This window comes from Halalkalibacillus sediminis (genome assembly GCF_002844535.1).
Taxonomy (GTDB): Bacteria; Bacillota; Bacilli; order Bacillales; family Alkalibacillaceae; genus Halalkalibacillus_A; species Halalkalibacillus_A sediminis.
In genome coordinates, this window is the sequence record NZ_PJNH01000004.1 from 1 (window position 1) to 57,671 (window position 57,671).

General features: G+C 39.4%; 49 protein-coding genes and 6 pseudogenes (1 of these 55 running past the window's edge). 40 read left to right on the forward strand and 15 right to left on the reverse strand.

Annotated elements, in window-relative coordinates:
• The 17 genes and pseudogenes from CEY16_RS15260 to CEY16_RS12545 all read left to right on the forward strand — a co-directional run.
• The coding region (locus CEY16_RS15260) for an RHS repeat domain-containing protein (RefSeq protein ID WP_162297935.1) at positions 1 to 1,638 on the forward strand (1,638 nt) is incomplete at its 5' end.
• A 609-nt stretch (positions 1,639 to 2,247) separates the two neighbouring features.
• Positions 2,248 to 2,652, forward strand: a pseudogene (locus CEY16_RS15630) (hypothetical protein); the annotation flags it as partial.
• 452 nt (positions 2,653 to 3,104) lie between these two features.
• Positions 3,105 to 3,656, forward strand: coding sequence for an RHS repeat-associated core domain-containing protein (locus tag CEY16_RS15635; protein ID WP_476625129.1), 552 nt, complete (start codon positions 3,105 to 3,107; stop codon positions 3,654 to 3,656).
• Positions 3,646 to 4,896, forward strand: coding sequence for a hypothetical protein (locus CEY16_RS12460; protein ID WP_101332383.1), 1,251 nt, complete (start codon positions 3,646 to 3,648; stop codon positions 4,894 to 4,896). The genes CEY16_RS15635 and CEY16_RS12460 overlap by 11 nt, the downstream gene beginning before the upstream one ends.
• A 5-nt stretch (positions 4,897 to 4,901) precedes the next feature.
• On the forward strand, positions 4,902 to 5,234 hold the full coding sequence (locus tag CEY16_RS12465; RefSeq protein ID WP_101332384.1) for a DUF7668 domain-containing protein: 333 nt from the start codon (positions 4,902 to 4,904) through the stop codon (positions 5,232 to 5,234).
• A gap of 197 nt (positions 5,235 to 5,431) precedes the next feature.
• Positions 5,432 to 6,769: a hypothetical protein gene (locus tag CEY16_RS12470; protein WP_238378848.1), complete on the forward strand. Its 1,338-nt coding sequence runs from the start codon at positions 5,432 to 5,434 to the stop codon at positions 6,767 to 6,769.
• A gap of 428 nt (positions 6,770 to 7,197) precedes the next feature.
• Positions 7,198 to 7,599, forward strand: coding sequence for a hypothetical protein (locus CEY16_RS12480; RefSeq protein ID WP_101332387.1), 402 nt, complete (start codon positions 7,198 to 7,200; stop codon positions 7,597 to 7,599).
• Between the two features lie 500 nt (positions 7,600 to 8,099).
• Entirely contained in the window at positions 8,100 to 9,860 is a 1,761-nt protein-coding gene (locus tag CEY16_RS15340; RefSeq protein ID WP_202908635.1) for an RHS repeat-associated core domain-containing protein, read from the forward strand.
• Entirely contained in the window at positions 9,857 to 10,504 is a 648-nt protein-coding gene (locus CEY16_RS12500) for an SMI1/KNR4 family protein (RefSeq protein ID WP_101332389.1), read from the forward strand. Before CEY16_RS15340 ends, CEY16_RS12500 begins: the two co-directional genes overlap by 4 nt.
• Before the next feature lie 559 nt (positions 10,505 to 11,063).
• A complete protein-coding gene (locus CEY16_RS12510) occupies positions 11,064 to 11,537 on the forward strand; it encodes an Imm26 family immunity protein (protein WP_101332391.1) in 474 nt (157 codons plus the stop codon).
• A 605-nt stretch (positions 11,538 to 12,142) separates the two neighbouring features.
• Positions 12,143 to 12,931, forward strand: coding sequence for a recombinase family protein (locus CEY16_RS12515; RefSeq protein ID WP_101332392.1), 789 nt, complete (start codon positions 12,143 to 12,145; stop codon positions 12,929 to 12,931).
• A 136-nt stretch (positions 12,932 to 13,067) separates the two neighbouring features.
• On the forward strand, positions 13,068 to 14,306 hold the full coding sequence (locus CEY16_RS12520; RefSeq protein ID WP_101332393.1) for an IS110 family RNA-guided transposase: 1,239 nt from the start codon (positions 13,068 to 13,070) through the stop codon (positions 14,304 to 14,306).
• A gap of 225 nt (positions 14,307 to 14,531) precedes the next feature.
• Positions 14,532 to 14,810: pseudogene (locus CEY16_RS15445) on the forward strand (HNH endonuclease); the annotation flags it as partial.
• 16 nt (positions 14,811 to 14,826) lie between these two features.
• Positions 14,827 to 15,276 carry an SMI1/KNR4 family protein gene (locus CEY16_RS12530; protein ID WP_101332394.1) on the forward strand — a complete coding sequence of 150 codons (450 nt, stop codon included), beginning with the start codon at positions 14,827 to 14,829 and terminating at the stop codon, positions 15,274 to 15,276.
• A 274-nt stretch (positions 15,277 to 15,550) separates the two neighbouring features.
• Positions 15,551 to 15,782 (forward strand): annotated as a pseudogene (locus CEY16_RS12535) (transposase); the annotation flags it as partial.
• A 259-nt stretch (positions 15,783 to 16,041) separates the two neighbouring features.
• Positions 16,042 to 16,449: a cupredoxin domain-containing protein gene (locus CEY16_RS12540; RefSeq protein ID WP_101332395.1), complete on the forward strand. Its 408-nt coding sequence runs from the start codon at positions 16,042 to 16,044 to the stop codon at positions 16,447 to 16,449.
• Positions 16,450 to 16,677: 228 nt separating this feature from the next.
• Entirely contained in the window at positions 16,678 to 18,747 is a 2,070-nt protein-coding gene (locus CEY16_RS12545; protein ID WP_101332396.1) for a heavy metal translocating P-type ATPase, read from the forward strand.
• Between the two features lie 65 nt (positions 18,748 to 18,812).
• Here CEY16_RS12545 and CEY16_RS12550 read toward each other — a convergent pair whose 3' ends face one another.
• Positions 18,813 to 19,430 carry a class I SAM-dependent methyltransferase gene (locus tag CEY16_RS12550; RefSeq protein WP_101332397.1) on the reverse strand — a complete coding sequence of 206 codons (618 nt, stop codon included), beginning with the start codon at positions 19,428 to 19,430 and terminating at the stop codon, positions 18,813 to 18,815.
• A gap of 350 nt (positions 19,431 to 19,780) precedes the next feature.
• Between CEY16_RS12550 and CEY16_RS12555 the strand changes: the two genes are divergently transcribed.
• The 10 genes from CEY16_RS12555 to CEY16_RS12600 are packed head-to-tail and all read left to right on the forward strand — an operon-like array spanning position 19,781 to position 28,731.
• Positions 19,781 to 20,128 (forward strand): hydrogenase maturation nickel metallochaperone HypA/HybF, encoded by a 348-nt coding sequence (locus CEY16_RS12555; protein WP_238378849.1) that lies wholly within the window; start codon positions 19,781 to 19,783, stop codon positions 20,126 to 20,128.
• Complete coding sequence (gene hypB / locus CEY16_RS12560) at positions 20,118 to 20,768, forward strand: hydrogenase nickel incorporation protein HypB (protein ID WP_101332399.1); 651 nt, start codon at positions 20,118 to 20,120, stop codon at positions 20,766 to 20,768. Before CEY16_RS12555 ends, hypB begins: the two co-directional genes overlap by 11 nt.
• A complete protein-coding gene (hypF, locus tag CEY16_RS12565) occupies positions 20,761 to 23,058 on the forward strand; it encodes a carbamoyltransferase HypF (protein ID WP_101332728.1) in 2,298 nt (765 codons plus the stop codon). The genes hypB and hypF overlap by 8 nt, the downstream gene beginning before the upstream one ends.
• A 5-nt stretch (positions 23,059 to 23,063) precedes the next feature.
• Entirely contained in the window at positions 23,064 to 23,279 is a 216-nt protein-coding gene (locus tag CEY16_RS12570) for a HypC/HybG/HupF family hydrogenase formation chaperone (RefSeq protein ID WP_101332400.1), read from the forward strand.
• A complete protein-coding gene (gene hypD, locus CEY16_RS12575) occupies positions 23,272 to 24,378 on the forward strand; it encodes a hydrogenase formation protein HypD (protein WP_101332401.1) in 1,107 nt (368 codons plus the stop codon). Before CEY16_RS12570 ends, hypD begins: the two co-directional genes overlap by 8 nt.
• 3 nt (positions 24,379 to 24,381) lie before the next feature.
• The gene (hypE, locus tag CEY16_RS12580) at positions 24,382 to 25,389 is read left to right on the forward strand and encodes a hydrogenase expression/formation protein HypE (protein WP_101332402.1); all 1,008 of its coding nucleotides are present in this window, start codon (positions 24,382 to 24,384) and stop codon (positions 25,387 to 25,389) included.
• 55 nt (positions 25,390 to 25,444) lie between these two features.
• Positions 25,445 to 25,966, forward strand: a complete 522-nt coding sequence (locus CEY16_RS12585) for a cytochrome b5 domain-containing protein (protein WP_202908636.1) — start codon at positions 25,445 to 25,447, stop codon at positions 25,964 to 25,966.
• On the forward strand, positions 25,966 to 26,871 hold the full coding sequence (locus CEY16_RS12590; RefSeq protein WP_101332403.1) for a hydrogenase small subunit: 906 nt from the start codon (positions 25,966 to 25,968) through the stop codon (positions 26,869 to 26,871). The genes CEY16_RS12585 and CEY16_RS12590 overlap by 1 nt, the downstream gene beginning before the upstream one ends.
• A complete protein-coding gene (locus CEY16_RS12595; protein WP_101332404.1) occupies positions 26,864 to 28,270 on the forward strand; it encodes a nickel-dependent hydrogenase large subunit in 1,407 nt (468 codons plus the stop codon). Before CEY16_RS12590 ends, CEY16_RS12595 begins: the two co-directional genes overlap by 8 nt.
• Positions 28,270 to 28,731, forward strand: coding sequence for a hydrogenase maturation protease (locus CEY16_RS12600; RefSeq protein WP_101332405.1), 462 nt, complete (start codon positions 28,270 to 28,272; stop codon positions 28,729 to 28,731). Before CEY16_RS12595 ends, CEY16_RS12600 begins: the two co-directional genes overlap by 1 nt.
• 258 nt (positions 28,732 to 28,989) lie before the next feature.
• Here the strand turns inward: CEY16_RS12600 and CEY16_RS12605 are convergent.
• A pseudogene (locus CEY16_RS12605) lies at positions 28,990 to 29,136 on the reverse strand (YdeI/OmpD-associated family protein); the annotation flags it as partial.
• Positions 29,137 to 29,337: 201 nt separating this feature from the next.
• On the opposite strand from CEY16_RS12605, the gene betA reads away from it, so the two are divergent.
• Positions 29,338 to 31,020, forward strand: a complete 1,683-nt coding sequence (gene betA, locus CEY16_RS12610; protein WP_101332406.1) for a choline dehydrogenase — start codon at positions 29,338 to 29,340, stop codon at positions 31,018 to 31,020.
• 456 nt (positions 31,021 to 31,476) lie between these two features.
• On the opposite strand, the gene CEY16_RS12615 is transcribed toward betA, so the two are convergent.
• The gene (locus tag CEY16_RS12615; protein ID WP_101332407.1) at positions 31,477 to 32,352 is read right to left on the reverse strand and encodes a glycine betaine ABC transporter substrate-binding protein; all 876 of its coding nucleotides are present in this window, start codon (positions 32,350 to 32,352) and stop codon (positions 31,477 to 31,479) included.
• 142 nt (positions 32,353 to 32,494) lie between these two features.
• Positions 32,495 to 33,046: a choline uptake/conversion transcriptional regulator CudC gene (gene cudC / locus CEY16_RS12620; protein WP_101332408.1), complete on the reverse strand. Its 552-nt coding sequence runs from the start codon at positions 33,044 to 33,046 to the stop codon at positions 32,495 to 32,497.
• Between the two features lie 242 nt (positions 33,047 to 33,288).
• On the opposite strand from cudC, the gene betB reads away from it, so the two are divergent.
• Positions 33,289 to 34,767 (forward strand): betaine-aldehyde dehydrogenase, encoded by a 1,479-nt coding sequence (gene betB / locus CEY16_RS12625; RefSeq protein WP_101332409.1) that lies wholly within the window; start codon positions 33,289 to 33,291, stop codon positions 34,765 to 34,767.
• Positions 34,768 to 34,870: 103 nt separating this feature from the next.
• On the opposite strand, the gene CEY16_RS12630 is transcribed toward betB, so the two are convergent.
• A complete protein-coding gene (locus tag CEY16_RS12630) occupies positions 34,871 to 35,461 on the reverse strand; it encodes a YdeI/OmpD-associated family protein (protein WP_101332410.1) in 591 nt (196 codons plus the stop codon).
• A gap of 309 nt (positions 35,462 to 35,770) precedes the next feature.
• Here CEY16_RS12630 and CEY16_RS12635 point away from each other — a divergent pair, with 309 nt between their 5' ends.
• On the forward strand, positions 35,771 to 37,021 hold the full coding sequence (locus CEY16_RS12635; RefSeq protein ID WP_101332411.1) for an ATP-grasp domain-containing protein: 1,251 nt from the start codon (positions 35,771 to 35,773) through the stop codon (positions 37,019 to 37,021).
• A gap of 14 nt (positions 37,022 to 37,035) precedes the next feature.
• A complete protein-coding gene (locus CEY16_RS12640; RefSeq protein WP_238378850.1) occupies positions 37,036 to 38,997 on the forward strand; it encodes a hypothetical protein in 1,962 nt (653 codons plus the stop codon).
• 356 nt (positions 38,998 to 39,353) lie between these two features.
• Here the strand turns inward: CEY16_RS12640 and CEY16_RS12645 are convergent, their stop codons facing one another.
• The 7 genes and pseudogenes from CEY16_RS12645 to CEY16_RS12670 form a co-directional block, all read right to left on the reverse strand.
• Positions 39,354 to 40,475 (reverse strand): GerAB/ArcD/ProY family transporter, encoded by a 1,122-nt coding sequence (locus tag CEY16_RS12645; RefSeq protein ID WP_101332413.1) that lies wholly within the window; start codon positions 40,473 to 40,475, stop codon positions 39,354 to 39,356.
• A 20-nt stretch (positions 40,476 to 40,495) separates the two neighbouring features.
• Positions 40,496 to 40,714, reverse strand: a complete 219-nt coding sequence (locus CEY16_RS12650; RefSeq protein WP_143484628.1) for a hypothetical protein — start codon at positions 40,712 to 40,714, stop codon at positions 40,496 to 40,498.
• Positions 40,715 to 40,718: 4 nt separating this feature from the next.
• Positions 40,719 to 41,918 (reverse strand): Ger(x)C family spore germination protein, encoded by a 1,200-nt coding sequence (locus CEY16_RS12655; RefSeq protein ID WP_162297936.1) that lies wholly within the window; start codon positions 41,916 to 41,918, stop codon positions 40,719 to 40,721.
• 2 nt (positions 41,919 to 41,920) lie between these two features.
• On the reverse strand, positions 41,921 to 43,438 hold the full coding sequence (locus CEY16_RS12660; protein ID WP_238378851.1) for a spore germination protein: 1,518 nt from the start codon (positions 43,436 to 43,438) through the stop codon (positions 41,921 to 41,923).
• Positions 43,439 to 43,676: 238 nt separating this feature from the next.
• Positions 43,677 to 43,787: pseudogene (locus CEY16_RS15450) on the reverse strand (thiol reductase thioredoxin); the annotation flags it as partial.
• Positions 43,751 to 43,972 (reverse strand): annotated as a pseudogene (locus CEY16_RS15455) (VTT domain-containing protein); the annotation flags it as partial. The pseudogenes CEY16_RS15455 and CEY16_RS15450, both read right to left, overlap by 37 nt.
• 534 nt (positions 43,973 to 44,506) lie before the next feature.
• On the reverse strand, positions 44,507 to 44,608 hold the full coding sequence (locus CEY16_RS12670) for a YjcZ family sporulation protein (RefSeq protein WP_101332416.1): 102 nt from the start codon (positions 44,606 to 44,608) through the stop codon (positions 44,507 to 44,509).
• A gap of 210 nt (positions 44,609 to 44,818) precedes the next feature.
• Between CEY16_RS12670 and rlmD the strand changes: the two genes are divergently transcribed.
• Both rlmD and CEY16_RS12680 read left to right on the forward strand, forming a co-directional pair.
• Positions 44,819 to 46,309 carry a 23S rRNA (uracil(1939)-C(5))-methyltransferase RlmD gene (gene rlmD / locus CEY16_RS12675; RefSeq protein ID WP_101332417.1) on the forward strand — a complete coding sequence of 497 codons (1,491 nt, stop codon included), beginning with the start codon at positions 44,819 to 44,821 and terminating at the stop codon, positions 46,307 to 46,309.
• Between the two features lie 574 nt (positions 46,310 to 46,883).
• On the forward strand, positions 46,884 to 48,383 hold the full coding sequence (locus CEY16_RS12680) for a reverse transcriptase domain-containing protein (RefSeq protein ID WP_101332418.1): 1,500 nt from the start codon (positions 46,884 to 46,886) through the stop codon (positions 48,381 to 48,383).
• Positions 48,384 to 48,665: 282 nt separating this feature from the next.
• Here CEY16_RS12680 and CEY16_RS12685 read toward each other — a convergent pair whose 3' ends face one another.
• Complete coding sequence (locus CEY16_RS12685) at positions 48,666 to 49,754, reverse strand: FAD-dependent oxidoreductase (RefSeq protein WP_101332419.1); 1,089 nt, start codon at positions 49,752 to 49,754, stop codon at positions 48,666 to 48,668.
• A 134-nt stretch (positions 49,755 to 49,888) separates the two neighbouring features.
• On the opposite strand from CEY16_RS12685, the gene CEY16_RS12690 reads away from it, so the two are divergent.
• Positions 49,889 to 51,145 carry a GNAT family N-acetyltransferase gene (locus CEY16_RS12690; protein ID WP_101332420.1) on the forward strand — a complete coding sequence of 419 codons (1,257 nt, stop codon included), beginning with the start codon at positions 49,889 to 49,891 and terminating at the stop codon, positions 51,143 to 51,145.
• Positions 51,146 to 51,219: 74 nt separating this feature from the next.
• Here the strand turns inward: CEY16_RS12690 and CEY16_RS12695 are convergent, their stop codons facing one another.
• Positions 51,220 to 51,894, reverse strand: a complete 675-nt coding sequence (locus CEY16_RS12695) for a DUF4352 domain-containing protein (protein ID WP_101332421.1) — start codon at positions 51,892 to 51,894, stop codon at positions 51,220 to 51,222.
• Positions 51,895 to 52,191: 297 nt separating this feature from the next.
• On the opposite strand from CEY16_RS12695, the gene CEY16_RS12700 reads away from it, so the two are divergent.
• A complete protein-coding gene (locus CEY16_RS12700) occupies positions 52,192 to 52,380 on the forward strand; it encodes a DUF378 domain-containing protein (RefSeq protein ID WP_101332422.1) in 189 nt (62 codons plus the stop codon).
• Between the two features lie 199 nt (positions 52,381 to 52,579).
• Positions 52,580 to 53,002: a VOC family protein gene (locus tag CEY16_RS12705; RefSeq protein ID WP_101332423.1), complete on the forward strand. Its 423-nt coding sequence runs from the start codon at positions 52,580 to 52,582 to the stop codon at positions 53,000 to 53,002.
• Between the two features lie 119 nt (positions 53,003 to 53,121).
• Here CEY16_RS12705 and CEY16_RS12710 read toward each other — a convergent pair whose 3' ends face one another.
• On the reverse strand, positions 53,122 to 53,997 hold the full coding sequence (locus tag CEY16_RS12710; protein ID WP_101332424.1) for a MerR family transcriptional regulator: 876 nt from the start codon (positions 53,995 to 53,997) through the stop codon (positions 53,122 to 53,124).
• Positions 53,998 to 54,156: 159 nt separating this feature from the next.
• Between CEY16_RS12710 and CEY16_RS15265 the strand changes: the two genes are divergently transcribed.
• The 4 genes from CEY16_RS15265 to CEY16_RS12725 all read left to right on the forward strand — a co-directional run.
• Positions 54,157 to 54,303: a hypothetical protein gene (locus CEY16_RS15265; protein WP_162297937.1), complete on the forward strand. Its 147-nt coding sequence runs from the start codon at positions 54,157 to 54,159 to the stop codon at positions 54,301 to 54,303.
• 110 nt (positions 54,304 to 54,413) lie between these two features.
• Entirely contained in the window at positions 54,414 to 55,370 is a 957-nt protein-coding gene (locus CEY16_RS12715; RefSeq protein WP_101332425.1) for an AAA family ATPase, read from the forward strand.
• Between the two features lies 1 nt (position 55,371).
• Positions 55,372 to 56,637, forward strand: a complete 1,266-nt coding sequence (locus tag CEY16_RS12720) for a DUF58 domain-containing protein (protein WP_101332426.1) — start codon at positions 55,372 to 55,374, stop codon at positions 56,635 to 56,637.
• Positions 56,637 to 57,671: the 5' portion of a transglutaminase domain-containing protein gene (locus CEY16_RS12725; RefSeq protein ID WP_101332427.1), read on the forward strand. 1,173 nt of this gene lie beyond the right edge of the window; only the first 1,035 of its 2,208 coding nucleotides appear in the window; its start codon is at positions 56,637 to 56,639; its stop codon lies off the right edge, out of view. Before CEY16_RS12720 ends, CEY16_RS12725 begins: the two co-directional genes overlap by 1 nt.

Genomic DNA, 57,671 nt, shown 5'->3' on the forward strand with positions numbered 1-57,671 from the left:
ATGTATTACCATTACGATGGGATGTCATCCGTTAGCGAACTCACAGATCGCCATGGCGATATTATCGAACGCTATCGATACGATGCCTTCGGTGGCCTCATGACGGGTATCACGGCACCATACAACACGAATAGTTACACGGGTCACCAATACGATCAAGATACAGGCTTAGTAGACATGCAAGCACGTGTGTATGATGCGAAGATTGGACGCTTCTTGCAAGAAGACACGTACTCAGGCACTTTAGACAACCCGTTGTCCCAAAACCGTTACGCGTATGTGATGAACGATCCGGTGAACTTCTGGGATCCGACCGGGCGAGTGCCGGAGGAATTAATCGGACAAGATTCGTTTAATCATTCGGTTAGAGTTGGAACCTACGATGAGATTTGGAAGTATCAGTTACAAGGGATCGACCAAATTGACGAATGGACAGAAAATTACAGCGAAGTGGACAATGGACAGGCCATCACGGTAACGTGGGATATCGTTACGAAAGAATTATTAAGGTATGAAGCTAAACACATATTGAATCATCACGATCCTGATGGAAATGGTTACTTAGAACCAATCACTTATGATCGAACCAAGAACGAAAGCTTTATCCGATTTATACGAGATAATTATGAACTCGTAACGACAGCCGAAGAGCTGATGGAACAGAACTATGAAAAGGTCATTAAGCATGGGGAAGTTCCAGAGGGTAGTGTCAAAGTATCATCAGCATCGATGAGTTTTCATAATCCTATAGATAAATTTAAGCAAATTTTTAATACTGGTACAGTGGATATTAAAAACTTAATAAGAATGGTGGCACTTAATTCATCAAGTTCAAATATTGGTTATGGAAATATTGATTATTGGAAAGGTAAAGCTGCAAATATGGTGGATCTAAACGCAGAACCAATTAAAAGGAATAAACAAATTAACGCAGCATATGCGGAAATGTATCTAAGTGATCCAGATGTTTATATGTGGGCTGGTTTAGCAACCTTTGCATCGAAAGATGTTGGTAAAGGTATGAGTGACGTTAATGACTTAAATAGTTTGGAAAAATTAGCAGCTTTACAACTAGGACTTAAGGAAGAAGAATTGAACAGACTTTTTGAACTTTTGGCAGCAGGAAATAGAGGAGTCTATGAAGATATTTATTGGCAGCATCTTGCCTATGATGAACTTGGATTGAGAGAAATAAAGGATATATATATAAAAGGTGAAATTAATTCTCAAATTTATGATGCATGGAAACTTATAGATACTGGCAAACAAACCAATAATCAAGATTTGATATGGAAAGGGACTATGAAACTAGCTGAATACGAACAAACTTTCACTTTACAGGAACCAGTATTTAGTGCCGAGACTGATTTATACCAAGAATTATCTATATTAGATAAAATGAATTTCCCATATACAACATTTTTTAAATCTCCTACTGGAAAAGGTGAAAGGTATAGAGATGTTTCTGACGGCAATATAGCAGAATTAGAAAATAGAATGAATTGGATTGAAAATGAAGTAAACTCATATAAAACTTGGTATGAAAGCAGTCCAAATGAAGTAATATACAGAATTAGAATCATAAATGATCCTTCAATTATTCTAGATAATTTAGAAGATGTTTGTAGAGCATGTTAGTATTAAATATCTTTAACTATAAAGGAGAGACTGGTAATTGTTTAGCTCATTCATTAAAGGTAATATCTATCCAATTTTATCTATGTTATTAGGGATATTTCCTTCAGTATTACTTAATGTATTAATTACCTTTCAAATAACCAATTTTTATTGGGGACTCTTAATAACAATCTTATTTTTTACACTTATTCTAGTACAGTTATTTTTACTTGTGTTAGGTTACAGGTGTAGGTCTAATAAAGTAGTGTTATTAATAAGTTTATTGTTATTTCTATATAACATACTTATAATATTATCGCTTATGTCTTTAGGTTTTTATTAATAAATATTTAACGCATTGATTATGCAGTAGTTAGATTTTATTACATTTGTTAATGAATATAAGTTATAAAAAATGCTGTTGTTTACTAACTATCTTTTATTACCTTGATTGGCTAAATGCCTTTCAAGGTTTCTTTTTAAGTTCGTTATCTAGTTCTTGGTTACTAGGATCGAGGTATTCACACCTCTATCAACTCTTGAGCACCTGCACAAGCAACTGAAAGTGAAGAAGATTCAAACTATGGCTTCAACGAACCGAAATACTATGTAGAACCATCTGAACACGTCGAGTATACCTATGACAATGTGGGTAACCGATTAACGGAAAACGCCGATGGCGACGTCACGGAATACGAGTACAATGCCAATAACCAAGTGACGCGTGCTGGCGAACACACCTTTGCATACGACCAAAACGGAAACGTCGTTCAAGAAATCGGTCCAAACCAAGAACGCGACTACACGTATGATGCGGCGAATCGCTTGCGTGCGGTGATGTTTGGAGATGAAAGCTATGTCCAATACGGCTATGATGCTTTAGGTCGACAAGCGACACGAGAAAGTGGCATGTGGCGTCAACTGGGGGACCCGATTCTCGATCAACACCCTGGCCAAGGCCATGGTCCAGGTATGAATCCTGGGCGAGGGAAAGGCAAAGGACCTAAATTTGATGACCATCCNTGCGTGCGGTGATGTTTGGAGATGAAAGCTATGTCCAATACGGCTATGATGCTTTAGGTCGACAAGCGACACGAGAAAGTGGCATGTGGCGTCAACTGGGGGACCCGATTCTGGATCAACACCCTGGCCAAGGCTATGGGCCAGCTATGAATCCCGGTCGAGGGAAAGGCAAAGGACCGAACGTTGATGACCATCCAGGCCAAGGGAACGCGTGGGGCTTAGACAAGCGCGGCCGAGGCAAACAAAAGATGGAAGTGGTGGAGAGCCGAACGTTCTATGAAGGTCAGTCTCACGTGACGCACAAAGAATACAGCCCATCCGGTTCACCATACGCGGAATATCATACCGGTCCAAATAACCGTGTCGTGTCCCAAAAGATGTTCGGCTATCACGGCCGCAGTATTCCAGGTCAAAACCCGAGCATGAAAACAACGGGCGGCTTAATGTATTACCATTATGATGGGATGTCATCCGTCAGCGAACTCACAGATCGCCATGGCGATATTATTGAACGCTATCGATACGATGCCTTCGGTGGTCTCATGACGGGGATTACCGCACCATACAACACGAATAGTTACACGGGTCACCAATACGATCAAGATACAGGCTTAGTAGACATGCAAGCGCGAGTGTATGATGCGAAGATCGGACGCTTCTTACAAGAAGATACGTATCCAGGCACCTTAGACAACCCGTTGTCCCAAAATCGTTACGCGTATGTGATGAACGATCCGGTGAACTACTGGGATCCGACCGGGCGTGTGCCGGCAGACGTTCGCGCACAGGAAAACTTTACAGAATATGTTGAGGTCGGGAACTATCAGGAACAGTGGTACTATGACTTCCAAAGTCACTACACTGTGGGCGAACAGACCCAAAATTATCAAGAGCANAGTCAGCGAGGAAGCCATTACCCTGACGTGGGATGTCGTAACGACCGTCGGCTGGCATTATACAGCCACCCACCGAGCGAACCTCATGGAAGATGGGATGCTCCAACCGGTGAATCGTAGTGCGGAAGATCACTATTGGTATGAGACCACGAGAGCTGGTTATGAAAAAGTCACCACCGCCGAAGAGCTGATGGAACAGAACTATGAAACTCTGATCAAGCATGGGAAAGTGCCTGAGGGTAGCACCCAAGTGTTCTCAGATTCGATGAGTTTTCATAATCCGCAAGACAAGCTTGAGCAAATGTACGAGACCGGGAGGATGTACATCCGAGGGTTTACCCAGATGATGGCCCATGCATCAGTGACTTCGAATCAACCGGTACAAGAAAAGAATCAAAGCTTACGAGGAAAAGCTTGGTCTGGTCTGATGCGTGTCGGCTCAGCTTCATGGGGGAGTGCTAAAAAAGCTGCCTCATCCACATGGGATGCCGGGACAAATGTTGCACACAGCGTTAAAAATGCTTCTGTTACAACTGTTAATAGCTTTAAAGAGTTCGGTGGTGCTTTCGGCGAAGGTCAGAAAGTAAGAAATGACCAAGCTCTCGAATCCGTGAGCGGCTTTGCCAATTGGCTCACCTATGGTGCTTATGATGCCCTCCAAGACCGAAATGATCGGAAATTCGATTCCTTTTCTGACTTTGGAAACTATGTGACCTTAGGTGGAGTCGATACTTTCAACCAGGCAGTTAACCCTGATCAACCTTTCTCAGCGGAACATTGGTTGAGCAGTTTTGCGGTTGTAACAGCTGCTGGTGCAGGTGGAGCTGTTGGTAGTGCCACGTCGTCAACAACTAGTACAATAGCAAGAACCGGGGCAAAAAACGTAGATGAAGCAAGTCAGGTTGCTAGTAGATCTAAATCCAATACATCGACGAATGCTGCCCAGACAAATCGGGCCAATCAGTTGTCGTTGGACCTGCAGTTTTTTGCTAAGGGTACGGATAAAATAAGTGGCACCCATAGAGAACTAACAAGTCAAAAAGTTAAGGACTCACACCACATAATTCAAGATGCAGCTGTTAGAGATTTACCACTTTATAAAAGGAATGAGGCACCTGCTATTCATCTCCAGGGACCAAACATAAAAGGAACAGAGCACAATATTGCGGGGCAAGTTCAAAGACAACCTGGAGGGGGAACATATGCAGCTGAAAGAAGAATAGGTTATAAAGCAATGAGAAGGGCTGGTGTTTCCGAGGGACAAGCAAGACGAGAGATTGGAAGCGTAGATCAATATTTCTCCAATATTGGAGTAACACCGGATACTGTAACTCGAATACCAGGCAATAGAAGGAGGTAATATAGGTGGACGTTCAGCAAATTATTTCTATGCTTAAACCGTTAGTGGAAAATTTGGTGGAAGGTGAATATCAATTAATTCAATTAACAGGCCGAAGTGGGCCGTATACATCTGAGGAGCTAAAAGAACTTGTAGAAGAATATGGTGGCAAGCTAACTATTCCTCCTGATGAAGATTACAAAAATATAAACATTATTGAAGTTGAGGAGGAATCTGAATACTTTATAGAGTATGAATTATGGGTAGATGGAGAGAAGTCGGACTTAACTTTAAGTTGTACAATTCGATTTACTGAGGATGAAGTAAGAATTATGATTGAAAATATTCATGTATTGTAAATCTTTGACCTTGACTGGCTAAAGGCCTTTCAAGGTTTCTTTTTGTAGAGTCAAACTATGACTTCAACGAGCCGAAATACTATGTAGTACCATCTGAACACGTGGCGTACGCATGCTTGCTACAAGAAGACACGTATTCAGGCACCTTAGACAACCCGTTGTCGCAAAACCGTTACGCCTATGTGATGAACGATCCGGTGAACTACTGGGATCCGACGGGGCGTGTGCCCGCAGAGGTTCGCGCACAGGAAAACTTTACGGAGTATGTTGAGGTCGGGAACTATCAGGAACAGTGGTACTATGACTTCCAAAGTCACTACACTGTGGGCGAACAGACCCAAAATTATCAAGAGCAAGTCAGCGAGGAAGCCATTACCCTGACGTGGGATGTCGTAACGACCGTCGGCTGGCATTATACAGCCACCCACCGAGCGAACCTCATGGAAGGTGGGATGCTCCAACCGGTGAATCGCAGTCCGGAAGATCACTATTGGTATGAGACCACGAGAACCGGTTATGAAAAAGTCACCACAGCTGAAGAGCTGATGGAACGGAACTATGAAACCCTCATCAAACATGGGGAAGTGCCTGAGGGCAGCACCCAAGTGTTCTCAGAATCGATGAGTTTTCATAATCCGCAAGAGAAATTAAAAACATTAATGAAACCTGGAAATTTTAATATCCTAAGTTATGTATTAGGCAAAATAAAAGATAATGGTACAACTAACCAATTAAATAAGTACACAATGGGTAACCAAGCGTATATCAATAAAGTAAATGAATTGGTAGATAAGAACGGTGCTTATAATACTTTAGAATTGATAATGGATGATGTAGAATTTAGAGAAGAAGATTTTAATAATATGAAGTATAGTTATGATGAAAGGTATAGAGAATTTTATCAGAAATTCAATGAGTTAGTATTAAGTAGGAATCCAAAGTCTTATAAAGGATATAGACATACAGATGATAATCCAGCTCCCCATTTTTATTATTCAGATACTTTTGAGAGAGCGCATTATTTTAGAAATAAGTTAAATAAGGCACCACAAACTTTAGAAGAGTTAATAGAATTTAATAAAAATAATCCCGATAAACAATGGAAACTATTAAAGCCAATTAAATCTGCTTTTCATATGAATACTAGTGTATATAATGTGAAATTTGTATCTTACGATGGGCATTTTGAAGGAGTCTATAATAAAGAGAGGCAATTATTAACAAAAGAAAATAATCCAATTGATATGGGTACTTATAACTTAGTTGATGCAAGTGATGGAGGAGGACACAATAAATATGATGTTACACCATATTATGAATTTGGTAATGTTAAAGAAATTGAAGGATTAGGAATGGGAGAAGAAGCCAGTAGGGCTTTTAATAATTGGTATGATTATAAATTCGGAAATGAAAATGACTTTAAATATAAGCAAAGCCCTAGAGAAAATTATTCCGAAATTAAGTCTCAAATTGAACAGTATAAACCTGTTCCTACAATGCACAAATTACCTCTACCCGAGTTACCTAGCTTATAACCAGGGGGATACTATATGAATAAAACATTATTAATTTTATTCTTTTTAACTATATTTAATAATTTATTTACCTTCCTCGATATAGAGAATGGGAGGCCTTATTACTATTGTCTTTTACTATCATGGCTCATACCTCTATTTATGTTGTACTTCTTGAAAAAAGTAAATGGTAATAAAATGTTAAAGAGATTAATTTTTATTATAAATATAGTTCATTTAGCTATATTAATATTATTTTTAATAGTTTTAGTTCAGATTATTACATCTGCATAAAACAAGCGAGACTTTTTGCTGAGAGTCTTAATATGCTTATTAAGCTTCTATGTACCTTGATTGGCTAAATGCCTTTCAAGGTTTCTTTTTATCTACTATAAGAATCAAGCTATGGCTTCAACGAACCGAAATACTATGTAGAACCATCTGAACACGTGGCGTACACGTACGACAATGTCGGTAATCGATTAACCGAAAACGCCGATGGTGATGTCACAGAATACGAGTATAATGCCAATAACCAAGTGACTCGAGCTGGCGACCACACCTTTGAATACGATTCAAACGGAAACGTCGTTCAAGAAATCGGTCCAGACCAGGAACGCGACTACACGTATGATGCAGCCAATCGTTTGCGTGCGGTGATGTTTGGCGATGAAAGCTATGTTAAATATGGTTATGATGCTTTAGGTCGACAAGCGACACGAGAAAGTGGCATGTGGCGTCAACTGGGGAATCCGATTCTCGATCAACACCCTGGCCAAGGCCATGGTCCAGGTATGAATCCTGGGCGAGGGAAAGGCAAAGGACCTAAATTTGATGACCATCCAGGCTAAGGAAACGCCTGGGGCTTAGACAAACGTGGTCGAGGCAAGCAGAAGATGGAAGTGGTGGAGAGCCGAACATTCTATGAAGGTCAGTCTCACGTGACGCACAAAGAATACAGCCCATCCGGGTCACCCTATGCGGAATATCATACCGGTCCCAACAACNTAGACAAACGTGGTCGAGGCAAGCAGAAGATGGAAGTGGTGGAGAGCCGAACATTCTATGAAGGTCAGTCTCACGTGACGCACAAAGAATACAGCCCATCCGGGTCACCCTATGCGGAATATCATACCGGTCCCAACAACTGTGTCGTGTCCCAAAAGATGTTTGGCTATCACGGCCGCAGTATTCCAGGTCAAAACCCGAGCATGAAAACAACGGGCGGCCTCATGTATTACCATTACGATGGGATGTCATCCGTTAGCGAACTCACAGATCGCCATGGCGATATTATCGAACGCTATCGATACGATGCCTTCGGNGAACATTCTATGAAGGTCAGTCTCACGTGACGCACAAAGAATACAGCCCATCCGGGTCACCCTATGCGGAATATCATACCGGTCCCAACAACCGTGTCGTGTCCCAAAAGATGTTTGGCTATCACGGCCGCAGTATTCCAGGTCAAAACCCGAGCATGAAAACAACGGGCGGCTTAATGTATTACCATTACGATGGGATGTCATCCGTTAGCGAACTCACAGATCGCCATGGCGATATTATCGAACGCTATCGATACGATGCCTTCGGTGGCCTCATGACGGGTATCACGGCACCATACAACACGAATAGTTACACGGGTCACCAATACGATCAAGATACAGGCTTAGTAGACATGCAAGCACGTGTGTATGATGCGAAGATTGGACGCTTCTTACAAGAAGACACGTACCCAGGCACCTTAGACAACCCGTTGTCGCAAAACCGTTACGCGTATGTGATGAACGATCCGGTGAACTACTGGGACCCGACCGGACGTGTGCCGGCAGACGTTCGAGCACAGGAAAACTTTACGGAATATGTTGAGGTTGGGAATTACCACGAACTGTGGAACTATGAATTCCAAAGTCATTATACCGTGGGCGAACAGACCCAGAATTATCAAGAGCAAGTCAGTGAGGAAGCCATTACCCTGACGTGGGATGTCGTAACGACCGTCGGCTGGCATTATACAGCCACGCACCGAGCGAACTTCACGGAAGATGGGATACTCAAACCGGTGAATCGCAGCCCGGAAGATCACTATTGGTATGAGACCACGAGAGCCGGTTATGAAAAAGTCACCACAGCTGAAGAACTGATGGAACAGAACTATGAAAAGATCATTAAGCATGGTGAAGTTCCAGAAGGTAGCACTAAAGTGTCTTCAGCATCGATGAGTTTTCATAATCCGCAAGAGAAATATCGTAGTGTCTTTTATTCAGGCGATTTCAGCGCCCCAGGTTTCACAGAGTTAAAAACGCACTTAACGACGCTTGCGAAATCGAACTATGCAAGTATTCAGCAAATGGAAGAACAGAACAGACAGGCCCTTCATTATGAAGGAATTAGTCGTCCAACGGCACTAGATGATGTAAGAACGATGAGCCGAAGCGACTTCCAGCAACAAATCAATCAAGCAGCTCGTGACTATGCTAAAGAGGAAAATGCTGTAACACCCGCAGTTGCTGTCATGCCAGTATACAATTTCTTTATTGGTGATGATGTTGCAACCCTAACCGATGGTGAATGGAATGCCTATGACATATTAGCGATTGCCTCCATCACACCGGCAGGTAAAGTGGTGAAGCTTGGGGACAAGGGCCTAGGTGCTGCAAAGTCCGGTTGGAATAAATTTACTAAGGGTACGGGTAATTCTAAAAGACCAGGAGGATATCTAAAAGGTGATATAGATGAACATGGTTATTTAAGTCCTGGAGTTAATCGTGCTCCAGGGAATAAAAATGTTGCTTCTGATAATCGGATACAATCACATCACCCTATACAAAATGAATGGGCAAAAAGATGGGCTAAACAAGGTGGATTTGATTATAACGAGAATAAAGCTCCTGCTATTCTTTTGCCATCAAGCTCTGGGCAATCACATGCAAAAATTTCTTCAATGCAGAGGCAAAGAAGGAAAAATGAGGGCTTTGATACTGATATACGTTATGAATTTAATGAAAGCTATAGGGAAATGATTGAAGCAGGTGTTGACCAAAAATCTTCACGAAAAGCACTTAAAGACGCATATAAATATTTCGATAATTTGGGAGGTTTCGTAAAATGATTGATTTATCCAAGGTTCCAGACTTGATCAGGAACACCTCAGCACGTGATATTGAAATCCAAGAAGTAGAAGATTTAATGAAAACTACATTACCTGATGCGTATAAGGAATTATTAAGATATACGAATGGTTTTTCAATTGGTGGTGGTTTAATAATTTATGGGACCGAAGATATTGTGGAAAGAAACGAAACATGGGAAGTAGATGAATATGCGAGTGGTTATGTTGCAATCGGTGATGACGGTGGTGGAAATGTCTTCTTAATGTTGCAAGGTACAGAGGAAAGAAAAATATTTATAGTTGATTCTGGAGATATGAATCCAAATCATGCTACTTTAATTACCTCAGATTTCATTAAATGGGTTAATAGTGGGTGCCTAAGTGAAACAGACGATAATCTAACTATAGACCTGCCTGATACTTGCAATATAGTGTTAGTAAAAGCGCCTAATGGTGGGCTAAAAGATTTAGTGAAAATAAAAAGTGTATTAGGGATAGATATATCAACGGCAGAATTACTAAAGGGTTCTAAAAATCCACCTTTTATACTAGTAGAGAAATTTCCATATGGTAAAGGAAAGAAACTAATCGAAAAATTGGGACCTATCGGTACCGTTCTAAATGCAGTTCCTATTTACAATTGACTTTGTAATATTTTTTGTACCTTGATTGGCTAATATGCCTCTCAAGGTCTTTTTTTGTCAATGCTTTGCAAGGTAAATAAATAATACAACATTTCGGCTGACGAAAGCCACAAACATTGTTTATGGGATGTTAAAGCACAAAACAGCCTACGAATTGCCGATAATAAAAGAGAGAGGGGTAGTTTAAAATAAGGTGGTTGTTTTTTTATTTATAGCTTTTAAGATTACAACATAGGGTACGGATGAAGGTGTTATATATAAACGTAGCGATAAAAATCGCGGAGAGTATATTGGACAGGCAAAAAGTGACGACCGATTCAAAGCAAGACAGAAAGAACATGATAGAAGTAATCCTGATGCTGAATATAAGTTTAAGGAAGTTGGACGAGCTAAACCTGGAAAAGATTTGGACGTGCTTGAACAGAAAAAAATTAACCAAAATGGTGGGTTGCAAAAAAATGGCGGGAATTTACAAAATAAACGAAATCAAATTAGTGAAAAGAAGTGGAAACAATATGGCATCGACCCACCTAATATGAAGTAAAAAAGGAGACTTACGATGATAAGGACAAAAAAGGTGAATGTGAACATTGGAGATGTGTTCGCAATAAAACTTGAACAGGATAGTTATAGTTATGGTCAAGTTATTGCTAAAGGAAGGATTTCTGATTGTATGGTTGTATTTGATGTAGTGTCGAAAGAACATCCACCGGTTAGTGAAATCACGCCGAAACCAATTATTTTCTTGATACAGACTGTAGATTCTAGGATTGAAGACGGTATTTGGGAGGTGATTGGGAATACATCAATACCGAGTATTAACTTTCCAATTTATAAAGTAGAAACTGAGGACGGGTATGTGTTGGTAGACCATAGTGGAGAAGTTATTAAGGAAAACCCTAGCCCTTCAGAGATAGAAGGAGTTATGGAGTTGGAATCTTGGTCGCCCGTTAGTCTGGAGAAGGCAGTAAAAGCTAGGTTCATTACTGGTGAATGGGACTCGTATTATGATGATTTAATCTATGGGCAATAGTTCATATACTTTTGACCTTGATTGGCTATATGCCTTTCAAGGTTTTTTGACTTTAAGAACTTTATGTTAAAAACAATATAACTTTAGAATCAAAAAGTCATGATGGTTAGCAGAATTACGAGATTTGTAGCAGTGACATTTATATAAAACAACCACACTAACTACTCGATTTATATTTACACACGAGAAGGACAAAGCTCGTAATGCTAAATGTGGTAACATACACTCACATAAGGCAAGTAAACAAAAAGAAGTCAGGATTGTTGAGTGGGACAAAACGAAAATGATTTGTTTGAGAAATGAGACTCCATGAAGGTTGTACCATCATGGAGTTTTGTTTAATTCTTGAATTACGTAATAGTAACGAGAATTGGGCGAGATGACATTTTACATGGCAGTGGTAGTTATGACATGGCATAGCTAACAAACTAACGAGATCGTACAAGCTCGTGGCGATAAACAATGGGTAACGTGAATGAGTGTTTTTATATTCCCTGGCTTTAAAATTTTGGGTTGTATTTTTACTAGAGACGGTCGTATAATACTCGCTATTCGTCAAAAAATCGTTACGAAAATTAAAATTTATGTAACGGGAGGGTGAGAAGTTGAACGTTGTTGGGTATATACGAGTCTCAACTCAAGGGCAAGCAAGAGATGGATACAGTTTGAAATATCAAGAAGAAGAAATTAAAGCGTACTGTAAGGAACAAGGCTGGAACTTGATATATATTTTTAGAGATGAAGGAATTAGCGGTGCCAAATTAAATGAGGAAGCATTGGAAATAGACAGGGTGGGCTTACAGGAGATGTTGGCTCACCTTTCGTCTGTCCAAATAGATTATGTGGTGGTGCTGAATACAAGCAGGTTATGGCGCTCGGATATTGTGAAAGTGCTCATTCAACGAGAGTTGAAGAAATACGGTTGTGATATTAAAAGTATCGAACAGCCCTCGTATAGTATTCACCAAAAAGACCCTAACGACTTTTTGGTGAACGGATTGATGGAGCTATTAGACCAATACCAACGGCTTGAGATAGCCCTTAAGCTAACAAAAGGAAGAAATAAAAAGGCGAAAGAAGGTGGTTATGCAGGAGGACGAACAACATTTGGCTATCAGAAAAAGAAAGGGGAAAAGGAACTCACCATCCATAATGGGCAAGCAGAGGTAGTGAAACGAGTGTTTGCGTTGAAAGAAGTATACAAGCGTATGTCCTTATCTAAGTTGGCAGAGGAATTAAATAACGAAGGGTATACAACCACACTAGGGAAATCTTTTACGAAAGTACAAGTGAAACGTATTTTAGACAGACAAAGCTTTTATGAAGGGCTTTATACATACGGAAACATTCAAGCAAATGGCAAACATGAAGCAATTATTTCAACCATGACTTAAAAATGGAGCTCATTTTCTTATATGTTGTTATGTAACGATGAAAATGCATAGGCTTTCGTACCAATGCGCACCGAAAGGTGAACGCTCGAACTAAGGTTGCCGGCATTTTCATTCTGTTGAAAAGGAGGATGCGTATATGCACGATAAACAAAAATACTTGTATGTGGGTGTAGACTTACATAAGCAACAACATGTAGGTGTTACCATTAATTGTTGGCAAGAGAAGCTAGGGGAAATAACATTTGATAATAAACCATCTGCTTTTTCTAAATTTCTATTAGAGGTAGATAAACAAAAAGAGGACGGAATGACCCTTGCATTTGGATTAGAAGATGTAGGTGGATATGGGCGATCGTTGGCACAGTTTCTAGCAGACCATGGGCAACTTGTAAAAGAAGTAAACCCTGCGCTTTCCTACGCGGAACGAAAAAGCCATATGACGACACAAAAAAGCGATAGTTGGGATGCGGAATGTGTCGCACGCATCTTAGTCAACAAACTGGAACACTTACCAGACGCGAAACCAGATGATTTATTTTGGTCTATTCAACAATTAGTATCGAGAAGGAATGCATTAGTAAAAGCGCAAGGCGCATTAAAGAACCAACTGCACATTCAATTGAACCACCATTATCCAAGCTATAAAAAGTTTTTCTCCGAGGTGGATGGAAAAACAGCATTAGCGTTTTGGGAACGTTACCCATCGCCATCTAGTTTACAAGGTGTCACAATCAAGCAATTAACCACTTTTTTATTAGATGCGAGTAACAATACATGTTCTGTGAAAAAAGCGAGTGAAATAGTGAAGCTAGTTGAAGAAGATGGACTGACAAAGAAACAATACCAAGAAACTAGAGACTTTCTAGTGAGAAGCATCGTCCGAGATATATCCTTTAAAAAGAAGGAAATGGGCTATGTGGAACGAGAATTAAAAGAGTTAATGAGCTTACTAGACTTTCAACTAAATACAATGCCAGGGATTGAACTCGTCACAGCATCTGCCTTAATTGCGGAAATTGGCGATGTAAGACGTTTCCCGAGTGCCAACAAATTAGCACGATTCGCAGGGATTGCGCCTGTTTACTTTGGCTCTGGTGGAAAAGGAAAGATGCATAAAAGCAAAAGCGGAAATCGGGCGCTACACGCTTTATTTTACAACCTAGCAGTCCAACAAGTGCAAGTAGCAAAGGGAAGTAAACTGCCACGAAACCCAGTGTTCCATACTTACTATCAAAGAAAACAAAAAGAAGGCAAAACAAAGGGGCAAGCATTGGTTTGCATTATGAGAAGGCTAGTGAATATTGTATACGGATTGATGAAGTACAAAACAGCCTATGAATTGCCGATAATACAAGAGAAAGAAGAAGTTTTATAGGGTTTCAAAACGGTTGTTTTTTTATTAGTAGCTTTTAAGATTACAACATAGGGTACGGGAAAAAGTAATTTAGAAGTTAAATTTACAAAAAAATAACTTGCAACTAAACCGTCATATTCACCCACTCCAGATAAATGGACAAAAAAAGGCGGTACAGTAAAAGTTGATGAAGATGGTACTTGGGTATATACAAATAAGAAGGGACAGACTGTAAGATACCCTAATGGTTATCCGGATTTCACTGAATACTCACACCCAACTGTTAAGCCTGTAGAAATTGAGATTGCAAGTCCAACCAATCGTCCTTTAGATTATAAAAACGCTAATATAAAGGCGAAATTGGATAAGTATTCTAATCCACCAGTACCATTAATGAATAAGCCACCATTAGGATATATATGGCACCATCACCAAGATGGAAAAACAATGGTTCTTGTTCAAGAAAAAATTCACGCTGAATTTACTCATACGGGAGGAGTATCGAGTGTGAATAAAAAGAGATAAGAAGAGGAGTATTAATATGGCTGAAATTTTGAATTCACATAAAAAGCTTTCGTTAGAAGAAATTAAGGAATTTGAAACAGAAAATCAAGTAAGCTTTACTAAAAATTATATGGAATTTTTAATTCGATGGAACGGCGGATATCCTGAGCCCAATTTGTTTAAGATTTCTGACGAACAGGGAGTAAGTGCATTAAATCAATTTTATGGGATTGGTGACATGTATAGTAATTTAGCGGATTACATTGATATATACGAATATAGGTTACCTGATGGATTTATCCCGATTGCAAACGATTCTGGAGGGAACGTAATATGTTTAGGTACCAAGGAGCCCTATTATGAAAAAATACATTTTTGGGATCATGAACAAGAACCAGAAGATCCTGATGATATGAGTAATATGTATTTTTTAGCAAATGATATTGATGAATTCTTGAATAATCTATATGAGGACACTGAAGAATAAAAAGGAATACTAGCAATAAATTAAATTATACAGCCAACTTTAAAGCACTTGATTGTCACATAGACAACAAGTGCTTTTTTTGAGAAATTTATGCATTTGGACAACATAATGCTTTTGAAATTCAAACTCATGATTGTTGTACCAACAAGGCATTATGTTTTAATACTTGATTTCTGAAAATAATAATGATAAATAGCCGAGATGACATTTTACTCGGCAGTTGGACTTATGATACTGCCAAACCCGCAAACTAACGATAATGACATAGCTCATTCTAGTGAGAAGTTTTGTCCGAGACATTTCGTTTAAAAAGAAGGAATGAGCTATGTGGAAAGAGAATTAAAAGAGTTAATGAGCTTATTAGACTTTCACCTAGACTCCATGCCAGGCATTGATCTTGTAACAGCATCTGCTTTAATTGTAGAGATAGGTGAAGTAAGAACGGTTTCCAAACGCAACAAAATAGCACGATTAGCGGGATAGCGCCAGTTTACTTTGGCTCTGGTGTGTTTTAACAGTTTGAACAAGGGTTGATATAATGACCAAGAGATCAGTCATGCTTATGAGGAACTTTCCAAAATGCCGATGCGTACTTAATAGGTGTGGTAGGTGAAGAGAAGAAAGAGATTGATACTAGAGGAAGAACTTCTTAAAATGTGACTGCTTTCTGACAATAAACTAAATCGAGTTTTGCGTAAGCTCTAAGGTGAAATACAGAAGAGTGTAGAAAGAAAAATAGCAAACACTTCAAGGAGGCAGTTATACATGAAAAAATCTATTTTTTCTATATTGATTATTTCACTCTTAATGGTTCTAGCAGCATGTGGTGGCGGAGATAGTTCTGAAGGCGACTCATCTGAGGACAGCTCATCTGGAGATAATACAACAGAAGAAACGGACAGCTCCAGTGAAGAAGCGGACTCAACACTTGATATCGCGGCAACTGACTTTAAATTTGATAAGGAGAATTACACAGCTTCTGCTGGTGAAGTTACAGTGAACCTTACCAATGAAGAAGGCAAACATGGTGTTCAGATTCAAGGAACAGATTTGAACCTTCAAGAGGAAGGATCAGGAACTGTTAATCTCGAACCTGGAGAATATAAAATTAATTGCAGTGTGCCATGTGGGGAAGGACATTCCGATATGGTTGCAACGTTAACCGTTAAATAAGAGATACACTAGCACAGATCAACCTTTATTTTAAGGTTGATCTGCTTTTTTGTTATAAAGAATGTTTTGAATAACAATTCTATGGGGCGCAATATTAAAGATGAGAAGGAAAGGTTGGAGTAGATAGTTTTTATAAATACTTAACCGGGTATGGGTAACCAAGTTTGATTATATCTTGCCAATAGTTAACAACATCTAAAGAAGAATATTTCTATAAGGAGGCTCAAGATGGCTGAGAACATCAAAAAGGATCACCAACATGAACATGGAAAACACGAAACAGACCACGATCCAAATCATCACAGTCATGAAGGAGACGAAGATCATGATCACGGGCACGGCGATCATGACCATCACGATCATGGTGATATGATTAATGATTTCAAAAAGCGGTTTTATATTTCCTTAATACTAACTATCCCAATTTTGGTCCTATCACCTATGATCCAGGATTTTATAGGTGTAGACTGGAGATTTCCTTTTGATCAATGGATATTGTTTGGTTTATCTACCGTGGTTTTCTTTTATGGTGGTTGGCCTTTCCTGACCGGTGCTATTAGTGAGCTGAAGCAAAAGAATCCTGGAATGATGACGTTAATCGGATTAGCGATTTTTGTTGCCTACGGTTATAGCTCTCTAGTGGTTTTCGGTTGGAGCGGTAAGAATTTCTTCTGGGAGCTTGCTACGTTAATTGACATCATGCTGCTAGGACACTGGATCGAGATGCGGTCGATTATGGGGGCTTCCAATGCATTGGACGAACTGGTCAAACTAATGCCAAATCAAGCTCACAGGGTTAAAGAAAATGGAGATACGGAAGATGTAGAGGTATCAGAGCTTGATCCTGGAGATCGCGTGCTCGTCAAACCTGGCGAAAAGGTTCCTGTTGATGGAGTTATCGTAGAGGGTAAATCCGCTATTGATGAATCCATGGTTACAGGAGAATCGGTACCTGTAGAGAAAAATGAAGAAGATGAAGTAATCGGTGGGGCGATCAACCAGGAAGGCTCTTTAACCATTGAAGTCAAGAATACAGGTGATGATACGTATCTTTCTCAAGTGATTACACTGGTTAAAGAAGCGCAAGAGTCTAAGTCGAAAGCTCAGAATTTAGCAAATCGTGCAGCGAAGTGGCTGTTTTATGTTGCATTAACATCAGGGTTTGCGACTTTATTTATTTGGCTATCGTTAGGATACGATTTTGCTGTTTCTTTAGAACGTATGGTCACTGTAATGGTTATTACTTGTCCTCACGCACTTGGACTTGCTGCACCGTTAGTAGTAGCGGTTTCTACCTCTATCTCAGCTAAAAAGGGGTTACTGATTAGAAATCGTACCAATTTCGAAGGAGCTCGTAATCTAAATGCAGTTGTTTTTGATAAAACAGGTACATTGACGAAGGGTGAATTCGGTGTAACCGATATTGTGCCTGAAGGTTCTTACAGCGAAGATGATGTATTACTATGGGCAGCTAGTGCAGAACAGAATTCGGAGCATCCACTTGCAGAAGGTGTTCTTAACAAAGCGAAAGAAAAAGAATTACAACTAAAAGAAGTCTCTGATTTTGAATCGATGACAGGTAAAGGGCTTAAAGGCACAGTAGAAGGAAAAGAAGTATTTGTCGTAAGTCCTGCTTATGTAAATGAACGATCCTTTAATTATGACAAAGAACAATTTAACACTCTTTCGGAAAAAGGAAAAACTGTTGTCTTTGTACTCGTTGATGATGAGCTTATTGGTATGGTTGCGCTCGCGGATATGGTTCGCGATTCTGCAAAAGAAGCGGTTACGAAATTGAAAGAGAAGGGCATTCAGCCAATGATGCTGACAGGCGACAATCAAAAAGTAGCTGATTGGGTGGCAGAGCAAATCGGAATTGAAGAAGTCTATGCGGAAGTTCTTCCACATAATAAAGCGGATCAAATCAAAAAAATCCAACAAAAAGGATGGAAAGTAGCGATGACAGGTGATGGTGTAAATGACGCGCCTGCCCTTGCCACTGCAGATTTAGGTATTGCTATTGGAAGCGGAACCGACGTTGCGATGGAAACTGCAGACGTCGTGCTGGTCAGAAGCAATCCGCTGGATGTAGTAAGTTTAATGGAACTGTCGAAGAAAACGTATCAGAAAATGGTTCAAAACCTTTGGTGGGCAGCAGGGTATAATATTGTGGCGATTCCGCTTGCCGCCGGAGCTTTGGCTTTTGCCGGCTTGATCTTGAGCCCGGCAGTAGGGGCAGTATTAATGAGTTTAAGTACCATTATCGTCGCAATTAATGCTAAGCTCTTGAAAGCCTAGCCCTATTAAGATTAAATAATAATTCAATAAAATTAAACTGAGCTACTCGGAAATACTTGGGTAGCTCAGTTTTTATTAGGAGAAAGAATCAGTTCTTTCATTATAGTTGACATCAGACGGTTTTCATTTTCAACTTTCATCCCGGACTTATCAATATTCTCCATCGTTTTACGATTGATATTCGCGCCGACAATGTGTAAACCGATTGGGTTTAATAGATCCATCGCTTTACCAACGACCTCATTTTCACTACGCATATGTTCCAGCATAATGATGTTTCCAGATGGTTTGGTCACTCTCCTAATTTCTTTTAAGCCTTGAACTGGATCTGGGACTGAACAAAAAACACAGGTGGAAACGACCGTATCAAACGAGTTATCCGGAAAATCCATCTGCTGCGCATCCATTTCAATCAATTCTACCGATATTGCCAGATCATCTGCCTTTTCCCGTGCTTTCTGAAGCATTTTTGGACTAAAATCGATACCTGTTACTTCCACATTAGAAGGATAATATTTAAGGTTTGTACCAGTGCCGACACCAACTTCTAACACTTTTCCTTTTGCGTGTTTCAACAGTTCTTTCCGCCATTCTTCACGAATCATATGATCCATAACGTCGAATACACCGGAAATACGGTTATATCTTCGCTTAATCACTTCCGTTTGTTTTCTTTCAGACATTTGGTCATCACCTTCCTTTCCTTTTATATGCTATTATAACTCTCTATCTAAATTGTAGCACTCAACTAGCTAGCTTGTATCTTCTTGATTTCCCATAACACTAATGGGACCACTAATCACAAGAGAACATCTATAAAAAGTTAAAAAATGGTCGAGGCAGGAATACAAGAAGATGCAACATTATAGTTGGTTCAGAGCACATAGGAGATTTGTTTCGTTTCGAGAAATACATACGACATCTTACGCTTTAATATCCCACTTAGAATGCCTTGTCATTATTATCAACGCATAACATAAACTTTACAAAGATAATAATGGGTAGGTGAATCTCTATGCATGAGATGTCTCTTATGTCAGAGATCATTCAATTAGTCTCCGAAGATGCACGATCGAGATCGTTTAAGAGAGTCGAACGTATAGATGTAGTGGTAGGAGAGCTGTCCAATGTTTTGCCGGACGCATTAGAGTTAGCATTCTCATATTTTCAAGGGCAAGGACTTGTCTTTATTGATGAAGCCACAACATTAAAAATCATCAGGGAAGCTGCAGTAGCAAGGTGTGAGATATGCCAATGGGAGTTTGAGCCGGATTATCAAATAGCTTTGTGCCCTAAGTGTGACCAAGTGAGCTGTGTGTTGGTATCTGGGGAAACTTTTAAAGTTGAATCTTATGAAGGAAGTGATGCACTTGAAAGTTAAACTTAAAGAAGAAGTGTTAAAAGATCAAAACCGATCAGCCGAATTCAACAGACAACACTTCAATAATTGCAATACTCTAGTAATCAACCTCATGAGTTCTCCGGGAGCGGGAAAAACGACCCTGCTTGAAAGAACCATTAGAGAACTTAAAGGTGATTATCGAATAGCAGTGATTGAAGGAGATTTGGCTACAGAACGAGACGCTGAACGTCTGCGTTCGCTTGGTATTCAAACTGTCCAGATCAATACAGTGGGAGGTTGTCATTTAGATGCGAGAATGGTAGCTAAACAGCTTCCTAACTTTGAACTTGAAAATATCGATATTTTATTTATTGAGAACATAGGTAACTTAGTCTGTCCTTCTGGCTATGACTTAGGGCAAGACTACAAAGTGGTCGTCTTGAGTGTTCCTGAGGGAAACGACAAAATCCCGAAATATCCCGTAATGTTTAGGCGTACAGACATGACGATTATAAATAAAATCGACCTTCTTCCATTTGTAGCTTTCGATCTTGGAGAAGCTAAAAACGACCTGAAGGCAATTCATCCGAAATGTTTATTTCAAGCGCTTTCCGCTCAGACAGGAGAAGGCTTCGAGAACTGGATCAACTGGCTAAAGGATGTTGAAAAAAATGTATAAAGCGCTAGAAATCACGGTAAGTGGTAGGGTTCAGGGAGTGGGGTTCCGACCGTTTCTATATTCTCTTGCTAAACAATACCAGCTTACAGGCATTGTTCAGAACAACTTTGGTAGTGTTTTTATTCATATTGAAGGAAATGAACCTAATCTTTTGCAAATGGTCACAGACATAAAACGGGAAGCTCCTCCTTTATCCAAAATCAGCGATCTGCAGGTTCAAGCTGTTTCCCCCATTCACTATAAAGATTTTACTATAGTTCCAAGCGAAAAGAGTAGCAATTCTCTCCCATTGGTCAGTAGCGATGCTGCGATCTGCGACAAGTGTATGGAAGAATGGAGGGATCCTGAAAATCGTCGGTTTCACCACCCTTTTATTAACTGTACTCAATGCGGTCCGCGGTATACAATCATTCAGGACCTGCCGTATGACCGTATTCATACCACAATGAAAGATTTTCAGATGTGTCCTGAGTGTCAGAAAGAATATGAAGACCCGAGCAATCGACGTCATCATGCTCAGCCTATCTGTTGCCCATCTTGTGGACCCAAGCTTACGCTATACGATTGTAACAACAAGCAGATAGCAGACCGTCAGGACGCGGTCACTAAAGCAATCGATTTTCTTGCGGAAGGAAAAATAGTAGCGATTAAAGGAATAGGTGGGTACCATTTAGCATGCGATGCTTATCAAGGAGCATCCATAAAAGAATTAAGGGTGAGGAAAGGTCGTCCTCAAAAGCCTTTAGCTGTTATGGCCAAATCGATAGAAACGGTACAGAGGCTTTGTAATCTTTCAAAAGAGGAAGAGAAGATGCTTACAGGAACTGAAAAGCCCATTGTTGTTTTAACTGAAAGAAAGGTGGATTCATTACCTGAATCGTTGTCCCCTGAGCTAACATCAGTTGGTGTTATGCTTCCCTACACCCCCTTGCACCATTTACTGTTTGAAGGCGGGAAGCTGGACTGCTTAGTAATGACTAGCAGCAATTTATCGGGACTTCCCATACAGTATGAAGAGAATGAATTAGAAAAGCTCTCTCAGGTTTGTGATTTTTATTTAACTCACAATCGACCGATTTATCTTCCCCTAGACGATTCAGTTGTTCAACTTGAAAATAGTGAAACCAGATATATAAGGAGGGCTAGGGGATTCGTCCCCGAACCTTTTCCAACAAAAAGGGATGTTGATCAGGTAATTGCTTTGGGTGGACAGCAAAAAAATACGTTTGCTATCGGAAAACAAAATCATATCTGGGTGGGTCCTCATATAGGTGACATTGAAAATGAAGAAATGATTCAATCTTTCGAGAATCAGCTTGAGCATTTTAAAGGGTGGCTGGATTTGGATCTAGAGGTTCTGGCAGTAGATAAGCACCCTCAGTACTCAACATCTTTCTTGGCTGAAAAAATGAATTGTCCAGTTATATCTGTCCAGCACCACCATGCTCATCATGTTTCATGTATGGAGGACAACAATCTAACTTCTCCTACCTTGGGTCTCATTTTAGATGGAACAGGATATGGAGAGGACAGTCACATATGGGGGTTTGAGTTTCTGTATGGAGATGCAAGTTCATTTGAACGTGCTGCACACTTAACTTATACACCTCTTCCAGGAGGTGAGAAATGTGTGAAGGAACCATGGAGGATTGCAACAGGCATGATCCTTCATTACTGGCCGAATGATGGAAAGGAAATTGCTGAAAGACTTTTTCCAGGAAAACAGAAGGAATTAAGTATAATTGAACAGATGGTTTTTCGTGGGATTAATAGTCCGCAAGCAGGGTCATGTGGCCGATTGTTCGACGCGGTGAGTGCGATATTAGGAGTCTGTCACACCTCTACCTATGAAGGAGAAGCGGCTGTGAAATTGTCTGACTATATTATGCAACTTCCGGAAAATGAAGCTATCGCTCACCCCTACCCTTACCGTTTACACGAAGATAAAGCTGGGTTGCTAGAACTGGATTTCTCCCCTATGATTCAACAAATTATCGAAGACAAATTGACCTCTACACCAAAAATGAAAATCATCCAAAGATTCCATTCGACGATTGTGAAATCTTGTGTAGACACAGTTTTAATTTTATTCGAAAAAAGACCGGAATGGAATCGCTCAGTTGTTCTTTCAGGAGGGTCATTTCAGAATTTGTTTTTGGCTAGAGAAATTAAAAACCAGTTGCAAAAACAGAAAGTAAAAGTTTACACGCATAAGAAAGTGCCCTGTAATGATGGTGGATTGTCGCTCGGTCAGTTGATTATTGCCGCAACTAAATGGAATGGGAGCTGAGGTGTTTGTGTTTAGGAGTACCTGCGAAAGTATTGGAAGTCAGTAAGGAAAATGCATTGGTAGATGTAATGGGATCAAGAATGTATGTTGGGACAGTATTCGTGCCCGAAGTGAAAAAGGGAGACTATGTTCTTTTGCATGCTGGACAGGGGATGACTATTGTCGACCAGAAATTTGCTATGGAGAGTATGGAGGAATGGAGGAGGGTTTTGAATGAATAATTTAGACATCTTCTCTGAAAATGATATGGCGCGTCGTTCTGTGGACGCAGTTATAAAATTGTCAGAGAAATTCAAAAAAGACAAAGGACGGCTCCCTGTTCTGATGGAAGTTTGTGGTTCCCATACAATGGCTTTTGCTAAAACAGGGATCAAGCAAAGATTAAGTGAGCACGTGAAGCTAATTGCTGGACCGGGGTGTCCCGTATGTGTAACAGATCAAAAGTCCATAGATGCAATGATTCAATTATCCGAAATCCCTGATACAATTATTTGTACTTTCGGGGATATGATGCGTGTTCCAGGGTCAAAGTATAGTTTGATGAAGGCTAAAACTGAAGGTAAAGACATACGTGTGGTCTATTCTCCACTTGAAAGTGTGAAAATCGCTCAAAACAACCCTGATAAAGAAGTGGTCTTCTTAGGAATAGGATTCGAAACAACGATTCCGGTACTTGCTCTTGCGGTTAGGGACGCGGAGAATTTAGAACTCAGCAACTATACTATATGGATGACCACAAAATTAGTTGAACCTGTTTTGCGATCCCTTCTTGATTCAGGAGAAGTAATGGTCGATGGGTTGTTATTACCAGGGCATGTATCTGTAGTACTAGGGAAGAAAAGCTATGATTTTCTTATGAATGAATATAAGGTGCCTAGTGTTATCACAGGGTTTGAGCCTGTGCAATTACTGACAGGGATCTATAAATCTGTTGATCTCCTTCTTCACCAAAAGGCTGAAGTCATCAATGATTATCCTCATGTTGTAAAAAACGAAGGGAACCTAGTTGCTAGGAGGTTACTAGAAAAATATTTCAAGTTAAACGATGAGGCTTGGAGAGGGATGAGTAAGATTCCAAACAGTGGACTCGTCTTTAAAGATCGTTATGCGAGGTTTGATGCAAAAAAGAAATTTAATGTGCATGTAAAAGAACCTAGAAAAACAAAGTGTCGATGTGGTGAGATTATAAAAGGCTCCATTAATCCAGAAGAGTGTGTTTTATTTAACAAAGGTTGTACACCGACTCATCCGATAGGTCCTTGTATGGTGTCTACCGAAGGAACATGTGCAGCCCATTATCAGTATATGAGGGAGGAGTGATTCTTGACGCAGCGCATCAGTATGGCTCATGGCGAAGGTGGAGAATTGACCCATAAGTTAATTAAGAATGTTTTTGTGCGAAATTTTAACAATAAAGAACAATCTCGACTCGATGCAGCAGCCCTTCCCTGGTATCAAAATGAAATTGTTATGACTACAGACAGTTATGTTGTAGATCCGCTCTTTTTCCCAGGAGGTAACATTGGAAAATTAGCTGTTACAGGCACCGTAAACGACTTAGCTGTATCAGGAGCGAAACCTATAGCGATGACAGCAGGTTTCATCATTGAAGAAGGTTTCGAACTTGGTGACTTAAGAGAGATTGCTCAAAGTATGGCAATGGAAGCTCGGTTAGCAGGGGTTCAAATCATTGCAGGCGATACAAAGGTTGTAGAAAAAGGAAATGCGGATGGAGTTTTCATCAATACAACAGGAGTAGGACAGTTTCATGAACAGAGATTAGAATCAGAAGCAATTAAAGAGGGAGATGCCATCATCGTCAGTGGTGCGATTGGAGAACATGGCGTGGCAATCATGAGTGCAAGGGAAGATTTGGGTTTAATGACTGGCCTGCAAAGTGATTGTGCTTCCTTAAACCATCTCGTTGAAGAAGTAATGAATCACGTTGAAGGAATTCGGGTGATGCGAGACCCAACCAGAGGTGGCTTGGCTACAACACTAGTCGAACTCTGTGAAGACTTCAAGTTCAGCGCGGAACTGGTAGAGTCAACAATTCCTGTTCCTATGGAAGTGCATGGAGCATGCGATATTTTGGGGTTTGATCCTCTTTATTTGGCAAATGAAGGAAAAATTGTCTTAGTCGTAGATGCTGCACACGAACATACCATCTTAGAAGCTATAAAAAAACACCCTTTAGGTAACGGTGCGCAAATAATCGGGCGGGTGACATCTTGTAAAGAGTCTTCCGGAAGATTATATTTGAAGACACCTATTGGCACTACAAGAAGGTTACATCGTCTCCCAGGAATGCTATTACCTAGAATTTGTTAATGAGTACAAGTTTGAGCACATAGGATAGAGTGATATGACCAAAGGAGAGGAATTCATGAATAATAATTATGAGTTACTCAATATGCACATGAATCGTCTCGTCGCTCAAGCTCGACAGGATGTATATACTTTATCTACATTAACAAATTCCGCTATGACTCAACAGATTCTTCAACGATTATGGGATACCTTATCCTCAATACAGTTAGTCTCTGAGATTATGGTTAATCAGGTTTCTAGTCCTAGTATTCCGGATTCCATGCCAGAACCTGATCACGCTTATTTAGGAAATCCGGCTATCCCTCCTATTACGCCCACACCTCCACTTCAAACCCACCAGCAAACCAATCGTGACATCACCGTTGAGGAGTTAGCCACTTTTGATGGTAAAAATGGCAGACCCGCCTATGTAGCTGTCAACGGTACTGTTTATGATGTAACAAATAACCGCGCATGGGCGGCAGCCACGCATTTTGCCCTGCCAGCAGGAAGAGATTACACCAGCGAATTCGCTACCTGTCATGCAGGGCAACAGTCTATTTTGGCAACATTACCAGTAGTAGGGAGGCTCGTATAATGGAAGACCAAATTTTACCCCCTGAATCGTTGACAAGTGAGGCGATTGCTTCAAGATTGACGAATAATGTGAGTGAACAGATTAACAACGGCCTGATAAAAAAACAAAATCTTGTTTACTTGGAGTTGAATGGCTGTTCGGGCAACATTATTTCTTTATTGAATGGTCAAAACCCAGATTTCGAGTATACTCTAAATTCTATGGTAGACCTTCGGTATAGTAACAGCCTAATGGCGGCAGAAGGAGAACAAGCGGTTGAGAAGCTGATGGAAGTGCTAGAGGAAGACTTTATCTTGGCAGTTGAAGGTGCTGTAGCATTAAAAAATAATGGCTTATACAATGTGATCGGACGCTGGGAAGGTGAACCTTTTACGGGACTTCAAGCAGCTAAACTTTTGGGGGAAAAGGCCTCCCATATTTTAGCGGTTGGAGCTTGTGCAACACATGGAGGAGTATCAGCTGCTAAACCCAATCCATCAGAATCAGTTGGTTTACAATCAGTACTTCCAGAAAAGAAAATGATTAAACTAACTGGCTGTCCTGTACATCCTGACTGGTTTTTAGGGACACTTGCGCACCTGTTATTATATGGTGAACCTGAGACCGATAACCTGGATCGACCGCTGATGTTCTATAGTACATTGATTCATGATCGTTGCCCTCGGAGACCTTTTTTTGACAGAGGTATCTTTGCAGAAAAGCTTGGAGACAAAGCATGCTTATTTAAGCTTGGCTGCCGTGGACCTGTCACTAGGGTCGATTGCCCAACACGTCAGTGGAATGGTCATGTGAACTGGCCGATTGGGGCTTCCACACCCTGTATCGGATGTGCTCAATTTGGATTCCCAGACGCGATGGAACCATTTATTAATTATGACACGACAAGGATTGTTGAAGATGAATAGGAAAATCGTAATTAACCCTTTGACACGCATCAGCGGCTTTATGGAAATAGATGTAACTGTAGAGAATAATCGAGTGGTCGATGCGAAGACAAAAGGAAATTTATTTCGCGGGTTCGAACAGATGATGGTTGGTAGAAAACCGTTTGATGCCGTCTATTTCACTCAGAGGATTTGCGGCATCTGTTCAGCTGCCCACTCCATGGCTTCCTCTCTCGCTTTAGAAGATGCCTTAAATATAATTCCTATGGAGCAGGGCAAGTATTTAAGGGATATTATCCATTGTTGTGAGTATCTACAAAATCATATTCGTCATTTTTATCAATATACAGTACCGGATTTTGTAAAAATAGATCAGAATACGCTTTTACAGTCAGACCATGATGATTTCCGTTTACCAAAAAAGGTAAACTCCAGAATAGCCCAACATTACTTTGATTCACTTCCGATCAGCAGGTCTGCTCACGAAATGCTTGCCGTATTAGGAGGCAAGGCACCTCATAATCATGGAGTGTTTATCGGTGGTGTCACTACTCAAGCTACCGCTGAAAAAGTAGTTCATCTGGATTCATTATTGGACGAAATCATTGCATTTATTGATGTCAAAATGATCCCCGATGTCTATGAAATTGCCAAATATTATCCTGAGTATTTTCAGATTGGAGGGGGATACGGAAATTTACTATCCTATGGAGCTTTTAACGATTATGAAGATCTAGGCACTTTGTACTTGAACCCGCTCGTATCTACATTGAATTCCATAGAAATATTCGATGAGAAAAAGATAAAGGAAAAAATCGATTATTCATGGTTCCAGTCCCCATCGAGTACATATGATCCAGATGAGTTAATGCCAGAACCTGATCAAGATAAGGAGAAGGCATACTCTTGGGTGAAGGCTCCCCGTTATAATGGATTACCTTATGAAGTTGGTCCACTTGCAAGGTTAATTTTAAGTGGTAATTACAACAAAGGAATTTCAGCTATGGATCGTACGATTGCTCGAGCTCTAGAGGCAAAAAAGATTACAGAAATCATGAAAACCCTGCTTTCTCAGATCATTCCGGAAATCGATGTTCAATCAAAATATGAACTTCCTGAGACTGCAGAGGGGAGGGGACTAGTTGATACGACTAGAGGGGCTCTAGGTCATTGGCTAAAAATTAAAGACAAGAAATTGTCTTTTTATCAGATTATCACCCCTTCTACTTGGGATTTTTCTACGAGAGATGATCAAGGGTACAGGGGGGTCGCAGAAGAGGCACTTATTGGAACCCCAATTCAAAATCCAGACAAACCGGCAGAAATCGGACGTATCCTTCGCTCTTTCGACCCGTGTATGTCATGTGCAACTCATGTCTATAGATCAGGTGAACAAGTCAAAACGATTAAGGTGTTTTAATGGAAAAAACAATTGTTGTGGGTATTGGAAACAAGTTGATGATGGATGATGGAGTGGGAATTTACGTTGTAGAAGAGCTTGCCGAAAAAAATGAGGATTCTCAGGTGCAATATATGATTGGAGAATCGGACGTGGATTACTGTCTCTCAAAAATTCAAGGTGCGACTAAGGTTATCATTGTGGATGCAGTTTATAATAACAAGAGGGTCGGTGAAGTGAGTGTGATTCCTATAAAAGAACTATCAGAGCAAAAGAGTTTGGACATCTCGCCTCATAATACCCATTTGTTTCATGCTCTTTATCAACATGAATTGATTAGTGGTTACTTATTGGCAGTCGAACCATTTTCCATACAATTTCAAATTGGGCTAAGCAATGAATTAAAAAAACTTTGGACACAGATTCAAACTGATGTAGAAAATAAAATAACAGAATTATTAATTGATCCCAAGAGTGTCTGATGGGTCCTGATGTGACATCTATTGCTCATTATCTGCGTATACACGATTTAAATAATCTATATAAAAAGCTCTCCTGAAAAGGTACTGCACTCCACAAGTTAGTGCGAAAATCTAACTTGTGGGTTGACCACCAAAGGGGAGCTTTTTAATATTTCAGGAAAACACTGGATAAACAATTATGGATGAAAGAATCATGTTCAGCCTTAAAGCAATAAGCGATGTTATTATTATTCTTCAATATAGTGAGCTTCAAACCCCCTACTTATCATTTAAACCCTTTCCATCAAGGATGTGTTGCATATATTTTTCCACCCTAGCTTGTCGATTTTTGTACTATTTGGCTTTAGAAATATAAAGAATATATGCTCTTTGACGACCGGGAGTCAACGCTTCAAATGCTGTTTTCTCTATCTAAATTGTAGCACTCACCCAGCTAATGCTGTTTTTCAAATTCCTATAACGTCGGTTTACAAGGGAAATCCGGTATGTTATATTAAAAATGTTTAATACGTTAAAAAATAATTTAATAAAATTAATGCAGGGTTGAAAATGTTGTATGTTTTCGATCCTGTTTTTAATATTCAACATCCAGGGAGGTTCGATAACATGACTGAACGTTATGATTACGTAATTGTTGGGGGTGGGAGTGCTGGTTCAGTGCTCGGCAACCGTTTAAGTGAAGATGGAACAAAAAGCGTGCTTGTATTAGAGGCAGGACGCAGGGATTATGCATGGGATCTTCTGATTCAAATGCCAGCTGCATTGATGTTCCCATCGGGAAATCCTTTCTATGACTGGAGCTATGAATCAGATCCTGAACCATATATGGGTGGACGCAGAATTGCGCATGCCCGCGGGAAGGTTCTTGGAGGTTCAAGCTCGATTAACGGGATGATTTTCCAACGCGGAAATCCAAAAGACTATGAGCGTTGGGGAGCTGACCCGGGCATGGAAACTTGGAACTTTGCTCACTGTCTTCCTTATTTCAAACGTTTGGAAAATGCATTAGCTGCTAACCCAGATGATGAACTTCGTGGACACGATGGACCGATTAAATTAGAACGTGGCCCTGCAAAGAATCCATTATTCCAAGCCTTTTTTAACGCAGCAGTCGAAGCGGGTTATTCACGTACACCTGATGTGAATGGATATCGCCAGGAAGGGTTCGGCCCTTTTGATAAGCATGTGTATAAGGGTAGACGTATGTCCGTGTCACGTGCACATTTGCATCCAAATATGAAACGGAAGAACTTAACCGTAACAACACGCGCTTTCGTAAGCAGTATCGATTTCGAAGGCACTAGAGCTAAAGGTGTCACTTATCGTCGTAATGGGAAAACGCATCAAGTAGAAGCAGGTGAAGTTGTCCTTGCCGGTGGTGCAATCAACACACCTCAACTATTACAGCTCTCAGGAGTTGGCGATGCTGAGCATTTGCGCTCACTAGATATTGAGCCTGTGGTAGACCTACCGGGTGTTGGTGAGAACTTACAGGATCACTTAGAGACCTACATCCAATACTCTTGTCCTGAACCGGTGTCAGAGCAACCTAACTTAAATAAGGCGAAGATGCCTTGGATCGGTTTGCAGTGGTTACTTGGACGAAAAGGTCCAGCAGCAACGAACCATTTCGAAGGTGGCGGCTTTGTCCGTTCGAATGATGATGTGGATTATCCGAATCTGATGTTCCACTTTCTACCGGTGGCCGTTCGCTATGACGGTCAAAAAGCAGATACGAAGCACGGTTTCCAAGTACACGTTGGACCAATGTATTCTGATGCTCGAGGATCATTGAAGATCCGTTCGAAGGATCCAAAAGAACATCCGAGCATGGTCTACAATTATCTTTCGACGGAACAGGACCGTCGCGAATGGATCGAAGCGGTACGTATTTCACGAGAAATCATGGCTCAACCGGCTATAGCACCATACAATTCCGGAGAGATTTCACCAGGGAAGGCTGTGCAAACAGACGAAGAGATACTAGATTGGGTAGCAAAAGATGCTGAAACTGCACTTCACCCATCTTGTACAGCGAAAATGGGCCCAGCTTCGGATCCAATGGCTGTCGTGGATCCTGAAACAATGAAGGTTCATGGACTCGACAACGTGCGAGTGGTGGATGCATCGGCTATGCCTTATGTCACGAATGGCAATATTCACGCACCAGTCTTAATGTTAGCAGAAAAAGCAGCTGACTTAATTCAAGGAAAAGAACCACTAAAACCGTTACACGCAGATTACTACCGTCACGGTGTAGATCCTGCTGATGCAGGCACAATTAAATAATTCATGCTTTCAAGAGAAGGCCTCTTTCAACGTTTCACATGAACTTACCCCCTTATTTAACGATAGGTTGAAAGAAGAGCGCCTTCTCTTTTTTGTGTAGCAGGATTCTCAAAAGTACACTCCTTGCTAAAAATAATTATTTTCTAATTAAAATGTAAAAAAGAACTTCGCTTTACCAGAAGCTCGATTTGGTTTTGTTATTAATTCACCTCAACTAAGAATGTATAAGAAGATTTATTCCGAGAAGATTCATTACCATACGGTGAATTTGGATAATTTGATTATATTATATGTTTCTATATTTCGAATAAAATCCACTGTAATTATAAAGTCGTTTTCTATATCAATTAAGTTACAAAGAAGAGTAAAGAGGATTGCTAATTTGTGGAATCATCTAATTTTGACAAAAAAACTAGCCTCTCAACAACGAGAGACTAGTTTATAATCAATTATAATTTATTGTATCCACTCATCAACCACATCTTGGTTTTCGTCGATCCATTCTTTCGCACCATCAAGTGGTTCTTCTGCGCTATCGACAGATTGGATTAGTTCACCGATTTGCTGGTCATCCATCTTCCAATTTTTCAACCATTCACTTACCTCTGGATAATCATCTGCGAATTCTTGTCTAGTCGCGTGGTGAATCTTTTCAACACCGCCGTAAACTTCTTTCGGATCCTCTAAGAATTTCAACTCATGCTTAGAGAATACAGAGTGTGGTGTCCAAAGAGGTGATACGATTGGTTCTTCATTCTCAACCGCTTTCTCGATCTCAGTAAGCATTGCTGGTTCTGAGCTTGGCATTAATTCATACTCAAGTTCATATTCTTCGATCAGATCTTCAGTCACTTCCATTGTACCTGCGCCAGAATCAAAGCCGATAATTTCTCCTTCAAACATTTCCTTATGTTCATTCAAGTCTTCAATACTATTTACTTCTTCTACATATTCAGGAACGACAAGTCCGACTTTTGCGTTATCAAACCAGGTTGCATCAGAGAAATTAACCGTATCTTGATACTCCTCTAAATAATTCGCATCTTGTACTGGCAACCAAATTTCTAAACTTGCATCCAGTTCACTACTTTCTAATGCCTGCATAGTAGCACCCATGTCGAGATTAGTTAATTCCACATCGTAACCTTCATCTTCCAAGATTGCTTTCCACATATTTGTTACGGCGATATTTTCCGCCCAGTTAATTTGACCAATAGAGATTTCACCTTGTTCGTCATTAGATTCCTCTTCTCCAGAGTCTCCGCAAGCTGCTAATACGGTAATTAGTAGTGCTGCAGCAATTAGGCTAAGTTGTTTTTTCCAAGTCTTCATGCTAAAAAACTCCCCTTTGTTTATATATTTTAGTTTAAAACATTCCAAACATTAAATTTATTAAGAAATAATTTAACGAAATATCCATGCGAAGACTCATCTCCTATTAGAGATAAGTAATATCGCAATTTTTTCAATTAAGCTATTCTTGATTGTCAACGTGAAAATGATCAAAGATTTTACCGTTTCGAAGATTTGCCACTAAATCTTCTAACCAGTGATAATACGGTTTAGAACTCTCTAATTGATCATAGACGGATTTGGCGTCTGCAACCACATCAGGTGTGCTATTGGAATCTTTGATTACATCAATTAATTCCCCTTGCGCACGGTCAATCGCTTCTAGGTTCATTTTTGCTTCGCGTTCCCACATTTGAGAATAAAAAACGATGAAAAAACGGAAGAAATCTTTTTCAGCGATATAAGTATGTTTTCTTGAGCCACGCGTGAATGTTTTCTTAACCATTTCGAGTTCTTGAAGTTTACGTACACTTGTACTCATGCTCGGCTTACTCATTTCGAGTTCGTCGCGCATTTCGTCCAAGGTCATTTGATCTTTGAAGTACATCGTGGCATACAAATTTCCTGCTGATGGAGTGACACCATATAGGTCCATCGTTTCAGCAAGGGCGCCAATGACTTGCTCTTTGGCATCTTCGATTTTTTGTCTGGATTGACTAGTCGATTCGCTCATCCAATTCATCTCCATTCGAAAAAAATAAAACGCGTTAAATTTTTTTCAAACTTTCTTTACAAACTTTATCGTAACGTACTCAGAAAATATGTCAAATAGATTTGTTATTTTTTTAGACGAAGTCGCACGATCTATGATTTCTTGTTAGGAATTGTGATTACTTTTGACAGTGTTATAGAGGCATGTTACGTTATTTATAACGTTAAATAAATTCTTAATAAATTTAATAAAACATGGAGTTGATGGAATTGAATAGAACATTACAACAATACATTAATGGTAAATGGATTGACGCGAACTCAAAGAATACTCGTGACATTATTAATCCATTCAACCAAGAAGTCATCGCGACAGTTCCGGAAAGCGATGATACAGATGCGAAAAACGCAATCGATGCTGCTAGAGAAGCTTTCGATTATGGAGACTGGGCTACGATACCGGCATTAGAACGTGGTAAAATCGTAAGAAAAATTGCTGATTATATTGAAAGAGATAGAGAAGAACTTGCGAAGTTAGAATCACTAGATACAGGTAAAACTATGGAAGAAAGCCGAGGCGACATGGATGATATTGCTGGAGTATTTCATTACTATGCCGAACTAGCTGATAAAAATGGCGGCGAAATGATTGAATCTCCGATAGCGAATTCTGTTAGTAAAGTGGTGCATGAACCAGTAGGAGTTTGTGGCCAAATTACGCCGTGGAACTATCCATTGCTACAAGCTTCTTGGAAGCTAGCTCCAGCACTTGTTACTGGTAATACACTGGTCATGAAGCCAAGTGAAATCACTCCACTGACGACGGTTAAAGTATTCGAATTAATAGAAGAAGCGGGTGTGCCTGCTGGAGTTGCGAATCTGGTACTAGGTCCTGGTAGTTCTGTAGGTGCTGAACTATCAAGTAACGTCGATGTAGACTTGATTTCTTTTACAGGTGGAATTGAAACCGGCAAGAAGATTATGCAATCCGCAAGCGTCAATATGAAAAACCTTGCGTTAGAGCTTGGCGGGAAAAACCCGAATGTTATTTTCGTCGACGCTGATTTTGAAGTAGCGGTTGACCAAGCATTAAACGGCGTCTTTTTCCACGCAGGACAAATCTGTTCCGCTGGGACAAGGTTGATTGTGGAAGAAAGCATTCATGATGAATTAGTTAGTGCTCTTGTGGATCGCGTGGAGAAATTTAAGCTCGGAAATGGATTTGATGAAGAAACACAAATGGGACCACTTATCTCAGCAGAACATCTTGAAAAGGTTGAAAAATATGTTGAGACAGGAATCCGGGAAGGTGCAACATTGGCAGTTGGTGGTAAACGACCAGAGGACCCTGAACTTCAAAATGGATTCTTCTACCTACCGACCATTTTTACTGACTGTTCGACAGAGATGAGCATTGTTCAAGAGGAAGCGTTTGGTCCAATCATTACTGTAGAGAAGTTCAATTCGGAAGAAGAAGCGGTAAAACTAGCGAATGATTCGATCTATGGTCTAGCGGGTGGAGTGTTTACAAAAGATATTGTAAAAGCGGAACGCTGCGCGGCAAAAATGCGTATGGGTACCGTTTGGATCAATGAATTCAACCTATACTTCCCGCATGCACCATGGGGAGGTTATAAGCAGTCGGGTATTGGGAGAGAGCTCGGTAAACTAGGAATCGAAGAATACACTGAAACGAAGCATATCATGCAAAACCTTAAACCTGAACCACTTAATTGGTTCTAGGGAGTTAATCCTTTTTTGGAGAAGGTATAATAACAGTTTAAAAATACGTTAAAGGTTCAGATCACTACAAGAGGGTGTTCTGAACCTTTTTTTAAAATGCCCTCTACTTATCATTTAAACCCTTTCCATCAAGTATATGATGCTCATATTTTTCCACCCTAGCTTGTCGGGTTCTGGATTGTTTGGCTTTAGAAATATAAAGAATATATGCTCTTTGACGTCCGGGAGTCAACGCTTCAAAAGCTGTTTTCAAGGCTGGGTTTTCTTCAAACTTGCTTTGAAGTTCTTCTGGGATAGTGTAATCGGTCTTTTTTTCTACTTGCAAACCGGATTTTTCTACTTCAACAGCTTCGTAAATATACTCTTTCAAGGTGGATTCTATTGTGATGATCTCTTGAACATTCGTGAAGCGGATCTGACGAGCAGCCTGAACATTTTCCGTTTGTTGCACTAGGATTTTATTGGGATCCTTTAACAAAGCGCCTTTGTGAAAGAGAAGTGCGCAATACTCTTTAAATCCGTGGATTAAAACGATGTTATTATTCTCGAACGTGTAACAAGGGTGCTTCCATTTAAAATCTTCGGTCAGCCCACAATCCAGTACAATCTCTCGTAACTTCTCATACTCTTCCTTCCACTTCTTTGATTTACTTAAAAATTCATCTACTTTGGGGTTTAGCTCACGATTCTTCATCAAGATCATCCCTTTCAATTAATTTTTAGTTGACTATATCCGTTCTGTGATTTTTTGTCTTTTCTATAATATACATCAGCTCTGAATTATTTGCCATGACCGTGTAATGGTGAGTTGATCAATACGACATCCATATCTTAATCAAGATTGTTTTTCAAAACTCGGGTGGAAAAAAGTCGGCTCAAATGAACCTCCTGAAATTTTTTGACTATCGTCTTCAATGGCGAATTAACTAAGATGAATTCGGCAAAGATAGTGATTGTGATAAAAAATGAAAATCTGATTAAAAGAATAGGAGGGTTCTTTCATTTGAATACGAAGAAACAAGACAGAAAAATCGCCCTTTTAGGATGGAGCTTACAGTCAATTGAAGCTGTTGAAGAATTGAAGAGGCCGTATGTAGTCATTAGTATGCCAAGTTTTGAAGATTACGCGAAGAAGTATGGGATACCTTTTATTAGCTGGGACATGGAAGAGATGATGAAGGAAACACCAATGGAGCAAGTTTATGAAAAGTCTAGAGAATTAGTTGAAATTCTCCAACAAGCCGGTGTAGATCATGTCATCCCTATATTTGAAGATACGGTAGAATGGGCAGGAGCACTGAATGCCTGGTTAAAAGAGAATAAGCGGGAGTTTCATCATTCTCTTCTATTTAGACATAAAGCTAAAATGAAAAGAAGGGCTCAGATCGGTGGTTTGAAAATAGGTATATTCGAAGAAGCGCGAAATAGAGATGAGGTCAGAGAATTTCTGAAGCGAGTGAACGATGTTCTTTTGAAAAATGATGGAGAAGAATTTGATCCTATTCATATAAAACCTTTTGCTAAAGCTGGAGCCGTTGGGCACCATATGATCCGTCAGGAAGATGAAATTTATAGTCGTCTGACGGATGATCTATTTCCTTGCTTGATGGAAAGCCATTTGGATGGAACGCAACTCTCGTGCGAAGTGTTTATACACAAAGGGGAAATCAAATTTCTGAATATCACCGAGTACGTGGAATTTGGTTATTCAATGATGGCCCCACCTTCACCAACGATTGAAAAGAATCGTCCTCTTGTCCGCAAAGTGGTAAAACAGCTTGTAAAAACTTTTGAAATAGAAAATGGTTTTATCCATCCGGAATTTTTTATTACGGAAGATGGGACTCTTAACTTTATAGAAGTTGCTTTTAGAATTCCAGGTGGAAATATTTTTGATTTAATTCAAGAATCTTATGGATTCAATCCTTTCCAAGCCCACATTCTGTGTTGTGATCCGAATACAACTGAAGAAGAGCTCAAAGACTTTTTCCCTAATGAGAAGAAAGCTAGAGGTTATACGGGGAGTCTAATGGTTTACCCGAGGGTTAAAGAAATCAAAGCGTTGAATATTCCTGATCATTTAGAAAAACACCCTGGATTTCATAAACATACGATGTTTCCACGTAAAGAACGGAAGGTGCCGAGTATGGAAGGGTTTGGTACTCCTCATGGTGTCGTGTTCTTTCACCATCAGGACAGTGAGCATGTGAAACCACCGTTAATGGATTTCAATAAACATGATTTCTATATATAAAGGAGAAAATTGAAGTGGAAGTTCAAATAAATCAAGAAGATCGGTTCGAACAAGCATTTGCAAGGTTGAACAGTGCTAAGCCATATGCCAAAAAGCTCTATCAAGATGATTTATTTCAAGAAACAAGACGGCTTTCGAAATCATTTGAAGGGATCAAGGTACTATATAGTTATGCAGATCAATTTGACCAGGCGGGGGTATTTGAAGGTGGGCCATGGGAAGACCCTTCTAAGCTGCAACCTAACTTAGTAAATGGATCTTTAAAAATAGAGGGTATCGAATCAATAGTGACACTTTTAAGCGAATTGCGAATGTTGGCAATAGCGCAGGGAAGATATGAACATGAAAAAGTGAATTCTGAAATGGCTACAAACTACTTAAATGAAGTGATGGCTTTAAACCTTGATTTCATTTTTCCAGAAGAAACGGAAGAAGCACGTATCGAGAAAAGTGAAGAAATAGATTGCGCGCAGAATCTGTTTAAGTTGATTGTAGATAAAATATCAATAGCGGCTGTTTCTGGTACTTTACTGAATGAAATTGATCGATTAACAGCCCAGCGTCCTATTATGGTTAACAGGATATTACTAATGATTCAAAAAGCAGAAGAGCTATTGCACAGTGATGTTGATGAGGACAAAAGGAAGGAAATTCAACGTTATCATGATGCAACATCTCAATTGACCGCTCTTAGTGAAGAATTTCCTAAGTTTAGTGATTATCGAAATGAACTGGAGAATATGACAGATAAGGATTTGGAAAACGAAGCAAGGTTATTTGGAGAGTCGATGAGAGAAACGGGGCTCGTTTCGCCTTATCATGCTGTTTTAGTCCGTTTTCTTAATTCCTCCAAGTCTGAACTTGTTTCTGCAGCTCTTTTCTTAAATGAAAAAGGTGCAGCAAGTCTATCGGAGAATTCGGTCCTCGTTTATGAATTAATCAAGGTAGCTATACACCTGCCAACACGACAATCGATATATGGTCTTGCACGAATGTTGGAAAGAGGGGTTTTGTCCCATCATCCAGTGGCTCCTGGATTACGTAGACTTGTTGAATTGGATATCAAGCCAGAAGTATCACAAACTCTTGTAGAAGCTTTTTCTGAACACGAAGGGATTACAGCAAATAACGTTCTTGTAGCAGGGGTTCTTAGCGTGCTTGGTCAGCCTTTGGGAATCGGCCAGGGATTGAACCCGACTTGTCAAAGTGCGCGTGCGCTTAGCCTTTGGTCCATACATGATCCTGGGCATCTCCTAGAACAGATTCCTCGAGCTGCCCGAGATGGAGATGTTTCGATGATGTTTGAAGGACAGGCCATTCATTCACAGAATTTAACTGGTGGTCTAGCTCCAGAATTGCATAAAGAACTTGATCCCATCTCTTTAGTTTTGGTACCGCATCTCGATCGAATTTATGCCGAAATGATCAACCGTGTGCAGTTCAGGGGAGATGACCCTCATAGATGGGTGAATCCACCTTTTTACGGAAATTGGGTGCCAAGGGGATTTGCTAAAGTATTTGATCATTTATCAAGCAACATTACTGATTTTAGAGGATTTGTCCGTTTGTTTTATGCTACACATCACCCAGACTATAATGAGGGACATGAATTGATCTATCCGAACCCTGTAGGTATTTGTGTCACAACCGTTTATGGGAAAATGCTTGGCTTTCATGCCATCACAATACAGCGAGTAGCTAAGGATCCAAAAGGGGAGTACCGTGTGTATTTCTATAATCCGAATAATGATAGTTCTCAAAAGTGGGGACAAGGGATTGAACCTGAAGTACAAGGGAACGGTGAATATGAGGGGGAGTCTTCGCTTCCTTTCCACGAATTTGTTTCCAGGTTGTACGCTTTTCACTTTAATCCTTATGAACAGGGAGATGCATCTTCAGTGGATGAGGAGATCGTGGAAAAGATTGAAACACTTGCTCGTGAAAGCTGGGGACAAGAATATCATTGGCTAAATTAATTACGTAATTAAGCGCTTTCCTTGAAAAAGGGAAGTGCTTTTTAATGTTTTACATTCATTAAGGAACAAACATGGCTTTATTTATAACATAAATGGAAATTGATAGGTGTTTATCCGTAATTATTACCGATTTATCCGTAATTATTTCCCCTACAATCAAACAATCTAACTCGGACGTAAAAACTACGCCCGATTCTTTTTATCTAATGGTCGGAGGAATTAATTGCGTCATTATTCTTCTTATTTTTGTTGAAAAAGGAAGGAATAGTGACGATTTTAGAAAATATTAGGAGGTATTGCGCCGTTATCTTCAATAATTGCGCCATTATTAAATACATTGAAATTAATGATTGCTTCTATGCAGACGTCTTTCTAGGTTGATTTTTCTTTTTACCTACCTTAGATTTGATCATCAATCCGATCCACACTATGGCAGGAAGAATCAATCCATGTGTAAGGGCATATGGGAACCACGTGTCTGCTACGAATGATTCAAAATAGGCGACATCAGGGTAGGCGATAATAGATAGCACAATCATGCCCATTCCTATTGGCAACAGCAAGGGTCTGTGATCGTCCATGGTGAGAAACTGGGCAATCCCCACGGTTACTGAGTAAAAAAGAACAACTATTTTAAAGAAAATAGTAAGCATCCAGATAATACCAATAACAACTTCCAAACCTTCTAAGAAACCAGCGATACTGATTTTTTGAGCCAATTTATAACTAGGAAAGGTATTTAAAGCAGTTAGATCGCTCCCAAGGACTAACAAGCAGAAAAGGGTAGTCAAAGTTAAAGTGATACCGCCGATCAAAACTCCCAATACCCACGATTTTCTTTTTGTTTTCCCATCTTTCACGTAAGGTATAATCATCAGAAATACAATCAACTCTAAAAGGGGAGTACCGGTGACAATTGTGGAAGAGCTGATTACGGGCATTATTCCTTCGCCTAGAAAGGGTTGTAGGTTTTCTGTTTTAATCTGGGGAGCTAATGAAACCGTAAAAAATAATAATAAAAGAATTATCCATGGCATGAACATTTCAGCGGATCTTCCGATTACTTCTAGTCCTAAATAAGCCCCCCAAACAACGACAATCATAAAGAGAATATGGGTAAACTGCAAGGGAGTTTCTGGAATAATTTCTGTGGTCATGAAATCTCCTATGTTCCTTAAGACAAGTGAAGCTAAAATAAATAGGAATGACAGGTAAAAGATCAGAAGGAACCTACCGAACCAATTTCCAAATACCATGATCGTCGCTTGGACGAATGTCTTTCCTTCCATCAATTTTGCGATGTGGTTATAGAATAGGGTTAGAACTAATCCAATTAAAACAGATATTGAAATGGATAACCATGCGTCTTGTTTTGCTTGTGCTGCAAGGGGAGTGGGGACAATTAGGATGGAGCTTCCAACAATAAACAAAATGACCAAGAACATAAATTGGCGTGGACTGATCGTCTGGTTATCCATTTTTTCACCTCATTTCTTTATTAACCTAGGAAAAACTTATAAAAGTTCTGAATGTAATCTAAAGGGTTCGGCAAGGGTATATCCATCACTTCCAAAACACTAATAACTGTGAAGAAAAACAATAGGATGCTAAAAAACCAAATGTCTTTCTTCTTTTTCCTCTTTTTTAACAGAGGAAACTCAAGAAGAAAGATAAGCACTGCGACAATGATGACCGCTAGTACAGACCACATATTCACTCACCTAACCTTCTTTAGTTATCGGTTGTGTCGTTCCACCTTTTCTACGAAGTTTTGCTTTCACTTGGATGTCTACATCTAATTCTTTGAATTGTGCATCCCAATCATTTTCTACGGTCTTCCAATATTTCGGATTTTTACGATGAATAAGGCTACCGAAGCCGAAGATGTCGGATTCGAAATCATTTTGAGCGATTTTTATAGACTCTTCCATATTTTTTTTGATTTCTTGCTCTACTTCCTTATTCAATTTCTGAATAGTTTCGATTTTGCTCAAATCGATCGGACAATTGATCTCTCCGACGTTCCCTTCTAAATCCAATTGAATAGAGACGGTGGGTTTTCCCCCTTCAAATGACGCATCCATATTACTTTTTGTTCGTAATACCTCAATGCTAGCTGTCCCACCTGTGCATGGATGGGTGACAACTGAACTTTTGATATTTCCTAGAATGTAGTTATATCCTTTACTTGCATCTTCATTCAGCCACCCTACCAGTTTGTCTTCCTTCATTACTCCCAAGTGATCGGTGGTTATTTTCGTCGGCGCATTAATATTTTCCACATTACTGATGTTAGTGCCCGTATCTTCTGGACCTTCCATGAGCAGGCCAGCAATTACAGGGTTTTGTCCTTTATTGCGGATCTGGGAGATTAATTCATCAATCGTAATTCCGTGGGAGGAACCTTGACTTTCTTCCACTATTTCAATGGAGTACATAAGTTTATTCGCTGGAATTTTTTCGTACGCAGTAATAGTACTTAACAGGGTTTCCACATCCGTATCTTTTGCAATCGATATATAATATCCCGTACGAAATTCATGATCCCGAAAAAACAAGTCAAGCGAAGGCATAATTCCTTCTTCTGCTAGATCTTTTCCGATGACTAGCAGTCTTAATTGTGGTAGATACATTTTTCGTGGAGACTGATGGGCCATATTTCTGAATGCTTCAAATATGGTTGGTCCTGTTGAGGTATAGGTCGAGACCGGTGGCCGAGTGGTCGGCGCATCCGTTGCGATTTCGGAAGGGTTGATGACCTGGTTCACTAACAGGTATTGTCCATCATCGGTTTTATCGATGCCTGCCGCCACAACAATGCCAAGATCATCTAATTCCCTGCTGTTCCAACATCCTGCTAAAAGTATTAAGCATATAGCCACTACAGGAATTTTTAGAAAGGCCACTTTCTTCATCGCCATCATCAGCTCTCCTTTGATGTAGGTTTAACTCTTTTTTGATCTTTTTTGGTTAAAGAACTAGGACGCGATAAAAGGCCCCAGTGAGGAAAACGAACCAACACATCCTTCTGATCTTTAGGCATTAAGGGAGCAAAAGGAGACATATACGATTTTCCGAATGATTTTAGACTACATACATGAAGAACCATCGCAATCATCCCTAGAATGATACCAAATAGCCCGAACGTTGCTGCTAAGATCATTAAAGGGAAACGCAATATTCTAACCGAAATCGCTAAATTATATGCTGGGAAAACAAAGCTACAGATGGCTGTGATTGAGACGACGATAACCATGGCAGGAGAGACGAGCCCTGCTTGGACAGCGGATTGTCCTAATACAAGCGCCCCAACAATCGCTACGGCAGAACCCACAGGTTTAGGTAGCCTTACCCCAGCTTCGCGTAAAACTTCGAATGTTAATTCCATCATTAACGCTTCAACTAGTGCTGGAAAAGGTACACCTTCCCTTTGAGCAGCTAAGCTGATTAGAAGGGGAGCTGGAATCATTTCCTGGTGAAAAGTGGTAAAAGCAATATAAATAGAGGGCATAAATAAAGCAACATAAAAACAAAACAGTCTTAATAACCTTATGAAAGTACTAATGTCAGCCCGTTGGTAGTAATCTTCGCTTGATTGCATGAAGTTGACGAATAAAGCTGGAACTAAAAGTACGTTCGGTGTTCCATCTGTTATAATAGCAATTCTACCTTCAAGAATTCCCCCTGCAATCGCGTCTGGTTTTTCAGAATTATAGACAGTAGGGAAGGGTGAGTATTGGGCATCTTGTATGAATTCTTCTAAATAACCACTTTCTAAAATTCCATCAATATCGATTTGATCTAAACGCCGGTTCACTTCTTCGACGACATCGTCTTCAGCAGTTCCCTCTAAATAGACGATGGCTACATCCGTTTGGGTTTTCTCACCAATCTTTTTTGCTTCAATTCGAAGAGAGGAATCTTTTATTTTCCTTCTGATTAAAGAAGTGTTGGTTCTTAAGGTTTCTGTGAAGGCCTCTTTAGGGCCACGAATCACACTTTCGGAGGTGCTTTCCTGAACACCTCTGTCACGCCATCCTTTTGTACTGGCGGCTATTGCTTTCGTTTGTTTTTCTAGCAGCAAGATCGTTTCACCTGAAAGCAACTTTTCGAAAAGATCGTTGTATGACTCTATTTCTTCAGTTTCCCCAATTGGCAGTGCTCTTTCTTTAATGGATAAGTAGAGATCTACACTAGCTTCCTCTTCCGGTGTCATTTCCAACATCAAAGCTTCGAGGATGAAATCTTGCACTGAATTCTTATCTACAAGCCCATCCATAAATATGACGGCTGATGAAGTTTGTTGAATTTCCAACCTGCGGATCACAAGGTCAGAACTATCACCCATGGTCGCCTGGATATGGGCTAAACTATCTTCCAAGTTAGAGAGAAGTGGGTTCGAAGCAGTATTAGATGTTCGACTTCTAGATTTTCGCTTCAATGATCTCCCACCTTTATCAACGGTTGTTTTTGTTTATTTTGCTCATAAACTTAGGGATTATGAATGATATAATGATATTTTTGAGATAATCCATAAAAAAACTGTCCATTTAAAGGACAGTGAAATCAGCAGTGGTCTTTATGCTAGTTGGCGTTTGGATACAGAAAAATAACTCAGAACCAAAATAAAAGAGGCTTTCAATAGTTTCTTTAAACTAATGAAAAGCCTCTTATAACACTTATTTAAAATAGTTAGATAAGAAGTCATTGGTCTGTTCAGGGGTTCTGGCATCTGCGCTATGAAGATGCGCGACTTTTTCTCCAGAATTGAAGACGAGTAGACTTGGAATTCGTATAAAAAACCGCGCTTCTCCATTTGTTTGAATAACTTTTCAGACCATGAATAGTTCTTCATTCTTAATACGGAACGGCCAAATAAACGAGCCATAACATATCCTGTTATCGCCGCTCCCGTTGCCCCGAAGATAATGTAAAGAACTCCAGGCCAGGCTCCAAAAGCAAGTCCTGCTCCGATTGATAGAACTTAGGTTGGTAAAAATATAATCGGACCGACCGTATAGATCAGGAAAAAGATTAAAGGGCCCCACCAACCAAATGACAAAATGAAGTCACGGATATCCGATGGACGGATCTCCAGTTGAATGAGTAATATAAGCAATGGTACCGAATACTAAAAGAACTAAAGTGATTTTGAACCAACGCGGAAATGATGACAATATTGCTCAACCCTTTCACTAGGAGCTGCCAATCTGAAAATCTAAATTAGTTGAAAGAGTAACGAAAGTAAAATTCTACGATTATTCAAAGATGATTTAAATGTTGTTGATTTTACTCGTTCAGTAACTATTGTAGAAGGATTTCTCAGTATATCATGTGAGCTATCTTACATATTCCTTGAAGTTCACAAAAGGTACACAATAAATGCTTGGTTTTTGGGCTTGTCCCGCACAAGTTGTACAGCAAGAATGAGGTGACAAACCAGAGTTGAAAAAGCTATGTAAGAAGGGAATTTTAAATGGCCAGAGGGGAATATCACCCTCTGGTATTCTTAGTAGCCGAAGCCTCCGGACCCTCCGTATGACGCTCCTGCTACAATGAGGAGTACGAACAATACTACGACTAGCGCAAATCCACCACCGTATCCTGACATAAAATATCACCTCTTTTAGAAAACCCTTAAAATAGCTCTTTCTATATCATGTTATGAAGAAAATAAAAATTTGTATGGTTGAGTGTCTTTGTCTGTAAATAACTAAAGTATTGCTAGGTTTTCACTTTTTAGCTTAAGTCATTCTTTTACTCCTAGCTTTGGGTAGTATATAATTGAAGGTCAAAGAAAAACGAAAGATAGGTAGTGTTTATGAGTAAACAAAAAAACAACCAATATAAAAAGTCTAAAAAGAAGAGCCAGCGACATGAGAAGCCTCGCGGGAAACAGAACCGTGCACCTGGGAACCGTCCAGAAGGTAATCCAAAAGGTAAAAATAAGGCTCCTAATAACCCTAAAGGTGGCCAAAAAACTGTCACTGCTGAGGTAACTTGTACAGGGCTGAACAGTGAAGGTAAAGGCATTGTCGAATGGAAGGGTCAACAGCTCGAAGTTGCACACCTCATGCCTGGAGAAAAAGCTGAGATAACCGTCAACACGAAGGGACGGTTTGTGAATACGAAGTTGAAGCGTGTGATTAATTCATCTGAAAATCGTGTCAAACCACCGTGCCCGTATTATTACCAATGCGGCGGTTGTCAGTTGCAGCATATGGACGAGCAGTCCCAAGCGCGTTTCAAACAAGAAACGATCGATCAACTCATGAAACCATTTGGGAAGCCTGAACCAATTATGTCGATGGACCACCCGTGGGATTATCGTAATAAGAGCCATACGACATTTGGATTGAATAAAGACCGGCAGATTATTGGTGGGCTATACGCTCAGAATACCCACCGCATTATCCCGATGGATCGATGTATCATCCATGATCCGAAAGCGGATGAGATCGTACAGACGATTAAAGGCATGATGAAGTCGTTTAAAATGCAACCATACAATGAAGATACTGGACGTGGCTTCCTGCGTCACGTGCTTGTGAAGGTCGGCAAGGTCACAGGGGAAATCATGGTAGTGTTAATTTCTGCATCCCCAATATTCAAGGGGAAAAATAATTTTGTGAAAGCCTTGCGCGATGCTCACCCTGAAATTTCGACGATTTTACTAAACGTAAACAGTAGAGATACTAGCGTAGTTCTGGGTAATCAGGAAAAAGTGTTGTTCGGTAAGGGAACGATTACGGACAAACTTTGCGGGTTGAAGTTTGAGATCTCGCCGAAATCCTTCTACCAAATCAATCCTGTTCAGACGGAAAAGTTGTATGGTAAGGCCATTGAAATGGCAGAGCTAACTGGAAAAGAAACCGTAGTCGATGCCTACTGTGGAATCGGCACGATTGGTCTCATTGCCAGCCAGAAAGCAGGGAAAGTCATCGGCATAGAACAGAATAAAGATGCGGTTAAAGACGCAATCCGTAATTCAAAGAAAAACGGTGTCAAAAATGCACGGTTCTATCAAGGGGATGCCGGAGAGTTTATGGTACAAATGGCAGCGCGCGGTGAGAAGGCAGACGTGGTCATTTTGGATCCGCCGAGAAGCGGGAGTGACGAAGCCTTCTTGTCTAGCGTCGTGAAACTCAAGCCAAAGCGTGTTGTTTATGTATCCTGTAACCCGGAGACACAAGCAAGGGATATGAAGTATCTGGTGAAGAACGGCTATGAAGTTAAAGGAATTCAGCCAGTTGACATGTTCCCTCAGACTTATCACGTGGAGTCAGTTGCGAAGTTAGTACTCAAAGTGTAGCCCAACAATAAAGTCTTGAATTGTGAACAAACATTTGTGAAATCACATAGAGTCATGAGAATAAATTTAAGTAAGAGAGTGTGAAGAAAAGTGGGGAATCCTTTTAAATCAAGGATTTCCCTTTTTTTCTACAAGTGTTTATTATCTCTGTTAATTAAGCTTTGTAAGAAAAGCGATACAAAAAGTTGGGGAATTTGTGGGTTGGGTTCGATGAAACACCTTATTGTTAATAATATTTGAAGGGCAACACTCTCAACTACTAAGTAGTTCAGTTCTTAATTAAATAATCTAAATCATTATACTTATTAACAAAAAGGGGGATTTTTATTTTCCATATAATGTTTACATTTTAATTACTATTTCTTATAATTAAAGTATGTCTAGGGATTTTTTCCCTGAGGACGAACGGATGTCCTTCTGACTGTATAAGTTTACAGTATTGCAAAGGAATCTCACTCAAAGATTCTTTTACTTGAGAACTTACTTTTAATTCGGTTACATCCGTGGTTTAGGCTCTCTACAAACATTTTAGTTTGTGAGAGCCTGTATTGTTTATGAAAGGATGTACAAATTTATGAAAGATATAATTAAAAAGTATATTGAAATTGAGGCAAAAAAACATTCGGAAAGATATCATATTTACCATAATGCTCTACATATTGAGCATGAAAGAAACAAAAAGAGGTTTGGAGAAGGTTATAGTAATAAAGAAGTTAAAAAGCCTTTTGTTTGGTCTGTAGATAAAAAATACAACCCTTTTTACGTATTAAAGAACTCAGAAAAAATTGCTGAAGCTATTGCTAATAAGATAAGGACAGGCAGCTACACACCTAATGCTCCGTATGTTCATGAAATCCCAAAAGCTAATGGAAAAAAACGAAAAATAACTGTGTATCAAATTCCAGATGCCGCAGTATCAAACTATTTGTATAAGAGACTCTTAAGTAAAAATAAGCATAGGTTAAGTTCACTAACTTATGCTTATAGAGATGATAGAAATGTACATTTTGCAATTCAAGATATCGGTTTAGATTTACAATCTCACTCAAGGTTGTTTGTATCAGAATTCGATTTCAGTGATTTTTTTGGTTCAATTAATCATCAATATCTTTATAACCAATTAGATCAAAATGGCTTTATGGTTAGTGACTTTGAAAAACAAATTATTAAAGCTTTTTTAGGTAGGTCAGAAAAGGGAATACCTCAGGGGACCTCAATTTCATTGTTTTTAGCGAATATTGTTTGCTGGAGGCTAGATAGAAGACTAGAGTCTGAGGGTTTAAGGTTTGCGAGGTATGCAGATGATACAGTCATTTGGTCTTCAAATTATAATAAAATATGTGAATCCTTTGAAATAATTAGTAGGTTTTCAAAGGAAGCTGGAATAGAAATAAATGCTGATAAGTCAGATGGCATTAATTTAATGGTCGAACCAGGGTTGCCTTATGAATTTGATAAAACTAAAGAATATATCGAATTTTTAGGTTATAAGCTTTCATTAAAAAATATTAGCATAAAGGAAGAGTCTATAAATAAAATCAAAAAGCAAATTAGCTACTTGCTTTACAAAAATCTAATCAAACCATTGAAGGGGTATCAGTTGAAAAATATAATTGTTCCTAGTAATGATGAGGACCCAGCCTTAGTAACTGCTATGATGCAAGTAAGAAGATATCTCTATGGAAATCTTTCAGAAGCTAAATTGAAAAGTTTTGTAAATGGAAAATATAAAAGAATTAGATTTAAAGGGGTTATGAGCTTCTATCCATTAATAGATGACATAGAGCAATTAAGGGAATTAGATGGGTGGTTAAAATCAACAATATTTAATACCATAAAGCTGAGAGAAAAGCTGTTTATACAACAAAACCTTTTTAGAGTTTCATATAATTTCCCTTTCAATGTAAATAAAGATGAACTAATTACTCAGTTTAAAAATGCATCTTATAAGGGAAATAAAGGGGTGTATGAGATTCCAAGTTTTTTAAGAATCTATCAGGGTATTAAAAATGGAATAACAAATAATGGAATTGAATATACAATGAACGATAAGGCTTTTGAGTATGACTATTAGCCTGAAGAGTTTTTTATATTAGATTGGTCTAATTATCACTTATCGGTGGTCTAATCTGATAGGGAGAACCTTGAAGTTCTTTGCTAACAATATTGAAATACAGTGACATACTTTAAGTCAGTCGCGAAGTTAGTACTCAAAGAAAAAGCAGGCACCCGATAATAAAGGGGCCTGCTTAATTTATACTTTAAGAATGTAACTTTGTTAAAGGGTTAAAGTATGTGGGCTTTCGCCATTAAGACTTGGCAATAAGCCAAGTTTTTCTCATGATTATATTTCTAACTACGCTTTTCGGCTAAATGGGTGCACTAGCCTGCCGAGTATTTTCAATAAATTGATGTTTTTATTTGTAATCAGGCTTTCGATTGTTTTGTTATCAATAGCTTTCGTCAAAAGATCGAGCTGTTGGTTGTCCAATTTTTCCAAACTTCTACGTAGCGAAAGTGAATCATGGTAGCTTTGGTTGAGAGGCTTGACTAATTCTTCGTAATCACCGATTCCTACGATGTCATGAGCTGCATAAATCCCTGTCAACATGGATTCGAATTCCCCAAAGCCAATGAGAGGGGTGATGGCTCCGAAGCAGTTGCCGACAAAGAATGTATTGCCAATTCTCGGAGTTTGTATTTTTCCGACCCTGTAATCTTTTAAGGAATATTCTTTGACGATCATGATTTCTTGGTCTAATCGTATCGCACACTCGGATAAGCATTTTTGCCATAATTCTTCCTTATCTAACGCTTCGTTTTCGGGGTATTGGGGATAAACCAATACAAGAGATGCTTCTGTATCAGAATGGGGGAGTATGTAACTCATCCCTTTCGGTGCAAAATTATTATTAAAAAAAGTATGCGTTTCACTTTCTATAAAATTACCTTCTATTATTGCCCCTTTGAAAGTAGCTTTGAAAGCTACATCGAAAGGTTGTAATTTTTTTGTATCCATCGCATCTCCAGTAGCCAATACTACATGAGTGTATTCTTTTGAGATTTTCTCGTAAGAAACTTCTTGATTATAATGGATTTTTGTTTGGAGTTGATCTGCGAGCTGTTTCTCATATGCTTCTGGATGCTTTCCTCTCATATTGGTAAATCCTAAGTGCCCCTCAATGAAACTCGTTTCATTTTCAGAATGAATATATATTTTCTGTAGATTACTGGATGGCTTCAAATGGATGTCATGAATTTCTGAAAAATATTTCACCGCATCTTTATAGGGAGTATGGAACATTGAAAACATCGCCTCTGAGATCACAAAGCGATCACCGACCATCCCTCTTTTTTCGAAAATGTCAGCTTGGTATCCATGCTTTTCAAGAGTGATTGCACATGTCAGTCCAGCCAGCCCTGCTCCAATTATTGCGATTTTCATCATAACCCCTCCATATTAATCTCTGCTTTTAGTATGAAAGACAAACTTAAATCCTATACGAAATACAGCTAAAAGCTTCAACTCTTCCATCCTCCAAATTTTCCCTTTATACTATATTAAAAAGGGGGCTAATCATGCATAACGTTCGAGAACTGAAAGAAGATGAATTGAAGCAAATGGTTGTACTGGAACAACAAGCTTATACGGCCTATGCACGTGAAAAAGAAGAAGACCTCGATGAAGTGGTTGAGAATCATAAGAAGAAGTTCCACAAAGATGATATACATTTTTACGGGGTATTCGATCAAGAAGAGCTCGTTGGATCAATGAAATTCTATGATTTTGAGTCGAATATTTTTGGAAAATATATGCCGACAGCTGGTGTGAGTTCAATTGCGGTGGATCTTCTCCACAAAAAAGAACGCGTCGCGAAGTCGATGATCGATCATTACTTAGCGGACTATGATGAGCGGGGCTATGCACTTGCTGCATTGTACGCGTTCAGACCAGATTTTTATTATCAGATGGGCTTCGGGTACGGGTCGAAGATGGATCGCTACAAAGTAGAGCCAGCGTCCTTTCCGAATTTCAAACATAAGCCTGACTTGACTTACCTGAAATCGAAGGAAAAAGATCTTCCTCGCATGATGGAATGCTATCATGAATATGCCGGCAATCAACACGGGGCTATGAAGAAATTTGAATGGCAATATGAAATGTTCTTCGACAAGTTCATGTTCAAAAAAGTGGCTGTGGAACGTGATAACAAGATTACTGGTTATGCGATTTTCTCGTTCAAAAAGCGCGAAATCAACAATTTTTTATCCAACGATATTTTGATTCATGAATTCGTTTATAACGATCGAGATGCGCTACAACAGTTATCAACGTTCTTCCATTCGCAAAAGGACCAGGTGAATCGCATTCAAATGAATACACAAGATCCGATGTTCCACCACTTTTTCACAGATGCTCGTGACGGTTCAGATGAGTTGATTACCTTCGTATCTCATCAGACGAACCAGTCAGGTGTCGGATTGATGTATCGTATCATTAATGTGAAAGAGTTTTTTAATCAAGTGTCAAAGCATAATTTCAATGGCGTAAACAAGACGATTTCTTTTGAAATTAAAGATTCATTATATGAAAAGAATAGCGGGACTACCACAGTGAAATTCTCAAAAGGGAAACCTACCGTCGTGCAGGGTGCGAAGGCAGATGCTACTGTCAGTATGGATGTCTCCAACTTTACAAGCCTAGTGCTCGGGGTAGCAACGTTCGCAAAACTTCATCAATATGGTAAGGCCGAAATTTCTGACGAAACATTTGTTGATACTGTAGATGAACTTTTCAGAACAAAAGAAGACTTGATCTGTTTAACCAACTTCTAAAAATACGAATTTTGAAACTGACTAAAGAAGCCCAGATATCTGGGCTTCTAACTATCTTTGTTCTCGCTTCAAAATTACTTGATCGTGATTTCGAAATCGATTTTTTCACCTAGGTTCTCCCAATCCGTATCAATTGGTGCATCGAATACGAAACGCATCGTTTTAACATCAGCTGCTTGTGATTCATTCAATACATACATGACGCTTCCGCTCGATTTTGTATTAGCCATCATTTCACCTTCGATATGATCGCTCAGCCACATATCAGGCTCAATTTGTTCACCGGTGTTCGTAGACATTGTTCCTTGTGCTGCATAGAACGTAATGTCCTCATCACTTGTGTTTTCTACTGCTATGTCAACCTGGATGTATTCCATTTCATCCATTTCCATGAAATCTTTCATTTCACCTTCTAGTGTTCCGGAAACGGTAACAACTTTTTCGATGGTCAACACAACAGGACCTGATTCGAATGTTTGTGGTTCATCCATTTTTCCTTGAAGTTCGAATGTACCACCCTCTGTTTTAATTGTATCGCCAGGCTCAGCATTTTCAGAATTCACTTCGCCATTCTCACTTGAGTCTTCCTCAGTATTTTCTTCATCTAAATCAGTCGTATCTTGTGAGTCTTCCTCAACGTTTTCTTCCGTTTCCTCGTTTTCTGTATCTATTTCAGCTGCCTCATCGTCCCCACACGCCGCAAGCATAATGATTAAACCTATAGTAAGTAATAATAACCATTTATTCATAATTGTGACCTCCTGAATTTTTAAATAAAGACACACTACTATTCATGCGTTTAAGTGCTATGAGATTAAAGATTCATAATAAACTTAAACTTAAACTTATTATGGCAAGTAAATATATTCATTAATCTTACAATGATTCCCAAGCTAAACTTCAAGTTGGTTAACGTATATTTTGTAGCATTCAGGAAAAAATACCATCGAAACAGGAAATATTTAAAAAATATGTTTAGTTTTTTGTACAAGGGGTTATATATAAACTATACAAATATTATACAAACTATTTAGGAGGTTTTGTACATGAATGTATTAGCACTTGTATTAGTCATAATTGGTGGAATTAACTGGTTATTAGTAGGTTTATTCAATTGGGATCTAGTCGGAGGATTATTCGGAGGTATGGACGCAGCCTTTCCACGTATCGTATACGTACTAGTAGGTCTAGCAGCTCTTTATTGCTTAACTCTAATTCCGAAAGTAAAAAGATAACTTTCCAATTAAGTAGCCACTTGGGCGTAAAGCTCAAGTGGTTTTTTATGAAGTCATGTCTTTGTGTAAACGGTTGGTCTTAAATTTATTAGCGAGAGGATTATATATAGGCTCAGATGTAATATGAAGGTCAAGGGAAGGATTTATTCCTCTAAAAATAGAAGTTATTTACAAACGAGTTTTTGAGAGGAGAAAATAAATGAAGAACGAAAAACTATTAAGGGTAGGTACAACCTATATTCCAGTAGCTAATGTGGAGCGCTCATCCGATTGGTACGTAAATAAATTAGAAGCAGAATTAAGTTATAAAGATGATGACAAAGCGATACTTAATCTTGCAAACCAAAGTATTTTTCTTGTTAAAGCAATAGCAAATCAAAGTACTAACTTTATTGATATTAATGGTGAAGAGCACTTTTCTCTAACTTTTGAAGTCAATGGTGTAGGCGCCTTGGAAACAATACATAAGAATTTTATTGACAAAGAAATTAAAGTTGGAAACATTGAAGACAGGGGACACTCTGGAAGGAATTTTGTTTTTTATGACTTAGATGGTAATAAGTTCGATGTTTGGAGTGAATTAAGTCCAACTTTTAGAGAAAAATATTTATTCTCTCAATAAGCTGAAACTAAGATAATTTGCTAAAAAGATCCGTAACAAAAAAATGCCCACAGGACCGATTCCCGTGGGCATTTTATTAATGTATTGCGCAACCTTCATCAACTATTGCACCACTATTGTTATTTCCAATCTTCCGACCATTTCTTCCAGTTTGAAGGGTTATTACTAAGGTAGATTGCAGTTTTGGACTTTTCACCATATTCAGTACCGCTTCCGCCAATCAAGAATTCTAATTCTGGGTTGATTTCATTCAATGTTGTAATGAATTCTACAGCTTCCAGATGTGTTTCTTCTCTAGTTACGGAGAAACAGACAATTTGGATCCCCTGAGCTTCGATCAAATCTTCAACACCTTCATAAGGTGTTTTAGCCCCAAGGTATGTTACGTGATAGCCATTTTCTCTTAGGAACAATGTGAATAGTTGAAGCCCTAGTTGATGTTCTTCGTTTTGAGGGCAAAGAGCCAGTACTTTTGGTAGGCGTTCATTGACTGGGAACAATCTGAAAAATCGTTGAAAACGTTGGTGGACAATTCCACTAATCATATGCTCATGAGCCACACTCAGGTTATTATTTTCCCATTCATCTCCTACTAAATGCATCGTAGGTGCCAAAATGTTGAAGAACACTTCATTGTGATGAAATTGGGAGAAGTAAAAATCCAGAAGTTGATGGATTCTTTCGGGTTGTGCATCAATGACAGCATCATAAAGTTCCTGGATTTGGGCGTCAAATTGTCCTTCAGTAGTCACAGATTCTTTCACCGATTCTCCTTGAGCTTTCTTCTGTTTGAGAAGTTCAACTGCTTGGCTGATTTTGACCCCTTGATCTACCTGCCTTTTGATCCAACGTAGATCTTCAACGTGTTCGCTTGTATACACACGATGGCCTGATTCTGTTCGTTCAGGGATAACTGCTTCGTATCTTTTTTCCCAGGCACGTATCGTTACGGTGGGCATATCCAACATATTTGCTACTGCTTTAATATTGTACATTTTTCTCACCTGTTCCGTTTCAGTATGTTTGTATAACTATTATATCACTAAATTATATAATTTATATACACTTATACCCTTAAACGTGATAAAGTGAAAGCGATTTTGTTATACTTTAAAAAAAGTTTCGATATTTGTTGAAATAAATGGGGTTAGAGAATGGAAGAGCGTTGTTTTTGTTATGAAAAATTCAAAGATCAGCTACCAGCTGATTTCAAGCCTAAATGCTTCAAAGAGCAATGTCGAAATTATCGACAAAATATGAAACAGCTCAAAGAAGAAGAGGATACACATCGTTCGAACTAGGTTAGTATTTTCAAAAATAGAATATGTATACTTTTATGACCAATTAGTTAAGCTTTTATAGTATGATAGAAGTAGACAAAAAGTTATGAATATTAGGAGGTTTCATATACATGACTCAACAAATGGCGGCACAACATTCCAAAATTAGTTTGTTGCTTGATAACATGGAAAAAGTAATGGTAGGAAAGCGAGAGGCAATCGAATTAAGTCTGGTTGCACTACTTGCTGAAGGCCATGTCTTACTTGAGGACGTACCTGGCGTAGGGAAGACAATGCTCGTTCGGGCATTAGCGAAATCGTTAGACCTCGACTTCAAAAGAATTCAGTTCACTCCTGATTTACTACCGTCTGATGTAACAGGCGTGTCGATTTATAATCAAAAGGAAATGAACTTCGAATTCCGCCCGGGACCGATTCTTGGAAACATCGTCCTAGCCGATGAAATTAACCGTACATCTCCTAAGACCCAGTCTGCATTATTAGAAAGTATGGAAGAAAAACATATAACTGTAGACGGTGTGACGATGAAATTGAGCCAGCCTTTTTTCGTAATGGCTACACAGAACCCGATCGAGTATGAAGGTACATATCCTCTACCTGAAGCTCAACTTGACCGTTTCTTATTGAAGTTGAATCTAGGCTATCCTTCAGCCGAAGAGGAAGTTCTGATGTTAGAGCGAACATCTATGAAACATCCAATTGATACGATTGATCCAGTCATGCAGAAAGAAGAACTGACTCAGTTGCAAGAAGATGTTTCTCAGGTTCATGTAGGTAAAAATATCAAGGAATATATCGTGAAAATCGTGAATAATACACGGAACCATCCAATGTTTTATTTGGGTGCTAGTCCGCGTGCTTCAATCGCCTTGATGAAGGCATCCAAAGCTTATGCATTCATCCAAGGTCGTGACTATGTCATTCCAGATGATGTGAAGTTTATGGCACCACATGTGCTTTCACACCGTCTATTAATTAGCTCTGAAGCAAAATTTGAGGGTAAAACATCAACGTCTATTTTAGAAGATTTAGTCAGTAAAACGATTATTCCTATCGAAAGAGGTTAATATGTTAAATCCGGTCCGAACCATGATTCGATTATTATTAGTCATTTTATTAGTTGCAGTGTTATTTTCCTATGCAATGTTTCAAGGGGGATTCGTCAGTTGGTTTTTATTCTTCAGCTTCGCCCCTCTGTTAATTTATTCGATTCTTATGATGATCTATCCTATCCATCTTTCAAAAATAGACCGTCACTTGTCGAAGAAATACACGCAAGCTGGTAGTACTGTTGAAGTGACACTATCAATCAATCGTTTGATTCCTTTTCCAATTCCTTATGTCATCATTGAGGACGTTCTGCCTGATGGTTTATCTTGGAATGACACACGACATCGGAAATATCAATTTTTGAAAAATCCAGATGCTTTGAAACATCGTCAGAAAACCAAAGTTGTGAAATTCCCTTTGTTTAAGAAAAAAATCACTTATAAGTATGAGATAACTTCCATTCCAAGAGGGAAGCATTCGTTCAGCCAGGTGAAATTCATTACGGGAGACTTTCTAGGTTTGGTGAAGAAAGAACATCATTTCGATGTAGCAACTCAAATCTTTGTTGAGCCAAGGGAAGTTGCGATGCGTGTAAAAAGTGAGCGATCCGCTTTTGAAGAAGGGGAACAGGCTTCTTATCAGATAACCGCTAAGCATACGAACGTAGTATCTGGTGTCAGGGACTATGCACCGGGGGATAAAGTTTCGTGGGTTGATTGGAAGACCACTGCAAGAAAACAAAAGTTAGTGACAAAGGAATTCGAGCAAGAGAAGCATAAAGATTTGACCATTGTCTTGAACGGATTAAGCCAAGGGGAAGATGATTGGTTGGCGTTTGAGGCTAGCATAGAAGTTGCCCATGCTCTTGCGAAACAGTCGATGCATGAACATGGACATGTTTCTTTCGTCGCTCTTGGAGTCGATAGGGAAGAAATCAATTTATCTCAAGGGCAATCACAAATTGATCGATTGGTGAGGGTGCTATCTGAGTTGAAATTGGTACAGGGTGAATCATTTGGTCAGCGTTTGATGAGGGAAGGATTATTCGTCTCAAACGACCGGAATCTAGTCGTTGTAACACATACCTTAGATCAACAAACATGGAAAACATTACACCAAGTGAACCTTCAAGATGTTTCAGTAAGCATTATTTTCATCAAAAGTAAGGCGCATATCTCCACAAAAGAGAACCAATTGCTGGATCGCCTGAAGCATGAAGGGATTCAAGTGTCTTGGCTTTCAGAAGATCAATTGACGAGTAAATTCATTGAGGTGAACGCGTGATGAATTTAAGTACACAACAATCTAAACAACTGATTGGTCTGATTCTATACGCAGGGGCTTTTCTGCTTTTGTTAGAGTGGCTTTTCCCGCTTGAACAAATTACGGATACAGATAATGTTTTCGCTTTTTATCTCTATCTAGGCCTCTGCTTTTTGTTGACGGTTTCTTTTTTACCTACTTGGAGTACGTCGATATTGAAATTTCTCGGTCTTGTGTTTGTTATGGATCAGCTTTTCTACCCAGTGACGATATTTTCTAGAGAATGGTTTTCGTTATTCTATAATGACATAGCGACTAATATCAGCCTCGCAATCTCTCAGAACTGGCTACAGCTGACCCCTTCATTTAGGACATTACTATTCTTAGTTTTACTCTGGATGATGAGTTATTTACTTTACTACTGGTTCGTGGTGGTCAAAAAGCCTTTCTCATTCATCTTGTTCACAATCGTCTATTTGACATTGCTTGATACGTTTACATATTACGATGCAGGTACTCCGATCATCCGCGTCTTCATTGTCAGTGTGGCTATATTGGGTGTCGCACATATATACCGAGTGTTGGACAAAGAGGGGATTAGCACTGATTCATCCAGAACTTTAGTGAAATGGGTGGTACCACTTCTTGCAGTAATCGCATTCAGTACAGTAATCGGTTATGCTGCCCCTAAATTCGACCCGCAATGGCCAGATCCTGTCCCTTATTTAGAAGGAACGGCTGAAAAAACATTCGGTGGTGGAGGTTCAGGTACCCAAAGAATCGGTTATGGGGAGAATGATGACCGACTGGGCGGTGGATTTATCGCAGATGATACAACCGTGTTTTACGCTCAGGCAAAATCAAGCGGTTACTGGAAGGTTGAAACAAAGGATACCTACACAGGTCTTGGGTGGGAAAGAACACGAGAAGGAGAGTTCCTTGAAGCCCCTGGTTCAGGACAGGCCCGTGAACTCCCTGAGCTCAATCAATATAATGAAGAAATAGTAACAGAATTTAATCGTAGTGAGATTCAATTCGAGGAACTTGGAAATCTG

What these genes read in the sequence shown, in the direction of transcription:
- CEY16_RS12655 (WP_162297936.1), bottom strand. Translation starts at nt 41,918, where the DNA reads ATGGCGATGAAGAAAGTGGCCTTTCTAAAAATTCCTGTAGTGGCTATA.
- CEY16_RS12670 (WP_101332416.1), bottom strand. Translation starts at nt 44,608, where the DNA reads ATGTCAGGATACGGTGGTGGATTTGCGCTAGTCGTAGTATTGTTCGTA.
- CEY16_RS12720 (WP_101332426.1), top strand. Translation starts at nt 55,372, where the DNA reads ATGTTAAATCCGGTCCGAACCATGATTCGATTATTATTAGTCATTTTA.
- CEY16_RS12520 (WP_101332393.1), top strand. Translation starts at nt 13,068, where the DNA reads ATGCACGATAAACAAAAATACTTGTATGTGGGTGTAGACTTACATAAG.
- CEY16_RS12540 (WP_101332395.1), top strand. Translation starts at nt 16,042, where the DNA reads ATGAAAAAATCTATTTTTTCTATATTGATTATTTCACTCTTAATGGTT.
- CEY16_RS12700 (WP_101332422.1), top strand. Translation starts at nt 52,192, where the DNA reads ATGAATGTATTAGCACTTGTATTAGTCATAATTGGTGGAATTAACTGG.
- CEY16_RS12680 (WP_101332418.1), top strand. Translation starts at nt 46,884, where the DNA reads ATGAAAGATATAATTAAAAAGTATATTGAAATTGAGGCAAAAAAACAT.
- CEY16_RS12715 (WP_101332425.1), top strand. Translation starts at nt 54,414, where the DNA reads ATGACTCAACAAATGGCGGCACAACATTCCAAAATTAGTTTGTTGCTT.
- betA (WP_101332406.1), top strand. Translation starts at nt 29,338, where the DNA reads ATGACTGAACGTTATGATTACGTAATTGTTGGGGGTGGGAGTGCTGGT.
- CEY16_RS12585 (WP_202908636.1), top strand. Translation starts at nt 25,445, where the DNA reads ATGAATAATAATTATGAGTTACTCAATATGCACATGAATCGTCTCGTC.
- CEY16_RS12550 (WP_101332397.1), bottom strand. Translation starts at nt 19,430, where the DNA reads ATGTCTGAAAGAAAACAAACGGAAGTGATTAAGCGAAGATATAACCGT.
- betB (WP_101332409.1), top strand. Translation starts at nt 33,289, where the DNA reads ATGGAATTGAATAGAACATTACAACAATACATTAATGGTAAATGGATT.
- CEY16_RS12695 (WP_101332421.1), bottom strand. Translation starts at nt 51,894, where the DNA reads ATGAATAAATGGTTATTATTACTTACTATAGGTTTAATCATTATGCTT.
- hypD (WP_101332401.1), top strand. Translation starts at nt 23,272, where the DNA reads ATGAATAATTTAGACATCTTCTCTGAAAATGATATGGCGCGTCGTTCT.
- CEY16_RS12530 (WP_101332394.1), top strand. Translation starts at nt 14,827, where the DNA reads ATGGCTGAAATTTTGAATTCACATAAAAAGCTTTCGTTAGAAGAAATT.
- CEY16_RS12595 (WP_101332404.1), top strand. Translation starts at nt 26,864, where the DNA reads ATGAATAGGAAAATCGTAATTAACCCTTTGACACGCATCAGCGGCTTT.
- CEY16_RS12510 (WP_101332391.1), top strand. Translation starts at nt 11,064, where the DNA reads ATGATAAGGACAAAAAAGGTGAATGTGAACATTGGAGATGTGTTCGCA.
- CEY16_RS12545 (WP_101332396.1), top strand. Translation starts at nt 16,678, where the DNA reads ATGGCTGAGAACATCAAAAAGGATCACCAACATGAACATGGAAAACAC.
- CEY16_RS12645 (WP_101332413.1), bottom strand. Translation starts at nt 40,475, where the DNA reads ATGGATAACCAGACGATCAGTCCACGCCAATTTATGTTCTTGGTCATT.
- hypF (WP_101332728.1), top strand. Translation starts at nt 20,761, where the DNA reads ATGTATAAAGCGCTAGAAATCACGGTAAGTGGTAGGGTTCAGGGAGTG.
- CEY16_RS15265 (WP_162297937.1), top strand. Translation starts at nt 54,157, where the DNA reads ATGGAAGAGCGTTGTTTTTGTTATGAAAAATTCAAAGATCAGCTACCA.
- CEY16_RS12710 (WP_101332424.1), bottom strand. Translation starts at nt 53,997, where the DNA reads ATGTACAATATTAAAGCAGTAGCAAATATGTTGGATATGCCCACCGTA.
- cudC (WP_101332408.1), bottom strand. Translation starts at nt 33,046, where the DNA reads ATGAGCGAATCGACTAGTCAATCCAGACAAAAAATCGAAGATGCCAAA.
- rlmD (WP_101332417.1), top strand. Translation starts at nt 44,819, where the DNA reads ATGAGTAAACAAAAAAACAACCAATATAAAAAGTCTAAAAAGAAGAGC.
- CEY16_RS12630 (WP_101332410.1), bottom strand. Translation starts at nt 35,461, where the DNA reads ATGAAGAATCGTGAGCTAAACCCCAAAGTAGATGAATTTTTAAGTAAA.
- CEY16_RS12555 (WP_238378849.1), top strand. Translation starts at nt 19,781, where the DNA reads ATGTCAGAGATCATTCAATTAGTCTCCGAAGATGCACGATCGAGATCG.
- CEY16_RS12685 (WP_101332419.1), bottom strand. Translation starts at nt 49,754, where the DNA reads ATGAAAATCGCAATAATTGGAGCAGGGCTGGCTGGACTGACATGTGCA.
- CEY16_RS12500 (WP_101332389.1), top strand. Translation starts at nt 9,857, where the DNA reads ATGATTGATTTATCCAAGGTTCCAGACTTGATCAGGAACACCTCAGCA.
- CEY16_RS12705 (WP_101332423.1), top strand. Translation starts at nt 52,580, where the DNA reads ATGAAGAACGAAAAACTATTAAGGGTAGGTACAACCTATATTCCAGTA.
- CEY16_RS12690 (WP_101332420.1), top strand. Translation starts at nt 49,889, where the DNA reads ATGCATAACGTTCGAGAACTGAAAGAAGATGAATTGAAGCAAATGGTT.
- CEY16_RS12590 (WP_101332403.1), top strand. Translation starts at nt 25,966, where the DNA reads ATGGAAGACCAAATTTTACCCCCTGAATCGTTGACAAGTGAGGCGATT.
- CEY16_RS12615 (WP_101332407.1), bottom strand. Translation starts at nt 32,352, where the DNA reads ATGAAGACTTGGAAAAAACAACTTAGCCTAATTGCTGCAGCACTACTA.
- CEY16_RS12600 (WP_101332405.1), top strand. Translation starts at nt 28,270, where the DNA reads ATGGAAAAAACAATTGTTGTGGGTATTGGAAACAAGTTGATGATGGAT.